The 57,671-nt window shown below is 62.0% G+C and carries 42 protein-coding genes (2 of these 42 cut by a window edge); 18 read left to right on the top strand and 24 right to left on the bottom strand.

Annotated features, from left to right (window positions below; genetic code table 11):
- From ACQZ5N_RS15110 to ACQZ5N_RS15095, 4 genes are all read right to left on the bottom strand, one after another.
- Positions 1-118: the 5' end (the start) of an ABC transporter permease gene (locus ACQZ5N_RS15110; RefSeq protein ID WP_425644941.1), read on the bottom strand. The gene continues 950 nt to the left of window position 1, outside the view; 118 of the gene's 1,068 nt are visible here — the first part of the coding sequence; the start codon lies at positions 116-118; the stop codon falls past the left edge of the window.
- A gap of 18 nt (positions 119-136) precedes the next feature.
- A complete protein-coding gene (locus ACQZ5N_RS15105) occupies positions 137-1,777 on the bottom strand; it encodes an ABC transporter substrate-binding protein (protein WP_448733347.1) in 1,641 nt (546 codons plus the stop codon).
- A 49-nt stretch (positions 1,778-1,826) separates the two neighbouring features.
- Entirely contained in the window at positions 1,827-2,882 is a 1,056-nt protein-coding gene (locus tag ACQZ5N_RS15100) for a dipeptidase (protein ID WP_035263351.1), read from the bottom strand.
- Between the two features lie 207 nt (positions 2,883-3,089).
- Positions 3,090-3,797 (bottom strand): phosphoribosyltransferase, encoded by a 708-nt coding sequence (locus tag ACQZ5N_RS15095; protein ID WP_425644943.1) that lies wholly within the window; start codon positions 3,795-3,797, stop codon positions 3,090-3,092.
- A gap of 311 nt (positions 3,798-4,108) precedes the next feature.
- On the opposite strand from ACQZ5N_RS15095, the gene ACQZ5N_RS15090 reads away from it, so the two are divergent.
- On the top strand, positions 4,109-5,281 hold the full coding sequence (locus ACQZ5N_RS15090) for a M20 aminoacylase family protein (RefSeq protein WP_059761247.1): 1,173 nt from the start codon (positions 4,109-4,111) through the stop codon (positions 5,279-5,281).
- 24 nt (positions 5,282-5,305) lie between these two features.
- Here ACQZ5N_RS15090 and ACQZ5N_RS15085 read toward each other — a convergent pair whose 3' ends face one another.
- A complete protein-coding gene (locus ACQZ5N_RS15085; protein ID WP_425644945.1) occupies positions 5,306-6,553 on the bottom strand; it encodes an MFS transporter in 1,248 nt (415 codons plus the stop codon).
- Between the two features lie 92 nt (positions 6,554-6,645).
- On the opposite strand from ACQZ5N_RS15085, the gene ACQZ5N_RS15080 reads away from it, so the two are divergent.
- Entirely contained in the window at positions 6,646-7,569 is a 924-nt protein-coding gene (locus ACQZ5N_RS15080; protein ID WP_425644947.1) for a LysR family transcriptional regulator, read from the top strand.
- Positions 7,570-7,599: 30 nt separating this feature from the next.
- On the opposite strand, the gene ACQZ5N_RS15075 is transcribed toward ACQZ5N_RS15080, so the two are convergent.
- From ACQZ5N_RS15075 to ACQZ5N_RS15035, 9 genes are all read right to left on the bottom strand, one after another.
- The gene (locus ACQZ5N_RS15075; RefSeq protein WP_448733346.1) at positions 7,600-9,390 is read right to left on the bottom strand and encodes an adenine deaminase; all 1,791 of its coding nucleotides are present in this window, start codon (positions 9,388-9,390) and stop codon (positions 7,600-7,602) included.
- Entirely contained in the window at positions 9,387-10,307 is a 921-nt protein-coding gene (locus tag ACQZ5N_RS15070; RefSeq protein ID WP_425644950.1) for a nucleoside hydrolase, read from the bottom strand. The genes ACQZ5N_RS15075 and ACQZ5N_RS15070 overlap by 4 nt, the downstream gene beginning before the upstream one ends.
- A 2-nt stretch (positions 10,308-10,309) precedes the next feature.
- Positions 10,310-11,335, bottom strand: a complete 1,026-nt coding sequence (locus tag ACQZ5N_RS15065; RefSeq protein WP_425644952.1) for an ABC transporter ATP-binding protein — start codon at positions 11,333-11,335, stop codon at positions 10,310-10,312.
- Positions 11,328-12,107 carry an ABC transporter permease gene (locus ACQZ5N_RS15060; protein WP_065655279.1) on the bottom strand — a complete coding sequence of 260 codons (780 nt, stop codon included), beginning with the start codon at positions 12,105-12,107 and terminating at the stop codon, positions 11,328-11,330. The genes ACQZ5N_RS15065 and ACQZ5N_RS15060 overlap by 8 nt, the downstream gene beginning before the upstream one ends.
- Entirely contained in the window at positions 12,104-12,931 is an 828-nt protein-coding gene (locus tag ACQZ5N_RS15055; protein ID WP_425644954.1) for an ABC transporter permease, read from the bottom strand. The genes ACQZ5N_RS15060 and ACQZ5N_RS15055 overlap by 4 nt, the downstream gene beginning before the upstream one ends.
- A gap of 166 nt (positions 12,932-13,097) precedes the next feature.
- A complete protein-coding gene (locus ACQZ5N_RS15050; protein WP_003520909.1) occupies positions 13,098-14,120 on the bottom strand; it encodes an ABC transporter substrate-binding protein in 1,023 nt (340 codons plus the stop codon).
- Positions 14,117-15,178: a LacI family DNA-binding transcriptional regulator gene (locus ACQZ5N_RS15045; protein WP_080853609.1), complete on the bottom strand. Its 1,062-nt coding sequence runs from the start codon at positions 15,176-15,178 to the stop codon at positions 14,117-14,119. Before ACQZ5N_RS15045 ends, ACQZ5N_RS15050 begins: the two co-directional genes overlap by 4 nt.
- A 148-nt stretch (positions 15,179-15,326) precedes the next feature.
- A complete protein-coding gene (locus ACQZ5N_RS15040; protein WP_448733345.1) occupies positions 15,327-15,959 on the bottom strand; it encodes a VOC family protein in 633 nt (210 codons plus the stop codon).
- A 98-nt stretch (positions 15,960-16,057) separates the two neighbouring features.
- Positions 16,058-16,981 (bottom strand): LysR family transcriptional regulator, encoded by a 924-nt coding sequence (locus tag ACQZ5N_RS15035; RefSeq protein WP_174058699.1) that lies wholly within the window; start codon positions 16,979-16,981, stop codon positions 16,058-16,060.
- 168 nt (positions 16,982-17,149) lie between these two features.
- Between ACQZ5N_RS15035 and ACQZ5N_RS15030 the strand changes: the two genes are divergently transcribed.
- Complete coding sequence (locus ACQZ5N_RS15030; RefSeq protein WP_245289702.1) at positions 17,150-18,265, top strand: acyl-CoA dehydrogenase; 1,116 nt, start codon at positions 17,150-17,152, stop codon at positions 18,263-18,265.
- Positions 18,266-18,582: 317 nt separating this feature from the next.
- Here ACQZ5N_RS15030 and ACQZ5N_RS15025 read toward each other — a convergent pair whose 3' ends face one another.
- Positions 18,583-20,649, bottom strand: a complete 2,067-nt coding sequence (locus ACQZ5N_RS15025; RefSeq protein WP_425644961.1) for a TonB-dependent receptor — start codon at positions 20,647-20,649, stop codon at positions 18,583-18,585.
- A 298-nt stretch (positions 20,650-20,947) separates the two neighbouring features.
- On the opposite strand from ACQZ5N_RS15025, the gene ACQZ5N_RS15020 reads away from it, so the two are divergent.
- Positions 20,948-21,724 carry an IclR family transcriptional regulator gene (locus ACQZ5N_RS15020; RefSeq protein WP_425646553.1) on the top strand — a complete coding sequence of 259 codons (777 nt, stop codon included), beginning with the start codon at positions 20,948-20,950 and terminating at the stop codon, positions 21,722-21,724.
- A gap of 2 nt (positions 21,725-21,726) precedes the next feature.
- Here ACQZ5N_RS15020 and ACQZ5N_RS15015 read toward each other — a convergent pair whose 3' ends face one another.
- Entirely contained in the window at positions 21,727-23,028 is a 1,302-nt protein-coding gene (locus tag ACQZ5N_RS15015; RefSeq protein ID WP_174058690.1) for an NtaA/DmoA family FMN-dependent monooxygenase, read from the bottom strand.
- A 214-nt stretch (positions 23,029-23,242) separates the two neighbouring features.
- Here ACQZ5N_RS15015 and ACQZ5N_RS15010 point away from each other — a divergent pair, with 214 nt between their 5' ends.
- From ACQZ5N_RS15010 to ACQZ5N_RS14980, 7 genes are all read left to right on the top strand, one after another.
- The gene (locus ACQZ5N_RS15010) at positions 23,243-24,043 is read left to right on the top strand and encodes an ABC transporter ATP-binding protein (RefSeq protein ID WP_425644964.1); all 801 of its coding nucleotides are present in this window, start codon (positions 23,243-23,245) and stop codon (positions 24,041-24,043) included.
- Positions 24,040-25,053 carry a FecCD family ABC transporter permease gene (locus ACQZ5N_RS15005; RefSeq protein WP_448733344.1) on the top strand — a complete coding sequence of 338 codons (1,014 nt, stop codon included), beginning with the start codon at positions 24,040-24,042 and terminating at the stop codon, positions 25,051-25,053. Before ACQZ5N_RS15010 ends, ACQZ5N_RS15005 begins: the two co-directional genes overlap by 4 nt.
- An 11-nt stretch (positions 25,054-25,064) precedes the next feature.
- Positions 25,065-26,129, top strand: a complete 1,065-nt coding sequence (locus tag ACQZ5N_RS15000) for a FecCD family ABC transporter permease (RefSeq protein ID WP_448733343.1) — start codon at positions 25,065-25,067, stop codon at positions 26,127-26,129.
- 23 nt (positions 26,130-26,152) lie between these two features.
- Entirely contained in the window at positions 26,153-27,106 is a 954-nt protein-coding gene (locus ACQZ5N_RS14995; protein ID WP_020811034.1) for an ABC transporter substrate-binding protein, read from the top strand.
- A gap of 235 nt (positions 27,107-27,341) precedes the next feature.
- Entirely contained in the window at positions 27,342-28,181 is an 840-nt protein-coding gene (locus ACQZ5N_RS14990) for a siderophore-interacting protein (protein ID WP_448733342.1), read from the top strand.
- Entirely contained in the window at positions 28,174-28,452 is a 279-nt protein-coding gene (locus tag ACQZ5N_RS14985) for a phosphopantetheine-binding protein (protein ID WP_080820544.1), read from the top strand. The genes ACQZ5N_RS14990 and ACQZ5N_RS14985 overlap by 8 nt, the downstream gene beginning before the upstream one ends.
- A gap of 62 nt (positions 28,453-28,514) precedes the next feature.
- Entirely contained in the window at positions 28,515-31,352 is a 2,838-nt protein-coding gene (locus tag ACQZ5N_RS14980) for a condensation domain-containing protein (protein ID WP_448733341.1), read from the top strand.
- Positions 31,353-31,553: 201 nt separating this feature from the next.
- Here the strand turns inward: ACQZ5N_RS14980 and ACQZ5N_RS14975 are convergent, their stop codons facing one another.
- Positions 31,554-32,900, bottom strand: a complete 1,347-nt coding sequence (locus tag ACQZ5N_RS14975; protein WP_448733340.1) for a condensation domain-containing protein — start codon at positions 32,898-32,900, stop codon at positions 31,554-31,556.
- A 60-nt stretch (positions 32,901-32,960) separates the two neighbouring features.
- The gene (locus ACQZ5N_RS14970; protein ID WP_448733339.1) at positions 32,961-37,409 is read right to left on the bottom strand and encodes an amino acid adenylation domain-containing protein; all 4,449 of its coding nucleotides are present in this window, start codon (positions 37,407-37,409) and stop codon (positions 32,961-32,963) included.
- 81 nt (positions 37,410-37,490) lie between these two features.
- Here ACQZ5N_RS14970 and ACQZ5N_RS14965 point away from each other — a divergent pair, with 81 nt between their 5' ends.
- The 6 genes from ACQZ5N_RS14965 (at position 37,491) to ACQZ5N_RS14940 (ending at position 44,883) form a co-directional block, all read left to right on the top strand.
- Positions 37,491-38,666 carry an isochorismate synthase gene (locus ACQZ5N_RS14965; protein WP_196379691.1) on the top strand — a complete coding sequence of 392 codons (1,176 nt, stop codon included), beginning with the start codon at positions 37,491-37,493 and terminating at the stop codon, positions 38,664-38,666.
- Between the two features lie 18 nt (positions 38,667-38,684).
- Entirely contained in the window at positions 38,685-40,310 is a 1,626-nt protein-coding gene (locus ACQZ5N_RS14960) for a (2,3-dihydroxybenzoyl)adenylate synthase (RefSeq protein WP_448733338.1), read from the top strand.
- Positions 40,311-40,405: 95 nt separating this feature from the next.
- Entirely contained in the window at positions 40,406-41,275 is an 870-nt protein-coding gene (locus tag ACQZ5N_RS14955) for an isochorismatase family protein (RefSeq protein ID WP_448733337.1), read from the top strand.
- 13 nt (positions 41,276-41,288) lie between these two features.
- Positions 41,289-42,044 carry a 2,3-dihydro-2,3-dihydroxybenzoate dehydrogenase gene (dhbA, locus tag ACQZ5N_RS14950; RefSeq protein ID WP_448733336.1) on the top strand — a complete coding sequence of 252 codons (756 nt, stop codon included), beginning with the start codon at positions 41,289-41,291 and terminating at the stop codon, positions 42,042-42,044.
- A gap of 84 nt (positions 42,045-42,128) precedes the next feature.
- Complete coding sequence (locus ACQZ5N_RS14945; RefSeq protein ID WP_448733335.1) at positions 42,129-42,842, top strand: 4'-phosphopantetheinyl transferase family protein; 714 nt, start codon at positions 42,129-42,131, stop codon at positions 42,840-42,842.
- Between the two features lie 127 nt (positions 42,843-42,969).
- A complete protein-coding gene (locus tag ACQZ5N_RS14940) occupies positions 42,970-44,883 on the top strand; it encodes a PhoX family protein (protein WP_448733334.1) in 1,914 nt (637 codons plus the stop codon).
- 195 nt (positions 44,884-45,078) lie between these two features.
- Here ACQZ5N_RS14940 and ACQZ5N_RS14935 read toward each other — a convergent pair whose 3' ends face one another.
- From ACQZ5N_RS14935 to ACQZ5N_RS14925, 3 genes are all read right to left on the bottom strand, one after another.
- Positions 45,079-46,383 (bottom strand): HlyD family type I secretion periplasmic adaptor subunit, encoded by a 1,305-nt coding sequence (locus ACQZ5N_RS14935; protein ID WP_448733356.1) that lies wholly within the window; start codon positions 46,381-46,383, stop codon positions 45,079-45,081.
- 2 nt (positions 46,384-46,385) lie between these two features.
- Positions 46,386-48,137, bottom strand: a complete 1,752-nt coding sequence (locus ACQZ5N_RS14930) for a type I secretion system permease/ATPase (protein ID WP_448733333.1) — start codon at positions 48,135-48,137, stop codon at positions 46,386-46,388.
- A 106-nt stretch (positions 48,138-48,243) separates the two neighbouring features.
- On the bottom strand, positions 48,244-54,174 hold the full coding sequence (locus tag ACQZ5N_RS14925; RefSeq protein WP_448733332.1) for an Ig-like domain-containing protein: 5,931 nt from the start codon (positions 54,172-54,174) through the stop codon (positions 48,244-48,246).
- Positions 54,175-54,429: 255 nt separating this feature from the next.
- On the opposite strand from ACQZ5N_RS14925, the gene ACQZ5N_RS14920 reads away from it, so the two are divergent.
- A complete protein-coding gene (locus ACQZ5N_RS14920; RefSeq protein ID WP_448733331.1) occupies positions 54,430-55,290 on the top strand; it encodes a LysR substrate-binding domain-containing protein in 861 nt (286 codons plus the stop codon).
- Between the two features lie 34 nt (positions 55,291-55,324).
- Here ACQZ5N_RS14920 and ACQZ5N_RS14915 read toward each other — a convergent pair whose 3' ends face one another.
- The 3 genes in view from ACQZ5N_RS14915 to napA are tightly spaced (at most 2 nt apart) and all read right to left on the bottom strand, a layout consistent with a single transcriptional unit that may run on beyond the window.
- A complete protein-coding gene (locus ACQZ5N_RS14915; RefSeq protein WP_448733355.1) occupies positions 55,325-56,020 on the bottom strand; it encodes a cytochrome c3 family protein in 696 nt (231 codons plus the stop codon).
- 2 nt (positions 56,021-56,022) lie between these two features.
- On the bottom strand, positions 56,023-56,514 hold the full coding sequence (locus tag ACQZ5N_RS14910; RefSeq protein WP_065655264.1) for a nitrate reductase cytochrome c-type subunit: 492 nt from the start codon (positions 56,512-56,514) through the stop codon (positions 56,023-56,025).
- On the bottom strand, positions 56,484-57,671 hold the end of the coding sequence (gene napA, locus ACQZ5N_RS14905; RefSeq protein WP_448733330.1) for a periplasmic nitrate reductase subunit alpha. Its footprint extends 1,317 nt past the window's final position; the window shows 1,188 of its 2,505 coding nt (coding positions 1,318-2,505); the start codon falls outside the window, past its right edge; its stop codon occupies positions 56,484-56,486. Before napA ends, ACQZ5N_RS14910 begins: the two co-directional genes overlap by 31 nt.

Genomic DNA, 57,671 nt, shown 5'->3' with positions numbered 1-57,671 from the left:
CCATCAGCCCCAGAAAGGTGGTGATGACGGTGACGGCGAAGCCGAGAACGGCTTTCACGCGGGCATTGGCACGGCGTTTGCCGTGCCTCGCCCTGCTGTTGGTTTCAACCATGCTCAAGAGACCGATCCTTCCGGATCATTCCTTGGAAATGGTGTAGACGAAGTTGGTGTCGAAGCTCGGTCCGAGCTTCAGGCCCTTAAGCTTGGCGGAATATCCCGCCACTTCCGTCTGCTGGAAGATGATGACGAAGGGACCCTTCGCCAGAACTTCCTTCTGCAGGTTTTCATAGATGGCGGCGCGCTTGGCGCTGTCCTTCTCCAGAAGCGCCGACTGGGTTTCCTTGGTCAGATCAGGAACGTCCCAGGCATTGCGCCAGGCGAGCGTCTTGTTCTTGCCCTCGTCGGAATTGTCGTAGTTGATGGTGAAGGTTTCCGCATTCGAGTTCGGGTCGAAATAGTCCGAACCCCACTGACCGATATAGATATCATGCGTGCGGGCGCGATATTTGGTCAGCGTCTGCTTGCCGTCGCCTGGGATGATTTCCAGCTTGATGCCGGCCTGCGCCAGCGTCTGCTGCACGCTTTCGGCAATGCCGGTTACCGGCTGGGTGTTGCGCACATCCATGGACACGGTGAAGCCGTCCTTCAGGCCGGCCTTGGCGAGAAGCTCCTTCGCCTTGGCGACGTCGAGCTTGTAGGGGTTCTCGTCAAGCGCGCCGAGCTGGCCCTTCGGCAGGAAGGTCTGGTGAACTTCGCCGATACCCTTGATGATCGTCGCGCCGATGGCGTCGTAATCGACGAGATATTTGAAGGCTTCGATGACCTCGGGCTTCTTCAGGTTCTCGTTCTTCTGGTTGAGGCTGAAATAATAGACGGTGCCCTTCGGCGCGGAGGTAACGGCAAGGCCTTCCTTCTTGGAAACGGCTTCCATGTCGCCCGGTTCGAGGTTGCGGGCAACGTCGATGTCGCCGTTCTCAAGCGCCAGGCGCTGGCCGGAGCTTTCCTTCATGTGGCGATAGACCACACGCTTCAGCTTCGGCTTCTCGCCGTAATAATTCGGGTTGGCCTCGAGGATGACGGCTTCGTTGGCCTTCCAGCCGAGGATCTTGTAAGGGCCGGAACCGGCATAACCGGTCTTCAGGAACTCGTTGCCGAAATCGGTATCGTATTTGTAATCGGCGCTCGGCGTGACCGACTTGGCCTTTTCCGTCACGAATTTCTTGTCGACCACCGAAGCGACGGTTGCGGTCAGCACGTTCAGCACGAAGCTCGGCGCATAGGGCTTGTCGACCGTCAGAACGAAGGTGTTCGCATCCGCAGCCTTCGCCTTTTCGGTGACGTTGTTACCGCTGAGGCCGAACTGCGTCAGCAGGAATGCCGGCGACTTGTCGAGCTTCACGGCGCGTTCGAAGGAGAAAGCCACATCATCGGCCGTGACCGGATTGCCGGAGGCGAATTTCAGGCCGGATTTCAGCTTGAACGTATAGGTGAGACCGTCCTCGGAGGTCGTCCAGCTTTCGGCCAGATCGCCGATCACCTTGGACGTGTCGTTGAGATCGATGGAAACCAGCTTGCTGTAGGTGTTGCCGGTAACTTCAGCTGCGGACAGCTCGAATGCCTCGCCCGGATCGAGCGTGATGATGTCGTCGATGGCGAAACCTTCGACCAGCGTATCGGCCGGCGTTGCGGCAAACGCATGGGGCGCCGCCAGCATCATCAGCGACAAAGCGGCGCTGGTGCTCAGAATGCGCATGGATTTGTTGAGCGATTTGATCATAGGATCTCCCCTTTTGTTATAAGCTTGATTTGGTTCGCTTCAGCTCTTCTCAGGCCGCCTCGTGCCAGGCCTCAGACAAAACACGCAGCCAGTTTTCCCGGCATATTTTAGCAAGTTCTCCATCACCGTAGCCCGCCGATTTCAGCGCCGCAACCAGATTGTGATTGCCGCTCGCATCGGCAACGCCGACGGGTATCGTCGCGCCGTCGAAGTCCGATCCCAGCGCCACGCAATCGATGCCCATGCGCTCCACCATGTAATCGATATGGCGCACCATGTCGGAAAGCGGCGTATCGGCAATGTCGCGCGCATCCGCGCGCAGCATGGTCACGGCGTAATTGAGACCCACCAGCCCGCCGCTTTCCTTGATGGCATCCATCTGCCTGTCGGTGAGATTGCGGGCCACGGGGGTAAGCGCATGCGCATTGGAATGGCTGGCGATCAGCGGCTGGTTGGTGGTCTTCGCCACATCCCAGAAGCCTTTTTCGGTGATATGCGCGAGATCGATGAGAATGCCGAGCCTGTTGCATTCCTTCACCAGCGCAAAACCGGCGTCGGTGAGGCCGGGCGCCGTATCGGGAGACATGGGATAAGAGAACGGAACGCCATGACCGAAGATATTGTGCCGGCTCCAGACCGGGCCGAGCGAGCGCAGGCCGGCGGCGTAAAACACCTCCAGCGCGTCGAGATCGGCCCCGATCGCCTCGCAGCCTTCCATATGCAGCACGGCGGCGAAGATATCCTCGGCAAAGGCCTTGCGAATATCGGCCGTGGAGCGGCAAAGCCGCCACGCGCCGGCGCGGTCGAGCCTCAGCGCAATCGCCGCCTTTTCCATGGCGATATCGAGCGAAGGCTGGCGCTCCAGTGGGGAGGCGAGCGGCGTGTTGTAGTGGCCGCTTTCATCCGGTTCCTGAAGAATGAGATCGCCGGAGGGAATATAGATCGCGCAGATGCCGCCGCCGAGACCGCCTGCCCTTGCACGCGGGCCGTCTATATGGCCTTCCCGTGTGCCGTTCCTGAATTCGGCCACCGGATCGGCACCGGCCTTGCTGTTGCGCCACAACCGAAGCAGCACATCATTATGACCGTCGAACACTGCGTGCATGGGAAGAAATTCCAGTCATCGGAAAGAACAAAACGGGGGCAGGCAGACGCCGGGATGACACCGCGCGAAAGCAAACCGGCGCATTGTTCGCCGACCGCTATTGTCTGTCGGAGGCGATCTTAGGACGATCTCTTCGAGCTTCGCAAGACACAAATTAGGCAGCGGTGAAATTATCACCACTTGCCTTTTGCCGGAATTTGCGCTTCGTCAGGCGCGCCAGCCGCCTTCCGCTTTGGTGAGCAGCGGCGTTGAAAAAACACCCCTCACCCGCTCCGGCCATTCCGGCCCGAAAGCCGCGATTTTTTCCCGCCAGCGATCCGATTGCAGCATGGCCGCGCCGATGACGGCGGGCCGAATGCCGGAGGCGGCGAGAAGAGAAAGACCCGCTATGATGGAGCTGCCGCTGGAGATCACGTCATCCACCAGCGCCACGCGCCTGTTCTCGATGAGCGGCAGCATGCGCGGATCGATATAGAGCCGTTTTTCCTGCCTTGTGGTGATGGAGGACATCGGCACCGACAATTCCTCCAGATACCAGAATTTGCGCGAGGTGCCGAGCGGCACGTAACGGGAATGGCCAAGATGCCGGGCGACGGCGGCGGCGAGCGTCAGTCCCAGCGTCGGCAGGCCGATGACGACATCGGGCTTGAAGGGAAGAAGCTGTGCGGCAAGGTCGGCCGCCAGCGCCTCGAGCACCTCGAAAGAGGCCTGATTGACGATGAGCGAGGCGAGCGCATGTTCGCCATCCGCCAGCGGCCTTATCGGCAGACATATCTGCCTTCCGTCATCCAGCTCCGCCGGAAAGAAGGCGGAATGCGGGCCGGCCGTTTCGAAGCTGCGGCGCGGATGGATCTCCTGCCAGAACTCATGCGGCGCGGCGGGGGAATGGGCGGCAGGCGATGCGGATGACGGCATCGGTTTTTCCTTTCAGAACCGGGATGGCGCAAGGCGGAGATGGTTTTCGGCCACGCCAATCCCGTTCGGCAGATTAGTCATTTTAGCAACCACAGAGACGCTGCGGGTTCATTTCATTGGCTTTTTCCGCTAGGGTATTTCCGTTTTTCTCCGAAACACGGAAATACCCTAGCTCTTTGTTTTACGCATTTCCGAACGCAAAACCGCTACACACTTTTGCTGGAAATGCTCTAGAAGAGAAAAAAGCAACAGGCATTCGGATGAACCCACCTATGACGCGGGTTTTTCCCATATTCAAGGACAAGCTGCCCATGAGACTGCTGGACCGCATCGGCGAGGACCTGCCATTCCTGACGGAGCTTCGCCACGACCTGCACGCGCATCCCGAACTGGGCTTCGAAGAGGAAAGAACCAGCGCCATCGTCGCCGATCTTCTCGAGCGTGCCGGGCTGAAGGTGCATCGCGGTCTCGGCGGCACCGGCGTGGTCGCCACGCTGCAGGTGGGCAACGGCACCCGCAGCATCGGCCTGCGCGCCGACATGGATGCGCTTGCCATGCCGGAAGTGCCAGACCGGCCCTATAAATCGAAATTTCCCGGCAAGATGCATGCCTGCGGCCATGACGGCCACACCGCCATGCTGTTGGGCGCTGCGCGTTACCTTGCAAAGACCCGCGATTTTTCCGGCACCGTGCATTTCATTTTCCAGCCCGCCGAAGAAGGCCGCGGCGGCGCGAAAAAAATGGTGGAGGACGGGCTTTTCACCCTGTTTCCCTGCGATGCGGTCTATGGCCTGCATAATATGCCAGGGCTCGGCATCGACGAAATGGCGGTGGTGGAAGGCCCGCAGCTCGCCTCTTCCGACAGCTGGCGCGTGACGTTCAAAGGCATCGGCACCCACGGCGCCAAGCCGCATCTCGGCCGCGATCCGGTGACGGCGGCGGGCACCTTCCTCGCCTCGCTGCAAACCATCGTCGGCCGCGTCGTCGATCCGCTGCAACCCGCCGTGGTCAGCGCCTGTTCGGTGCAGGCGGGCGACCCGAAGGCGCTCAACGTCATTCCCGATCTCGTCGAAATCGGCGGCACGGCGCGTGCTTATGCGGCTGACGTGCGCGACCAGCTCGAAGCGGAAATCGGCAGGCTGGCAAAGGGCACGGCGGCGATGTTCGGCATCGAGGCGCATTACGAATTCATCCGCCGGATTCCACCCGTCATCAACGAGGCGGATGCAACGAAACGGGCGCTGCGCGCCGCAAGAACCGTCTTCGGCAACAGGACCCGCAACGCCTTCCCGCCCTCGACCGCCGGCGACGATTTCGCCTTCTTCGCTGGTGAAGCACCCGGCTGCTATGTCTGGCTGGGCAACGGCCCGGCGGTGGATGGCGCGCTGCACCACAATACCTCCTACGACTTCAACGATGCGGCCATCGTGCCGGGCGTGGCGTTCTGGGCGACGCTGGTGGAGCAAGAACTGGCGGCGGAGTGACGCCCCGCCCGGCGCGATGGCCGCTCAGGCGCGCCGCGCGCCCGGGCGAGCGAGGCTGGCTAAAATTCCGGCAAGCGCGCAGCCGGCGGTAATCGCCATGATGCCGGGCCAGCCGGCATGGATCCAGAACCAGCCGCCGACCCAGCCGGTGATGCTCGCTCCGCAATAATAAAACAGCAGATAAAGCGCGGAAGCATGGCTTTTAGCGGCGCCCGCATTGGCGCCCACTCCGCTGCTGGCAGCCGAATGCCCGATGAAAAATCCGATGGTTATCGCCGCAATCCCCGCCACGATGAGGATGATGCTTGAGGCGAATGTGAGCAGGATACCGGCAAGAATGGTGGAAAAGGCAACCACCAGCATGATCCGCCGGCTGAACCGGTCGACCAGCGCCCCGCCATAGGAGGACGCGACGATACCCAGGGCGAAGGTCAGAAAAATCATGCTGACGGCCGTGCGGCCCAATTCGTAAGGCGGCGCAACGAGGCGAAAGGCACAATAGTTGAAAACGGTGGTGAAAACGCTCGTCAGCATCGCGCCCAGAAAATAGAACCGCCGAAGTTCCGGGTTTCCAAGATGTTGCGCCCATATTCTCAGATGATTTTTAAGCGGCATGTGCTGCGGCCGGAAATTCCGCGAGGGCGGAAGCAGCAGCAGGAAGCCGATGGCCGCGAGGATGCAGACCACCCCCAGCGCATACATTGCCACCTGCCAGGAGGTATAGGCGGACACCAGCCCCATGCCGACACGTCCCGCCATGGAGCCGAAGGCCGTGCCGCCGACATAAAGCCCCATCGCCTTGCCGAGGCTGGAAGGTTCGATCTCCTCGGCAAGATAGGCCATGGCGACGGCCGGAACGCCGCCGAGCACGAAGCCTTCCAGCGCGCGGGCAGCAAGCAGCCATGCCCAGCCTTGCGTGCTTGCTGCGATGATATTGGCGATGGCGGCCAGCATCATCGAAACGAACATCAGATTTCGGCGGGTGAAGAGCTGGGCGAAGGCGCCGCTGAGAAGAATGGCGAAGGCAAGCGTTCCCGTCGTCAGCGACAAAGCGAGCGATGCGGTTGCAGGGTTGATGCCGAATTCCGCCGGAAATTCCGGCAAGAGCGGCTGTACGCAATAGATCAGCGAAAAGCTGGCGAAGCCCGCAAGGAAAAGCGCCCAGCTCGCCCGGCGAAACTGGCGGCTTCCCTGCCGTATCCAGAGCACATCCGGCGGCTCCTCCGTCATGACGATCGGCGGGGTGAAATCCTGTTTTTTGAGCTGGCGCATCGGGTTTGTCCTTTTCGCTCCCAGCTATAGCGCAGCTCCATCTTTCATTCTAATATATGGAAGGCGTTCCCATCATATCTGGATCTAATATCATGGAACTCAGGCACATCCGCTATTTTCTGGCCATCGCCAATGAAGGCAGTTTTACGCGGGCGGCAGAACATCTGGGAATCGCGCAGCCGCCGCTCAGCCAGCAGATAAAGGTTCTGGAACAGGAAATCGGCGTGCGGCTGTTCCGGCGTCTCGCGCATGGCGCGGAACTGACACCGGCGGGCCATGCCTTTCGTGCTGCGGTGGCCCATATTCCGCATCAGGTGGGCGAAGGTGTCCGGCTCGCACGCAGGGCGGCGGCCGGCGAAACCGGCATTCTCAGAATAGGCGTTACCGGCACGGCGGCGCTCAATCCTCTGGTTCCGGCCTGCATCCGCACCTACAGACGCCAATATCCCGACGTGGAACTTCAGGTGATGGAGGCAGCAGCCCTGGCGTTGACGCCGGCTCTCCTCGAAGATCGGCTGGACGTGGCGCTTTTGCGCCCTTCTCAATCCGATCCCGATACATTGCTCGAGGAAGTGCTCACAGACGAACCGCTTCTGGTCGCCCTGCCGGCATCCCATCCGCTCTCGCGGCGCGGCACCGCCATAGACCTGATGGAATTGCGCGACGACCCGTTCATTCTGACGCCACGCAACGTCGGCACCAGCCTTCACGATGCATCGATAAAAGCCTGCCAGGAGGCCGGTTTCACGCCGCGCCTCGGGCCGGCGGCACCGCAAATCGCCTCGATATTGTCGCTGGTCGCGGCCGAACTCGGGGTTTCCCTCCTTCCGGAATCCGTCGCGCAGGTCAAAATGCAGAACATCGTCCTATTACCCTCCAGCGGCCCGCCACCGCGGCTTTCCATATCGCTCGCCTATCGGCGCGGAACGACATCGCCGGTGGTGAAGAATTTCGTGTTGGCGGCGCGCATTGCCGCGCGCGAAACACAGACGCCTGATGTGCCCGGGGTCGAATAAACCGCAGCCCGCGGATGCGGGCCGCCGCTATTAGAGAACAGCGATCACCGGGCTTTCCATCACCTTGCCCGTCAACACATCGGCAATGCCCATATCCGTCTGGTGCGGGCCGATATTGCAGGCGAGCGTGGCGCCGAAGCAGGCCTTGAAGACGAGATAGGGCGGCTGCCATTCCACCACCCTGCCGACGGCTTCGCGCAATTCTTCGAAGGCCCTTGCCACGTCTTCAAGCGGGGCATCGGAAACGAGGCCGGAGAGTGGGAGCGAAAGCAGCGCGGTCACCCTGCCTTCGGAAGCGACAGCCATGCCGCCGCCTGCCTTTATCACCGCATTGGCGGCGAGCGCCATGTCGTCTTCATTGCCGCCGAAGACAGTGAGGTTGTGGCTGTCATGCGAGACGGTGGTGGCGAAGGCGCCGTTCCAGTTTCCCCAGCCGGTGAGAAAGCCGGTTCTGGTGATCGGCTCGGCCTTGCCGTGGCGATGGGTGACGGAAATCATCGTCGCACCTTCGGGCGGAACGACAAAACCATCCTTCACCTCGGCTTCAGCCTCGCCCCATTGCGTGAAGCGCGGGCGGTCGATGGTGGCGAGGCGCACCTTCGCGCCTTCGCAGGCAACCCGGAAATCATCGGCTGCGCGCAGCGGCAGCTTCATCGAGCCTTCGAGCGCCGTCGCATCGCAGGCCGGAACGTCGACGAGCATATGCCCGCCTTCCGCAACCGCCCTGCCCGAGGCAAGAACGTGGCGGGCGGCAAAACCGCTCAGATCCTCAAAGACGACGATATCGGCGCGGCGGCCGGCGGCGATGAGGCCGAGATCGGCACGGCCGAGCCTTTGCGCGGCATTGAGCGTTGCGGCGCGCAGCGCCCATTCGGGCTTCAGGCCATAACGGACAAGCCGGCGCACCACATCGTCAAGCCCACCGCCCTGCAGCAGGTCATCCGGGAACACGTCGTCAGTGCAGAGCGTCACCGTCTGCGGCAGATGGCCGAGCGTATTCAGCGCTTCCACGAATTCCGGCAGCAGGTGATCGTGCGAGCCGCGCAGCTCGATGGTCAGCCCTGCCCGCAGTTTCGCCATCAGGTCTTCGCCCGAGACCAACTCGTGATCGGAAGAAACGCCCGCCGCCATGAAAGCGTTGAGATCGGCGCCCTTCAGGCCGCGTGCATGGCCGCAGACCAGCTTTTCCGAGGCAAGCCCGGCCTGCACGATACCGCTCATGCGCGGATCGCGCTCGATGACACCGCGCATATTCATGATTTCCGCAACGCCGCCAACCTGAGGCCATGACAGGATATCGGCAAGAATGGCAGCGTCGAAATCCGCCCCACCGCGCTCCAGCCCGGGTGCGGAAGGCACGCAGGAAGGCGCGAGCAGAATGGCGCGCAAGGGCAGGTTTTCGATGGATTTCGCCGCCCAGCGCACCCCTTCCACACCATGCACATTGCCGAATTCATGGGGGTCCCAGACGATGGTGGTGACGCCACGGGCAACCACCGCCGCCGCATAGGCGGCCGGTGTGACCATCGAGCTTTCGATATGCATATGTGTGTCGATGAGGCCGGGCGAGACATAGGCGCCTGCCGCATCGATGATCCGTGCAGCGTCGCTGCGGCTTGCCCGCTCGTGCACGCTGGCGATCAGAGCGCCGACGATGCCGATATCGGCGGCGCGAAGCTCTCCCGTCACCACATCCACCAATGTTCCACCGGTGATGAGGACATCGAAAGGCGCATCGCCGCGTGCGGCGGCGACCGCGCGGCTGCGCAGCGCATCATCGGTGAGATCGGCAGGCTCGCGTGTCGGAAAGTTCGCGCTCATCGGGCGGCCTCCCGGCGCAGCGCCTCGAGAATTGCCGTCTTCGCACCCTCGGCATCCACCGTTTCGGCGAAATGCGCGTTGAAGGCTTTCGCTTTCTGAGCGCGCGTCTCGACCACAGTTCGCCCACGCGTCAGCGTCGCCTGAAGCTCGACATCGATCCGCGCATGACGCCAACCGATGAGACCTGAGGTAAAGGCGACGGCGGCCACGGGATCATAAAGCGCCATGGCGGCTCTGCCACGGCTGGTGGCGATGCCGATGAAACCTTCCAGCAGATCGGCAATCAGCCCGGCGTTTTTACCACCGGCATTGCGGATCGGCAGCACATCGGCCGGCGAGGCGGTGACTTTGCGGCAGGCATCCAGATCGACCATGCGCAACGGCAGGCCGTGGGAGAGCACGATGGCCAGCGCTTCCGGATCGGCAAAGGCGTTGAATTCGGCCGAGGCCGTGTGGTTGCCGCTGGTCACGCCGCCACCCATCCAGGTCAGATCGGAAATTCTGGCGGCAAGATCGGGCCGGGCAAGGCACAGCGCGGCAATATTGGTGAGCGGTCCGAGTGCGAGAATGCGCTTCTCGCCGGCCCCCTCCAGCCAGTTGCAGAGCGCGGCAAAGGCATCGCTGTTCGGCACAGCCAGCGCATCCGGCAGGCTTTGGCCGACGGTCGGAATGCCGTTATCGCCCAGAATGCATTGCGCGGTTTCGAGCGCACCCAGCACCGGCACGGCGCGGCCCTGATGAATCGGCATCGACCAGCCGAAGGCGGCAACGGCACCCGCCGCATTGCAGCAGACCGCCTGAAGCGTTGTGTTGCCGAAGACCAGCGAAATGCCGTCAATGGCAAGGCCCGACGATTGCACCACCATGATGGCGGCGATGTCGTCAAAGCCCATATCGGTATCGATCCACACACCCATGGTCAGTTGAACACCTTGAGGCTTGCCGCCTTTTCGACCGGCAGGTCGAAGGCGAGCGTATCGCCGATTGCGTGGGAGGTCAGGGCAGCGTCCGTTTCCGCCTTGATGGGGCCGAGCGGCGTATCGAGCAGATATTCGCGGCTGTTGCCGGCAAAGGATGTGCCGCGCACGGTTCCCTGGAAAGGACCTGAACCGAGGGTGACCATGCGCGGCCGCCAGGCCAGTCCGGATGCTGAAAGGACTGGTCCGGGAAGCGGTGTCGTGCCGTTTGCGGTTTTCAACGCGCCGCCTTCCAGCGCGAAGATGTTTTCGAAACCGACGAAATCCGCCACGAAGGACGAAACCGGCGCGTTGTAGATATCTTCCGGCGTGCCGATCTGCTCAATCTTGCCGCCCTTCATGACGACAATGCGGTCGGCGAGCGCCAGGGCCTCGATCTGGTCATGGGTGACGAAGATCATCGTCACGCCGGTCTCCTTCTGCACGCGCTGCAATTCGGTGCGCATTTCGAGCCTGAGACGCGCATCGAGGTTGGAGAGCGGCTCATCGAGCAAGAGCACCTTCGGTTCCATGACCATGGAGCGCGCCAGCGCCACGCGCTGCTGCTGGCCGCCTGATAGTTCCGCCGGCTTGCGCGAGGCGAAGCTGGACAAGCCCACCGATTTCAGGCCGGAGGCGACCTTGTCTTCCAGCGCCTTGCCGCTCATGCCCTTGAGCTTCAGGCCGAAGGCGACGTTTTCATAGACCGTCAGATGCGGGAAGAGCGCATAGGACTGGAACACCAGCCCGACGGCGCGCTTGTTCGCGGCCACCCGGGTAATGTCTGCGTCATCGAGATCGATGCGTCCGCCGGCCACCGGCATCAGACCCGCAATGGCGCGCATCGTCGTGGTCTTGCCGCAGCCGGAAGGCCCAAGAAGCGCGAGCAGCTCGCCCTTGCGGATATCGAGATCGAGATCCTTGACGGCGACATTGCCACCATAGGCGAGCGAGACTTTTTGGAGCGAAAGGTAGTTTGCGTCAGACATAACGGGAGAACCCCAGAAAACGTTCGGCCATGAAGACGATGCCGATGGAAAGGAAGGCGAGCAGCGAGGAGAGTGCGGCCACGGAAGGATCGAAGACGATTTCCATGTAGCCCAGCATGTCGATGGGCAGCGTGCGAACGCCGGGCCCCGACAGGAACAGCGATACCGGCACCTGGTTGAAGCTCGTCACGAAACCGAGAATGAAGGCTGAGAGAATGCCACCGCGAATATTCGGCAGCACCACTCGGAAAAACGCCCCGACCCGCGACGAGCCAAGCAGCACCGCCGCCTCCTCGATATCAGAACGCAGATTGTTGAGGCTGGCCGACACCACCCGCACGGCATAGGGCAGAATGAGCGCGGTGTGGGCGAGAAACAAAGCAAGCGTGATGCCGATGCCGAAGGGCACGACGAAATAACGCAGCAGCGCGAGACCCACAATGATGCCGGGCACGATGATCGGCGCCGAAACGATGGTGCGCACCGTCTCGGCAAAAGGCAGCTTGTAGCGCGACATGGCGTAAGAAGCGGGAATGCCGAGGATGAGCGCCGCAAACGTGCCGCCGATGGCGAGGAACATCGACATGGCAAAGCTTTCGCGGAAGCTCTCGACCGTGAAGACCTTGGCGATCCATTTCAGCGAAAAACCCTGCGGCGGAAAGGCGAGCGTATCGCCGGCCGAAAACGAGGCCGCGACGATGATGAGGAACGGCCCGATCAGGAAACCGACGACAAGCAGAAGCGTGAGCGGAATGAAGAGCTGCCGGGTCATTTCTTGTTCCTTGCGGTGGCGATGCGCTTCAGCAGGATATTGGCGGCAAAGCTCATGACGATCAGGATGAAGGCGATGACGCTGGCGGAGACGAAATTGTTGGAAACCGTCACCTGCTGGTAAAGCAGGGTTTCCAGCATCAGCACCTTCGAGCCGCCGAGAATCGCGGGCGTGATATAGGCCGTCAGCGAACCGGTAAAGACCAACGTGCCGCCGACGACCAGCCCTTCCTTGGTGAGCGGCAGGATGACCTTCCAGAACACTTGAAACCAGCTTGCTCCGAGAACGCGCGCGGCGGCGATGGTATCCTTCGGCATATTCTCCAGCGCGCTGATGAGGGAGATGATCATCAGCGGCAGAAACAATTGCAGAAGACCGATGAAGACGGCCGTTTCGGAAAACAGGATGCGTATCGGCGCGTCACTCAGCCCGACCGCCTGCAGCGCCTGGTTGACGATACCGGTTCTGCCCAGAATGACGATCCAGGCATAGGTGCGGGCGACGGGCGAAATCATCAGCGGCAGCACGACCAGATTGACGACGTGCCCCTTCGCCCCCTGCGACAGGTTGACGATGGCGAAGGCCGCCGCATAGCCCACCACCGCCGAGACGATGGTGACAAGCGCGCCGAGCTTCAGGGTGCGCAGGAAAACCGTCTGGTTCAGCGGATCGGTGAAGAAATCGGCGTAAGCCGACAATGTCCATCCATCGGCGGTGCGAAAGCCCTCCGACAGCAGGATGAAGACCGGCACAAGAAAGACCGCCGCCGCGAAAATTGCGGCGGGCAAGGCAAGCGCCAGCGCTTCGGCCCGGTTCTGAAACATGGGTTTATTCCCTGAACGGCCTGAGGGCCGGTTGTTACGGCAGCCGGACGCACCGGCCTGCGAAATTGGAAGGTGGAAAAGCGGTCAGGGGACGACCGAACCGCTTTTCCGGGAATGGAGCCGCCCTGACGGACGTTTAGGTGCCCCATTCCAAACGGTGAAGGACTTACTGACCGACCTTGGAGTTCCACTCTGACAGCCACTTGTCGCGGTTATCGAGCGTCACGTCCGAAGGGATGAGCTGCAGGCTTTTTGCGGTTTCATCGCCATAGGTGATGTTGTTCGCCACCTCGTCGGAAACCTTGACTTCCCTGTTGGTCGGGCTGTCCACCAGCTTTTCGGCCAGCGCCTTCTGAACGTCGGTCGAGAGCCAGAAATCCATGAACTGCAATGCCAGATCTTCGTTCTTCGTGCCCTTCGGCACCACGAGCACATTCATGCCGCCGGTCTGGCCTTCCTTGGGTGTTGCCCAGGCAAGCGGCAGGTCAAGCTTGGTGAAAGGCGCCCAGGAGAAGCGGCCGATGGGCGCTGCCCAGATTTCTTCCTGCTGCATGAGCTGTACGAGCTGCGAGGATTTGACGTAGAAAGTGACGATGTCGTCCTTCTTTTCGCCCACGGCCTCGATGGCGCCGGAAAGATCGGGCGTATCCTTGCCGATGGCCTTGCCGAGCATATAAAGCGCCGGCGGGCCCTGATTGGTGGTGACATTCGGGAAGGCGACGTGATCGACAATGCCGTCCTTCAAAAGATCGGCCCAGCTGTCGATCTTCATCTTGTCGGTGCGGTAAACGATGGAGGTGGCGTAGAAATTGACGCCGACGCTCATGCCGTCGCCATTCGGATCCTTGGCGATGTCATAGAGCTTTTCGATATTCGGAACCTTGGAAGCGTCGATCTTCTGGATCAGGTCCTTGCGGGTGGCCGACAGCGCATCCGCCATGGAAACGATGGCGAGATCGACCACCGGATTGGCCTTGTTGGCCTCCATCTTGGCCAGACGCTCGACGCTGTTGCCGGTCTCGACGACCAGCTTGCAGCCGCATTGCTTTTCGAACGGCGTATAGACCAGTTCCTTGAATTCGTCCTGCGCGAAGGCATAGACCGAGATCGTCAGCGTCTTGTCCTGCGCCTGCGCGGCGCCCATCGTCAGCATCAGGGCGGCGCCCGATGCAAGAATGATTTTTTTCATGGTGTGAGTTCTCCTGCTGTCGTTTTTTTGGCTTCAATCGCATCATGCTTTGCCTTGCCGGTGGAGCCGCGCATGATCAGCGCCATCGGTACTTTCGAGATGTCCGCCGTCACATCGACGGCGACGCCGTTTTCGCCCGCCCCGTCGATTGCGCGCAGCAGCGCGCCGACGGCGAGATCGGCGATACGGCCCATATCCATGCGCATGGTCGTCAAGGGCGGGGTGACCACGGCGGAAAAGATGAGATCGTCGAAGCCGGTGACACTGGCCTCTTCCGGCACCTCGATGCCCTCGCGCTGCAATTCTGTGAGCACGCGCAGCGCATGCAGATCGGATACGGCGGCAAAGGCGGTGAAACCTTCGGCAACCTTTTCTGCAAGACCAAGCCGGCAACCCGCGCCGCCCGCCTGTTCAATGGCGTCCACCCAGAGCGTCTGCGTCACGCATGCCTTACCAAGACCATCGCGAATGCCGCCGAGACGGTCGTTCTGCACGTTGGAATCGCGGTTCTTGCCCACCAGCACCACCTTGCGATGGCCAAGCCCCGCCAGATATTCGCCCACCTGCCGGCCGCCATCCCAATGGTCGGCGGCGACCGTGTTGCCGGGCGTCGAGGGGCTGTCGATCACCGCGACGGGACAATCGACATCGGCAATGCGCGTGCCGCGGCGGGGAACGATGACCATGCCATCCACACCGCGCTCGATCAGCCGGTTGATCGCATCCGTCTGCATGGCGATCTCGCCGCGCGAGTCGGCGATCAGCACGCCGTAACCGGCAGTGACGGCCGCCTTTTCGATGGCCTGCGCGATCTGCGGAAAGAGAGGATTGGCAATATCCGGCAGTACCAGCCCCAGAACCCCGCTTCTGCCGGTGCGCAGCGCCCTGCCCGCCGAACTCGGCACATAGCCCAGCTCGCTTGCGGTCTTGCGGATGCGCTCCACCAGCTCCGGCGAAACGCGGCCCTTGCCCGACAGCGCATTGGACACGGTTGCCGCCGACACGCCGAGTGCCGCTGCTATCGCGCTCAGATTGGTGGCAGGCCGTGACGACGCCATGATGGTCCGGAAGGGCTGATTAAACGTTTAATCACGATAATCGAGCAAGGCCGCCCTGTCGAGTCCGGCGGTGACAAAAATCAGGGCTATCCCCGGAAACCGGAAAGATTGTAGCCGGGAGCGCCAAGCGGCTACCGGCCGGATGGGATCATTGCTGCGGCCTGACCTGCGACATGATTGCCAAAATGCCACCATCCGGGTCCTTGAAAAAGGCCATCCACTCCTCGGTTCCATCGCCATGACGATGAATGAGATGCGGAGGACTTTTAAATTCGACGTTGCGTGACAACAGCCCTTCATAAGCGGCGCCGATATCATCCACCCTGAAATAGATGACCGCATTTGTCGGCCTTCGCCCATCGACCGAAAGGAAGAGGCGCGTGCCGCCGCAATCGAAAAACGCCAGATCGCCGAATGTATAGAGATGGGTTAGCCCGAGCACATCCCGATACCATGCCTCGGCCGCAGGCAGATCGCTGACGGAACGGGAGATCTGGCCAATGGCGCCGAGCGCGATATTTTTATTCATCGGGTTCCCCTGTTTTCCCAAGGCGCTGTCGACCGGCACGGCGAACCAGCGCAAAAGCATTTTCCTGTTCTCGAGACCAAGCTTCCCGAGCGCATTGGCGATGTGAAACTTGACGGCATAAAGGCTGATGCCGCGGCGGCTGGCGATCTTTCGGTTCGTCATGCCGTGCTGGGCGGCATGAACGGTCCGCCATTCAGCGGGCGTCAGAATATCCTCATGCGCAGGCCGGCCGCGCTTCCTTTTTGGTTTCATGACCGATTTCATAGCCCGGCTTGCCGCGATTTTCCCTCCCCCTGCCGGCATTTATCGCCGCGAGGGTCAGCATCCGTTAAACCGTCTCTGCCACGGCTTTATGAAAGGGGCGCATTACGGGCGGCATGATAGGCCTCAACCTGCCGCACCAGCCAGTCACGAAACAGCACGACCGGCACGTGATTGGCGCGCGAAAGCGGCGCCACGGCATAATAGGAGCTGGGGCTTCTGGCCTGATGATCGAAGGCCTTTACCAGTTGCTTCGATTTCAGTTCGTTATCGATCAGGAAAAGCGGCATCAGCGCCACGCCGAGCCCGGCGATGCAGGCCTGCGCCACGCTGGAAAATTGCTCGAAGCGCATGCCCTGCGGCAAGGCGAGCGACAGGCCGAGGCTTTCGAACCAGTGACCCCATGCGCCCGGCCGCGAGGCCATGTGCAGCAGCGGCAGGGCGGCGATATCCTCTCCCTTTTCCACGGGATGGGCGCTGAGGAATTGCGGGCTACACACCGGCGCGACCATTTCATGCATCAGAAAGGTGCTTTCCGCCCCCGGCCAGTCGGCCTGACCGATATGGATCGCCATATCGAGCTGCTCGCGCTCAAAATCGAATTGCCCGATGCGGGTGGCGAAATTGATGGTGATTTCGGGGTGGTTCGCCACGAAATCCGGGATACGCGGCAGAAGCCAGCGGGTGCCGAAGGTGGGCAGCATGGCGAGGTTCAGCGTATTGCCATGCGTTTTGGTCATGATCTGCAGCGACGCGGAGCGTATCTCGCCAAGGGCGGAGGCAATCGATTTTGCATAGGCGCGGCCCTCTGTCGTCAGCGCCACGCCGCGTGCGCCGCGTTCGAACAGGCGCACGCCAAGCTGTTCTTCCAGTGACATAACCTGCCGGCTGATCGCCCCCTGCGTCAGGGCGAGCTCATCGGCGGCCGCGGAAAAGCTGCCGAGCCGGGCCACGGAATCGAAGGCGGCGAGCGCACTGGTGGAGGGCAGGAGTTTGCGGCTGAGAGATGTCATGAGCCATTACTATATGTAATGCAAAAATGAGTAAACATGGCTTGTGCCGACTGGCTCGAATACCAATAGTCCGGCCAGCAAATCCGGAGGCATCACGTGAGCGAACACGCAGCATTCAATTGGCAGGACCCTTTTCTGCTCGAAGACCAACTGAACGACGACGAGCGGATGATCCGCGACGCCGCCGCCGCCTTCGGCAAATCGGAACTCTTGCCGCGTGTCTCCGAGGCCTATCTCTCCGAAACAACCGAACCGGAACTGTTTCGCCTGATGGGCCGCACCGGCCTGCTCGGCGTCACCCTGCCGGAAGAATATGGCGCGGCCAATGCCAGCTATGTGGCTTACGGCCTCGTCGCCCGCGAGGTAGAGCGGATCGACAGCGGTTACCGCTCGATGATGAGCGTGCAGTCCTCGCTCGTCATCCATCCGATCTTCGCCTATGGCTCGGACGAGCAGAAGAAGAAATACCTGCCCGGCCTCGTCTCTGGCGAGTTGATCGGCTGTTTCGGCCTCACCGAGCCGGATGCCGGTTCCGATCCCGGCGGCATGAAGACCCGCGCTGAAAAGATCGCCGGCGGCTATCGCCTGCGCGGTTCGAAAATGTGGATTTCCAATGCGCCAATCGCCGATGTCTTCGTCGTCTGGGCGAAATCGGAAGCCCATGACAACCAGATCAGGGGCTTCGTACTGGAAAAGGGCATGAAGGGCCTCTCCGCTCCCAAGATCGGCGGCAAGCTGTCGCTGCGCGCCTCCATCACCGGCGAGATCGTTCTGGACGGTGTGGAAGTGGGCGAAGACGCGCTGCTGCCCAATGTTTCCGGCCTTAAAGGCCCGTTCGGCTGCCTCAACCGCGCCCGTTACGGCATTTCCTGGGGTGTCATGGGTGCGGCGGAAGATTGCTGGTTCCGCGCCCGGCAATATGGTCTCGACCGCAAGCAGTTCGGCAAGCCGCTCGCCGGCATGCAGCTTTACCAGAAGAAGCTCGCCGACATGCAGACCGAAATCGCGCTCGGCCTTCAGGCATCGCTCCGCGTCGGCCAACTGATGGACGACCATAAGATGGCGCCGGAAATGATCTCCATCATCAAGCGCAACAATTGCGGCAAAGCGCTGGATATCGCCCGCCAGGCCCGCGACATGCATGGCGGCAACGGCATCCAGATCGAATATCACGTCATGCGCCACGCCCAGAACCTCGAGACGGTCAACACCTATGAGGGCACGCACGACGTCCACGCGCTGATCCTCGGCCGGGCGCAGACGGGCATTCAGGCATTTTTCTGAGGCTTATGGACCGGAGCGGGGACGGCGTCGGTCATAGTAAACGGCGACATTTCTTCTCACCGTCATTCCGGCCTTGAGCCGGAATCCAGCCGACGCGCGTCCGCGTGGCGGGAAGACTCCTTTCAGCCCAAGGACTTGGGCTGGCTGGATTCCGGCTCAAGGCCGGAATGACGGAGGGAGAGTGCATAACGCCCCGGCAAATGTGAGCCGGCCCTCTGCGGCAAGCTCAAATCGTATCATCGGGAACAGTCCCCTGAAACAGAAAGGCCTTCGAAGATCGCTTCGAAGGCCTTTTGCTTTTCAAATCCGGCAATCGCTCAGAACGTGCCGCGAATACCGACGCCAAACATGCGCGGTTCGGTCATGCTCGCCTCGATGCCGCCAATGCCACGGTTTTCCTTCATCAGCGTCGGTGCGCGCTCATCGAAGACGTTCTTGACGTAGGCGTAGAATTCAAGCTCCTCCTGGAACTTGTAGCTCGCCCGCACATCCGCGATCGTATAGGGATCGATTGCATAAACGGCCTTGTTATCCGTATCCGAATAATAACCGTCGAGATGGCGCACCTGCCCCGAAACGGTGAATTTATCAGTCACGTCCCAGCTAGCGCCGACGGTGAAGCTGTAACCCGGCGACTTGGCGAATTCCTTGCCGACATAGGCGGCATTGCTGGAAATCTCGTCGATTTTCGTCTTCAGCAGACCGGCGCTGGCCTTCAGTGTCAGATTGTCGAGGACCTGATAATCCACGCCGATTTCCAGACCGTAGGCATGGGCCTCCTCGGCATTGACGGTGTAGGATTCGCTGATGCCCGTGGAGACAACGACCGGTACGTTAAACTGGGCGTTCTTCATGTCCATGTAGAACAGGTTGCCGTTTACCGTCAGCGTATCGTCCAGCAGGCTGGCGCGGGTGAACAGCTCGTAGTTCCAGATGGTTTCCTTGTCGAAGGTGCGCCATTTGCTGGTCGTCAGGTCGAATGCGACGCCGCCGGGATTGTAACCGCGGCTGATCAGACCGCCCACCGTCCAGTCGTCATTGATGGCGTAGGCCAGCGACGCCTTGGGCAGGATTTCCGAGAAGGTTTCGTCATAATTGACCGAGCTTCTGGAGGTCGCGCTCAATGTGCGATAACCGTTGCGCTGAATCTGGTCCTGCTGGTAGCGCAGGCCGCCGGTCAGGGTCCATTGATCGGTCAGGCGATAGCTCAACTCGCTGAAAAGACCGAGATTGTCCTTGGTATCGTTGAAACGCGAGGTTCCACGCAGATAAAGCACCTCGTCGGCTTTCGTATGTGCGTAATAAATACCCGCGACACCGCTCAGCACGTCTTCCTGATCACCGAAGGTCACGCGTGTTTCATGGGACGTGTTCTTCAGGTCGATATCGGCATCACCCGTATTCGCAATGCCGACCCGGCGCTTGGCGATGGACGAGGAGAACTGCGTCTGGTTGAACAGTTTCACGCCGTTTTCGAAATCGTAGTTGATGTCGAGAATGCCGGTATTGGTGTACTGGCTGAAATTCGGCATCGTCGTGGTGACGTGGTTGAGATCCTCGAAGGGGCGCGACGCCGCTTCCTGGCTCGGCCGGTTAGAGGCGTTGTAGGAATAGGTCAGCTTGGTCGAGAGGCCGGGAATTTCCGACGGTTCCCACAGAAGCTTGAAGCGACCGTTGAATTCCTTGAAGTTCTGGTCCGTTCCCTCATGGGCGAAGGCGGAATTGATGTAGTCGATGAAGGTATCGCGGCCGGAATAATCGATCGCCATGCGTGCCGCCAGCTCATCCTCGATCAGCGGACCGGAAAAGGCGAAGGAACCGCGCTTCTGGTGATAATTGCCGATTTCCGCCTGATAGCTGGCTTCGGGCGTAAAGGTCGGGTCCTTGGTGTTGACGAGGATCGCGCCGGCAATGGCGTTGGCGCCCTGCGAGGTGGTCTGCGGGCCGCGGAACACCTCGATGCTTTCGACATCCCAGATGGAGCTCGCGCCATAGATGAACTCGTTATAACCGAGATAATGGCCGTCGACATTGATCGTCGCGCGCGGCACCGTGCCGGTGAAGAAGGCGATGGAGCCGGTATTCGGTCCCTGCGTATCCTGTCCGCGAATGATCGGGGCGCTGACATTGTCGGTGTAAACGACGTTCGGAATATCCTTGATCGCTTCCGATACGGTCGGGTCGCCGGTCTTTTCTTTCTTGATTTTATCCCCGGATATGACCGAAACGGACGACGCCGTGTTCTTCATGTCGCGCGCCACTTTTTCACCGGTCACGACGATCGGCTTCAGGACGGTGGTGCCCGCCGTCGCCGCCTGCTGATCCTGACCGAGAACCGGCGTCACAAACAATGTCGCCAGCGTCAGAGCGCTGACCCCGCTCATCAAACGACCGTTAGAGCTAAACCCCATCACACACCCCTAATAAACATGAGTATTAAAGTCATATTCAAGTAACGGAAGCGTTATCCGTTTCGCAATAGAGAATGCGTTCTGTATTGCGGACAAAAAGGCTTCCGTAACGGGATGTGCCATATTTACAACAAAGTTTACCGACCGCCGCTTGCTCACCCGCAGCGTTTCGAAAGGGAACAGCATAGTTCCGTCCGCAGAAATCGATTCCGATTTCCGGCCCGATGCGTTAGGCATGCTCAACAAAACGGGGGGAACGCGCTTGAACGCCATGGATGACGATTCGGACAATCTGCCGGAAAACGAGGGCGAAAAGCGCTCGGCCCTCATTCAGTCGGTATCGATCGCGGCGCGTTTCCTCAATCTTCTCGCCAGATCGGACAGCGCGCTGGCACTTGGCGAACTGGCCAAACGCGCCGGCACCGGCCGCTCCACCGCGCATCGCTACATGCAAAGCCTCGTGCGGGAGGGGCTGGTGATACAGGACCCCGCAAGCGGCAGTTACGATCTCGGACCCGCGGCGCTCGGAATAGGCATCAGCGCGCTCAGGCGAATCAATCCGGTCGAAACCGCCGGCCGCCAGATGAATGCGCTTGCCTCCAGGATCGGCGCCAGCTGCGGCGTGGCGATCTGGACCGAACGCGGCCCGACCGTGGTGCGGTGGGCGAGAAGCGCCAGCTTTTCCATCAGCACCGTGGCGCTCGGCGATGTTCTGCCGCTGGACAACAGCGCCTGCGGGCTGGTTTTTCAGGCCTACCTGCCGCCGGACAGGATAACCGCCGTGCGCAGGCTGCAACCGGCCGCCTTTCGCGGCTCCCGTCCCGATGCCGGCATTCTGGAAACCATCCGCGAAGCGGGTGGCGCGGAACTCAACGAACATCTGTTCTCCGCCCTGACCGGCAAGGCGGCGCCGGTTTTCGACGCCCAGGGCGAACTCTGTTGTGTCGTCACCACCGTATCCTTCGTTGCCACCGCCGAGACCGAACGGCATTTTTCCCGACTGATCGAAGCCGCCGGACAGGCGACGGCCGAATCCGGCGGCGCATAAGCCTATTCGGCCAGATGCTCCGCAAAGGTGCGGCCGGAATAGGCCGTGCGGAAAAGCCCGGCATCGGCGAGCTTCGGCAACAGCCGCTCCAGCACCAGCCGCATGGACGCCACCGAACCGCCGGGCACCGCGACGAAACCGTCGATCGCACCGGCAGCCGCCCATTCGCGGATGGCCTCAAGGGCATCTTCAACGGTGCCGATGATCTGCCAATGGCCCGACCCCATCACTTCCGGACGTCGCAATAATTCCGCAACACTCAGCGTCTCCCGCTCGATCAGCCGGCGCAGCAGGCCGGCATGGGTGCGGCTTCTCGGTGTCTCCGGCGGCGGCGGCAGGTCGGAGGCGGTAACGATCCGCGTGAGCGGCCAGTCCGTGAGATCAAGACCCGTCATATCGCGAATGGAGGCAAAGGCGCGGGCGCGGTTGGCGCGGGCATGGGTCTCCGCGAAGAGTTCCAGCGCCTCCCTGCCGGTCTCCGCGAGATAGAGGCTGAGGCCCGGCATCAGCTTCACGCCGTCGGGGTTGCGGCCGTGGCCCTCGGCACGCCGCCGCAAATCCGCCCTGAGTTCGATGGCCGCCTGCATATCCGGCGTCGAGGCAAAGACAGCATCGGCCACCGACGAGGCGAAATCACGGCCCTCGGGAGAGGCGCCCGCCTGCACCAGCGGAATGCGGCTGGCATGGGACGGCAGGTTGAGCGGGCCTTTGACGCTGAAGTGCCTGCCCTCATGCGCCACCGGATGCACCAGTGAGGAATCGGCGAACCGCCCGCTTTCCCGGTCGAGTTTGAGAGCTTCATTCGGAAAACTCGACCATAGCGCCTTCACCACCTGCGTGAATTCGGCGGCGCGCTCGTAACGCTCCTGCGGCGAAGGCATCTCTTTCAGGCCGAAATTTTCGTGCCCCTCAAGCGCCGTGACGATATTCCACCCCGCCCTGCCATTGCTCAGCCAGTTCAGCGACTGGATCTGGCGGGCCACCACATAGGGCGGCAGAAATGTGGTCGAAACGGTGGACAACAGCCCGACATGGCTGGTTTCCCGCGCAATGGCCGCAAGAAGCATGGTCGGGTCCATGCTGGCAAATCCGCCGCCGGTCTCCAGCCCCTCGGTGCGCAGAAAAAGCGTATCCGGCCGAAACACGAAATCCACATGCGCGGCTTCCGCACGCTGCGCCAGATCGACAAAATAATCGCTGGAAAACACCCCGTTTATATCGCTGTCCGCGCGCCGCCATGCCTCGCCGCTGAGCCAGGTTGGGGCCAGCGACATGCCGACATGAAGCTTGGCTGCGACTGACATGATGCACCTCGACTGAAATAACCGGCAAGAAATCCGCACGTTGAATCGGCAAATTTCGATTTGTGGAGAGTTTTACTATAGTTTAGTGTCGCTTCAAGACCACACCGTCGCGCCTGCCGGAAAGAAATGCTTTTTCCACGGGTTCGATATTTAAATTCAAATACTTATAACGACCGTGCGGCGTCTCGACGCATGGGCGCATGAATAACAGGAGTTGTATCCGGTGCTTGACGCCACGGACCTTCACGCCAGCTATGGACATGTTCCCGTCCTGCGGGGGCTTTCCGCCCGTTTCCAGAACGGCCGCGTCACCGCGCTGGTCGGCCCCAATGGCTGCGGCAAGTCGACGCTGTTGAAGACCATCATGGGTTTCGTGCCTTTGTCATCGGGGGCGATAAGGCTCGGTGAGCGTTCGATCAGCGAGATCGGACGCCGCGAACTGGCGCGGCGCATCGCCTATCTGCCGCAGGAGTGCCATTGCCCTGACTATATGACGCTCGGTGAGCTGATCGAGCTTGCCGGTTACGCCCGCTACGGTCTTGCGGGCGGCCCCACCGAACGCGACCGCGCGCTTTTTGCCGAGGCGCTGAAGACCGTCGGGCTGGAAGACAAGGCGAAAGCGCAGGTCAACACGCTTTCCGGCGGCCAGCGCCAGCGCGCCTTCATCGCCATGGTGCTGGCGCAGGATACGGACGTGATCCTGATGGACGAGCCGGTCAATCATCTCGACATGAAATATCAATATGCCGTTCTCGGCCTCGTGCGCGAACTGACGGACAGGCATGGCAAGACCGTCATCGTCGTGCTGCACGATCTCAACCTTGCCTCCACCTTCGCCGATGATGTCATCATGCTGAAAGCCGGGCGGGTTCTGGCGTCCGGGCCGGTGGAAAGAACGGTCACGCCCGAAAATGTCGCCGAGGTCTTCGATCTCGAAGCCGATATCTTCTCCCGGCAGGGGCGGCTCATCTGCGTGCCCCGGCTGGAGCGGCAGGAACAGGCCATTCCGGCATGACCCCGAAAATAACGCTGATTTTCGCCGCCGCGCTGCTGCTGGCCGCCATCCTCGCCATCAATCTGCTGGTAATGTCCGGCGACATGCCGCCTGCCGAAATCCTGGCGACGCTCTGGCGCGGCGAGGCCGACAGCTATGAGCAGTCGGTGCTTCTCTATCAGCAAATCCCACGCGCGCTGATTGCCATCTATGTGGGGGCGACTACGGCCGTCAGCGGTTGCGTGCTGCAGGGGCTTGCGCGCAATCCCCTCGCCTCGCCCTCCACCCTGGGGCTGAATGCCGGTGCGACGCTTTTTGTGATTGCCGGCGCGCTGGTGTTCGATTTCTCTCCGGAAGTACAGGGCCTTGCCGCGCTCGCAGGCGCCGGCTTCGGTTTTGCCGCCTGCTTCGTCGTCGCGCGTCTCGCCGGGCGGGCGAACGATCCGCGCGGCCTGTCGCTCATCCTTTCCGGCGCGCTGGTTTCCATGCTGCTGATCGGCGTGACCAACGCCCTGCTTCTCTCCAACCCCACACGCCGCGCCGAGTTCCTCAGCTGGGTGGGCGGCAATATCAACCACGTCTATGCCGAGCGCCTGTTCGATTTCTGGTGGATCGGCGCAATTGCGCTCGTCCTATTGTGGGCGGTCGCCCGGCCGCTGACGCTGGTTCTGCTGGGCGCGGAAAAGGCCGCCTCCGCCGGTGTGAATGTCACGCGCATTTCCCGGATCGCGCTCTTCGCCACCATGCTGGCCTCGGGTTCGGCGGTGGCGATCTGCGGCCCCATCGGCTTCGTCGGCCTCATCGTGCCGCATATGATCCGGCCGCTGGTCGGGGTGAATTTCACGCTTGCCCTGCCGGCCTCCGCGCTTGTCGGCGCGGGTCTCTGCGTGCTGGCCGATCTTGGCGCGCAAACCCTGTTTGCGCCCTATGTGGTCAATACCGGGCTGTTCATGGATCTGCTTGGCGGCCTCGTCTTCATCGTCATCGTCAAGCGCTTCTATCTGTCGCCTTCGGCGAGGGGGCTGTCATGAAGGGGGCTTTCATGAAACGGCATTTCGCCACCGACGGCAAAGCGGTGCTGCGGCTGCCGAGCGGCCTGCAGATCGGCATCGGCAATCTGAAGGCCGGCCTTGCGCTGCTTGTGCTGGCGCTGGCGCTCGCCGCCCTGTCCGTCAGCCTCGGCAATACCGAAACGGGCCTCGTCGATCTCCTGCGCGGCTTGGTGGGCGGGCATCTCGGCGACGATCAGGCCTATGCGCTGTGGACGGTGCGGCTGCCGCGCATCCTCATCGGTTTCATGGCCGGCTGGAGTGTGGCGCTGGCAGGCGCCATGCTGCAATCCGTCGCCCGCAATCCACTCGCCGATCCCGGCCTGTTCGGTCTGAGCCAGGGGTCGATGACCACCATCATGCTGCTTCTGGTGCTGGTGCCGGCCGCACCCAAGACGCTGGTGGCGCTTGCGGCCGTCGGCGGCGGTCTGGCCGTCGCCTTCCTTCTCATCGCCCTCGTCGGACGGGAACGCTCGAGCGGCCTTGCCATATTGCTGATGGGCATCGCAATTGAATCGGCGCTTTCCTCCGTTTCCTCCGTGCTTCTGCTTTACACGCCGGCCGAAACCTCGCTGTCGCTGGCCGACTGGATGGCGGGTTCGCTGTTTCAGGCCAGCTGGTCGACCATCCTCGTTTTCGCCCCCCTCTTCGCCGCAAGCCTTGTGAGCATTTTTCTCATCGGCCGGGCGCTCGCGGTCTTCGATCTCGGCAATGAAATGGCCATGGCGCTCGGTGAAACCGTCAGGCATTCGCGCCCGCTCGTCATTGTTTTTGCGGTCATCCTCAGCGCCTCCTCGGTTACCGCCGTCGGCCCGCTCACCTTCCTCGGCGTTATCGCCCCGCATCTCGCCACCTTCGTTTCGCCCGCCGTCGGTCGCGCCAGGCTTTTCCTGTCGGGGCTTACCGGCGGCATTCTGGTCGTCACCGCCGATACGCTGTCGCGCGGGCTGGTGGCCGATACGCCGATGCCGATCGGTCTTGCGCTGACGCTGATCGGCGTGCCGCTTTTCATCCTCACGCTGCGCCTTCAGGCGCTGCGCAGAACCAATAGCCACTGAAGACATCGAATAAAGGGAATGCCATGCGAATTGCCATCCTCATCGCCGCACTTCTGGCCGCCGGAACCAGCCTCGCCGCCGAGCGCAGCGTGACCGATGCCGCCGGCCGCACCGTCTCCGTTCCGGAAAAGCCGCAACGCATCGTCGTCATGCACGAGCCGCTGCTCGGCGTGCCGCTGATGGATCTCGACGCCAATGTGGTCGGCGCCTATGGCCGCAACAGCGACGGCAAATTCGCCACCGCCGTCGACTTCGTCGACACCGTTCTCGGTGAAGGCCGCACGAAACCGAAGGGTTTTGGCGCGGTCGGCCAGATCGACCTTGAAAAACTGCGGGCGCTGCAACCGGACCTGATCGTCGCCACGGAAATGGATGGCGGCAAGGCCGAACAGCTCTCCACCGTCGCCCCCGTCTATCTGCAAAAGGTCAGCACCGGCCATGCCTACGGTTTCAGCGTCGAAGAAAACCTTGCCGCCCTGGTCGGGCGAAGCGATGTCTTTGCCGAGCGCCGGAAGACCTATGACACGAAGCTCGCCGCCGTCAAAAAGACGCTGGGCGACGATATCAAGGGCAAGACCTATCTCGCGATCCTGCTGACCGACCAGATCAATGCGGTGGGCGACATGTCCGGCGCCGTGCAGGCATTGGAAGATCTGGGTTATACCCGCCTGAAGATCGACAACGCCGCCTCTTCGGGCGGCATGGGCTCGACCCTGATGATGCCGCTGAGCGCCGATGCCTTCGGCAAGCTCAATCCCGATCTGCTGGTGGTGATGAACAGCTATACCAGCCCCGCCCGCGGCGAGGCCGGAACGCGCGCCGCCCTTGAAAAGATCATTCCCGGCTGGGAGCGTTTCGTAAAACCGGCGCGCGAGAAAAGGATCGTTTTCCTCGATTCCACCAGGGTCACGACACCTTCCATTCCGAGCGCCCTGCACACATTGAATGAAGTGGAAAGCTGGGCAGGCCGCCGCTGAACGGCGTTATCCAAAGCCAATCCCGGCACGATTTATGTGCCGGGTATAAACTTGAGTTTTTGGAGAAAGTTATATTGCCGGGGCCGAAACCGCCTGTTATGGTTCGCGCATCTTGACGCAACGACGCCGGAATATCGCGCCGGATGAGATTCCCAACGCGCGATCCGTCCGGCACGCCGATCCGGGACAGCGAGACCGCCGAACCCGTCGGCGATATCCCAGGAAAGACAACAGCATGAGCATGCCAGAAACCATAGATTCCCCTATTCCGGACCGCACTCCCAAACGCCATCGCCACGCCGTCGCGCTGCGCGCGCTCAATGTCGCGCGCGTCGAAAAGCTCAGCCGGTCCATGGTCCGCATCGTCCTGACCGGGCCGGAAGTGGAGGGCTTTGCGAGCCTCGGTTTCGACGACCACGTCAAGATGTTCTTTGCCCAGCCCGGCGAAACCGAACCGAGCCTGCCGGTGATCGGCCCGAACGGCATTGAATTCCCGGAAGGCGCGCCGCGCCCGCTGGCGCGCGACTACACGCCGCGCAGCTTCGACGCCGAAAAGGGCGAACTCGCCATCGATTTCGCCACCCATCACGACGGCCCCGCCAGCAACTGGGCGAAAGCCGCCAAAGCGGGTGACAGGGCATGGATCGCCGGCCCGCGCGGCTCTTTCACCGTTCCCTTTACCTACGACTGGCATCTGCTGATCGCCGACGATACCGGCCTTCCCGCGCTGGCGCGGCGGCTGGAGGAAATGCCTGAGGGCACCCGCGTCGTGGCGCTGATCGAGGTAGAGACGGATGCCGACCGTCTTGAACTCAAGACGAAGGCGGATGCGTCTATCGTCTGGGTGACGCAGAAGACGGAAAACGGAACCGACCACAACGCGCTGGCGGGCGCGCTGCGCAAGCTCGACCTGCCGAAGGGCGATTTCTTCAGCTGGGTTGCCTGCGAATCGAAGGCTGCAAAGGAGGTTCGCGCCCTTCTGGTCGAAGAATTCGGCGCCAACCCCAAATGGACTCGCGCTTCCGGTTACTGGCGGCGCGGCGCCAGCGGCGTTCACGATCATTTCGATGAATGAACCGGCAATCGCGGCGGACGCCATGCCGGAGGCGGAAACGATGATGACGGAACTCAAGGCCCTTATCGCCAGGGTTCTCGACGATGAAGTGCGCGACATCGAACCGGGGGACAACCTGTTCGGTCGCGGGCTTCATTCGCTTGCCCTCATGCGGCTGATGCCGCCGCTTTCCCAGCTTGCCGGGACACGGCTCGATTATGACGATCTGGCCCGGCGGCCCACGCTTGCCGCCTGGCAGGCGCTCATCGAACGGTCGCGCGCGGGACATTGATCCCACGACACAGCACTTTTCGCGCCGGAGCGCGATTCCCGAATATTTCCAAGGAGAGGACCATGGCAGCAGACAATACGCGTATGCTCGCACGTCGCATCGAAGAAACTTTCGACAGGGGAGATGCAGCCCCGCCGAGCCAATACGAAGAACGGGTCTGGTTCGAGCAGTTTCAGGATCCCGATCAGGTCTTCCGCGCCCTTCACGCCTATCGCATCGGTGAAGAGTGCGATCTGCTGCGTCTGACCTCGGCGCTGAAGACGGTTTGCGAGGTCTGGCCCGAACTTCGTGCACGCTTTGCCTTCGGCGAGGACGGCACGCTTGCCAAGAGCATCGAGGCCCCGTCCGCATCCATCGTGCAGCTGCTGCATGTTCCATCGGCAGGCGAGGCCCTGACCTTGCTGCACGACCTGCAGGCAAGGCCCTTCGATGCCGAGACCGACCCGCCGTTTCAGGCCGTCGTGCTCTTAAGCGAAGGAGAAATCCTGCTGGCATTTCTGGTCCACGGCCTGCTTGGCGAAGTCCTCTCGCCGCAAATCCTGCTGGAAGGCATTACGGCGGCCTATGCCGGTGAGACACCGAAACCGCTTTCGCCGCGCGTGGTCGAAAGTAACAGTGTCGACCCGCTTCCGCTCGGCTGGCTGCAACGTCCGGCCTCCGGCTCGACCGTCGTGGCGCTGCGGCAAAACGGGATCGACAGGCCGGCGAGCCACAGCCACGGCGTCGATCTTCCCGCCACCCTGCTCGGCCTCAACAGCTCCACGGCAGCGAATGCGCTTCTGGCCCGCGCCGGATCGCGTTTTGCCCTTTTCCTGGCGAAAAACGGCGGTCCCGAGACAGTAACCCTGCGCCTGCAGCCCGGCGTCGGCGCTTCGATGCCGATGTCAGCTGAGGCTGCGGCACGGGTAGCGGTCTCCCGCGACCAAACGCCCGAACAGGCTGAAAAAGCCGTGCTGTCCGGTCTGGAGCAGCGAAATGACAATGAAGGCGGAACCGCCACCTTCACGCTGCAGGCGCTTGCGACACCCGTTCAGGCCATATCGGAGCATGGGCTCCAGTTTGAGCACCTGCCCCTGCCCTCCCTGCAATCCGGTCTCGGCCTGACGCTTGCCGCCGGTCCGACAGCCGCCGGCGACATCCGCCTCGAACTGACGGGCGGCAGGGAGACCTCGCCGCATGCGACAGCCTTCCTGCTGGAGCGCTTCGTCAGCCATCTCGAAGGCGGTGCGGATTTTTCCGGCATCGTCCCTCAAAATGCCGCGACAGCACCGCAGCAGGCAGCCCTTTCGCCCGCTGCTTCCGGTGAGAACGACGACGACACCGTCGCAACGATCCTTGCGGAATTCCGTGAAGCGCTCGTCTCGCCCGACATGGGGCCGGATGACGATTTCTTCGATTTCGGCGGCCATTCGCTGATTGCGACGCGCATCATCGGACGACTTCTCAGCAATCACGGCATCGAGCTGCGCTTCAACGACCTGTTCAGCTATCCGACCGCCGCCTCGCTCGCAAAACAGGCGACCCGGCTCGAAACCGCAGCACCCGCGCAGGCGCAGGCGACCGCGAGCGGCTCGCTCACCGCACCGCTTTCGCTGGCGCAGATGTCGCTCTGGAAGGCCTATGCCGCCTTCGGTTTCGGCGAAATCTTCAACATTCCCTTCGCGCTCGATTTCCTCGATCCGGTGGATGAGAATGCCTTCGAATGCGCCTTCCTCGATATCATCGAGCGCCATCCCGGCCTGCGGACCCATTTCTACGTCGAAGACGATACGGTTCTGCAGAAGATCGTGCCGATGCATGACCTGCCCGGTTACAAATGGTTCTGGACCAGCGAAGAAAGCAAAGGTGTGGACCGGCACGCGGAGGCCGGCTGGCGGTTCGATCTTGCGCATGAACTGCCGATGCGGCTGCGCTTCCTTAAGGATGCGCAGAGCGGCCGCCAGGTGCTTTCCTTCCTCTTCCATCACATCGTGCTCGACGAATGGTCGGTGAACCTGATGATGGACGAGCTGACCGAAGCCTATCGGGCAAGGGCGGCGGGCAAGGCTCCGGTCTTTGCCACCAAGCCGGCGCCCTTCCATGAATTTGCGAGAAAACAGGTCGCGTCAGGCGTCAATGCCGGCCACCTTGCCTATTGGACCGATATGCTGCGGGATGCGCCGAAAGGCCTTACCCTCAACGGACAGGACGGCACGCCGCACGAGGCATCGCAGGACGAAGCACCTGCAGGCGGCTGGATCGAGTTCAAGCTCGAAAAACATGTCAGCGACGGGCTTTACGCCATTGCCAAGCAGAACAGCGCCTCGCTGTTCAACGTGGTCTATGCCGCCATCGCCGCATCGCTGCGCCATCTCGGCGGGCTGCGCGATCTCGTGGTCGGCACCTCGGCTTCGGGCCGCACCGATAGCGGTTATTTCGATACGATCGGCTATTTCACCACGGTTGTCGCCCATCGCGTGCGTTTCGGCGAGACAATGACCGTCGGCGACCTGATTTCTTCGGTGAAGAACACCATCAACGGCTCGCTGGAACATAGCGAAATCCCGATCGATCTCGTCGAGGAAGCGCTGGGCATGACGCCCGGCCGCGACCATCTGTTCGAGGTCTTCATCCAGATCCACGCCAAGAACAAGCTGAACGGCACCCTTGCCGGGCCGGATGGCAAGCCGGTGGAGTTCCGCCAGATCGACCCCGACAAGCATGAATCCATGCTGGGGCTGCAATTCGAGGTGATGGAAGAGACGATCGGCGGCGAGCGTTCCATTCGCGTGCTGATGAGCTACCGTTCGGACCGCTACGGCCCGCAGGACGTCGAGCGGCTGCGCAACACCACCAGCGGCGTCTTCAGCCGCTTTGCCGAAGCCGGCGCTTCGAGCCGCGTGCTGACAACGCTCGCCTGAGCTGGACTTGGGCAGGGAAAACCCGGCTTCGCCTTAGCGGAGCCGGGTTCAATTTGTTGGCAAAATCCTGAAAGCCCACCTCCGTCATGCTCGGGCCTGTCCCGAGCATCTGCAGCGCCTCGACTTATTGGACGTGATTAGATCCTCGGCACAAGGCCGAGGATGACGTAGAGTATTGGGTAAGCGTTATCGGCCTTCCCCTCAAACCGCCAGACGGAATGCCGTGGACGCCTCTGCCGCCACAAGCGTCAGCGCCTCTTCGCGCAGCATCGCATCGAGGAACAATGGCAACTCCTCGCGGTAACGGGCGAAATCCTCCGCTTGCGTCAGCGCCGAATCCGCATCGATATGCAGGTTCAACTCGCTGCCGTCATCTTCGCCACGGAAGGTCAGGTTGAACCCGTCGCCGGGACCGTTGGCGAGGATGTGCCTGATAACGGTAAGCCCGGCAAAGACCGGCGCGCTGAAGGGCAGGACATTGATGAGCGGCGAGAAGAAGAAGCGCCGGCCCTTCGGGATTTCCCGGTCGGCGGCGATCTGCTCGATGCGGTAGCGGCCATGCAGGCGCTGCTTTCGCAGATCGGCGGCGTTGCGCGTCAGAAATGCGCCGAGGCTCTCGCCCGGCTCGATGGTGAGATGGAAGGGCAAAATATTGACGAGCATGGCCGGCATATGCGCGCCGACGCTGCCCCAGCGGCTCATGAAGGGCAGCCACAATGTCAGCACATTGCGATCCGGCCGCGGCAGGACACGGTGGAGATAGAGGCCGGATAGCAGCACCAGAAGGTCCGGCCAGCCGATCTCCATTGCGCCCGCCACCTGTTGCAACCGCGTGCTGAAACCCTGCGGCAAGGCCGCGTCCGTATGCAGACCGCCGCCGCCATAGTCCTCGCAATCCTTGTCCAGCACCGGCAGATCGGCGGGTGCGGCAAGATAGGCCGCCCAGAAATCGCGGTCCTTTTCAAAACGCCGGCTTTGTTTGTAGGCATCCTCTTCGGCAAGGAAATCGCCGAAGGGGTGGAAATCCGGACCCGCTTCACCCTTGCCGCAATAGTGCCCGTAAAGCTGGCCGCAGCGCTGCTCAACCAGCGTCAGGCCATAACCATCCACGACGATATGATGGGCGCGGATGTACCAGAGATAACGATCGTCGGCGATACGGTAGAGCAGCTGCGCCGAAAGCCTGTCGGTTCTGAGATCGAGCCTTGCTTCCACATCCGCGTTCATGCGCCGCAGCGCCTCCTCCAGGGGAGCGGAATCGCCGCGGAGATCGACAAGCTCCACCACCGGGGCATGGCTCGGGTCGCAGCATTGCTGCGGCGTCTCGTCATCGTCGCCGATACGGAAACGGATCGACAGGACTTCGGAATCGCGCACGGTGCGTTTGATCGCCTGAAGGAGCGCGCTTTCATTCACCGCACCGGAAAGATCGATGTAATGGGCGACGGTGGAAACCGGCTCGTCGGGATGGAAGGAAAACTCCTCCCAGAAATCGAGTTGCGGCTGCGTCAGTGGAAGCCAGCCGCCGGCAGGATCGATATGCGCCATCTGTTTTTCCTTGCACAATTTCCGTTATCGGGCGCGAAGTGCCGCCCGAAATGATTGGGTTCACGCCGCCCGGGCGGCCAGGAGCGAAGTCACCTGTCTGGCATTGCGGCACCGCAAAAGCTGCTGCGGTGTGAGCTCCACGCCGAAGGCAGTGCGGATTTCAGCCGAGACGGTTTTCAGATGCGAAGGCAGAAGACCGAGCGCCAGCAGGTCGCTGTTCGCATCCACATTCGCCGGTTTTTTACCCAGCACGCCGAGATAGATATCCAGCACCCGGCGGTCGCCCTGATCGACGGCGGGAGCCGCAGGGGCGGAGATTTTTGCCGGTTCCGCAGCACCTGTCAGCAATTCGCGGGCGCGACGGCGATCCGGCTTGCCATTGGCCGAAAGCGACAGATCGTCAACCTTGAGAAACCGGCCGGGCACATGCGATTCCGGCAGATGCTGGCGGGCAAAATTGCGCAGATCGGCGGTCGAGAGTTCAGGGCCCGGTGCAACGACGTACAGCACGCCGATGGCCGCCTCGCCCTTTTGTTCGACGCCGTAATCCACCACCAGAACGCGCTGGATGGAAGGATGACGGATAAGCTCGTTTTCCACATCCGGCAGCGAAACGCGCACGCCGCGCACCTTGACGTAACCATTGACGCGGCTGGCAAACATGATCTTGCCATCCGGCCGGTAACGGCCCCGGTCTCCGGTGCGGAAGGCGCGCACGGGGTTTCCTTCCGGATCGGCAACCGTCACGAAATCCGTCTGGGTAATCGCGCCATCTTCGAGATAGCCGATAGCGACATTCACGCCGGCCGTATGGATGCGGCCGACGACACCGGCCGGGCAATGGCCGCCCTGATCGTTGAGGACGAAATAACGATTGGCGGGCAGCGGGTGGCCATAGGGCACGGCTGCCACGTCTTCGGCTACGATCTCGTGCCAGATGCTCCAGATCGTCGTTTCAGTCGGCCCGCCAAGCGATATCAACCGCAGGCCGGGCTTCAATCTGCGAAGCTCTTCGATGATCATCGGCTTGATGTAATCGCCGCCCTGCGCGACGAGCCGCAGCGAGGCAAGCTGGTCGCCACGGCGGCAGGAGAGAAGCATTTCGAGGATGGCCGGCACCGAGCACCAGAGCGTGACGCCATGTTCGGCCACCAGCTCGTTCCAGCGCACCGCATCCTTTTCCTCTCCCGGTTCCGGCAGCACCAGGGTCGCTCCCGCGACGAGCGCGCCGAAAACATCGAAGACGGACATGTCGTGATGCAGCGGCGTGACGGAGATGAACACATCGCCATCCGTCACCGCCCATTCCGCAAGCGTGCTGCCGATGACATTGGCCGTGGCGCGGTTGGAAAGCACGACGCATTTCGGTTTGCCCGTCGTGCCGGAAGTGTAGAGATAATAGGCAGGCTCCTCGCTTTTGGAAAGCGCCGCCACCTCCGCCATGGTAACGGGTGCGCCAGCCGGTGCGGGCGCGGACAGAAGCTCCGCCGGATCGACAGCGTCGAAACCCTGCGGAACGCTGCGGGCGACGATGACGGCCGGGCGGCAGTTGGTCAGCAGATAGCGCAGGCGATCTTCCGGCGAGCCGGCATCGACCGGCACCCAGACCGCACCCATCAGCGCTGCGGCGAGCGTGATGGCCGTATGTTCCGGGCTGCGTGGCAGGCACACGGCCACGACATCGCCCCGGCCGATGCCGCGCGCCTTGAGGCCCGCCATCGCCCCTGCCACCATCTGACCGAGTTCGCCATAGGCAATACGCCGCTTGCCGCTGACGAGCGCCGTGCGCGACGGGTCGCCCTCGAAAAGATGGCCGGCGATCCGTTCCAGAAATGGCGGGCAGACGAAGTTTCCTTCGTCGCCGTTCAGCCGGTAGTGGGACAGGTCGACAATATCGCGTGTGTTGAAGGAGAAAGCGCCGCTATTGGCGATCCCGGCAATCGCACGCTCGATGGCGGCGAGAATATCCGCCACCGTCGCCGCATCGATCGCCTGCTCGGCATAGTCGATATCGAGGATGAGATCGCCCTGCGGATTCTGCGAAAAGCGGAAATCCAGCGCCACCTGCGGCGTCTGGGTAAGCCCGCCGGTCCATTGCATCGTCGATTCGGATGAAAGCGTCGGCCAGGTCAGACCGTTGGTGATCACCACCGGCAAGGCCAGCCCGCCCGGATTGGCATTGAGAAGCACACGATTGAGATCGATACCCGAAAAGGCGAGATGGTTCAGCCCTTCCAGCACATCCGTCTGGAGGCCTGCCGCCCGCTCCGCAAAGCTATTCTTGGCCGCATCCCATTGGACGGCGATGAAGCTGGAGCGGTTGGCGAAGGCGCCTTCCACCTGCGGCGCGACGGGAATGCCGACGACGAGCGCGCCTTCGTTGAGCCAGAGCGAGAGCACATCGAGGATAACGGCCGTCAGCGCCGAATTCTTGAACAGCCGCTCTTTCGCGCCGGTGCGTGAAAAGGCGGTGAAACGCTGTTTTTCGACAGTCAGGCTCTGGCGGCTGTAACGCGAGGTGGGAATGGTTTCGAGCGGTGCTTTCCACGGCAGTTGCGAGGGCACCTCGGCATCTTTCAACTTTTCAGCCCAATAGGCGGCATCCCCGGCACGGGCCGCCGAGATATCCTCCTTCGGCGTTTCGACCGTTGCGGCGGCTTCCGGCGGCACGACACCGTCGAAGAGTTCCGCCGCGAGGCTGGCAATGGCCCGCCCATCAAGGATAAGCGCGTCGAAACGCAGGAAGACCACGACCTTGTGTCCCGTCGGCCCTGCATCCGGCATAAGAAACACCGTGACCTGCCATGGCGAGGTTGCGAGATCGAAATGTGCATGGGAAAAATCCCGTCGCACCGCGTCGATCCTTGCCTCGGCTTGCGGAAGAGACAGGGCCGAAAGATCGACGAGATCGAGATTGATCTTCGGCTCATCGCAGACCATCTGCACCAGCCGTCGCTCATCGATGCGGGTGCGCAGGCTTTCATGTCTCGCGACCATCGCGGCAAGCCGCGACCGCAGCAGTTCCGGGTCGATATCGCCGCGATATTCGCGGAACTCCTGCATCGCCACGCCGCTCAGCGGCAGATGGGTGCCGCGCCCGAGCAGATAGGCCTGTTGCAGGGGTGAGAGAGGACGTTCCATGGGTTTTCCTTTTGCCTCGGCTGCCGTTTCCGACCGCTGCGCGACCAAACGCTCCACGCTTTCGCAAGCGAGATCGGGGCTTTCCGCGATCCGGCGAAGAAGAGCGACGTAGGTTTCGAACAAGGCGCGCAGCCAGCGCTCCGGCAGCGCATCGAGCCGCACATCCCAGTTGATCAGCAACCCGCCATCCACCGCCGCCACCTGCGCATCCAGCGCCACCCCCGGCCCCTGCGAGACGGTGTGGACCATCGGACCGAACACCCGCCCGACCCGTTCCGAAAACAGCTCCCCACCCGGAAGATCGACGCCTGCGGTGAAAACCACCGGCGAGGTCTGCAAACCACCGCGCTGGCGGGAGAGATCACGCATGACGCTAACGCCCGGATAGGACTGGTGCGCGAGAAGCCCGTTCATCTCATCGAACAGCCTGCCAAGCAGCGCCTCGAGCGTTTCTTCAGACCTGATATCGACGCCGAGCACGAGCACGTTGGAAAATTCGCCGACGATCTCATCGACCCTTTCCACCAGCGGCGCGCGCCAGAAACCCGGCACGGAAAGCCGGAATTTTTCCGCCCCCGACGCCTGCGACAGCGCCAGTGCGAAAACACCGAGCAGAAGGGTCGACGTCGTCACGGAAAAACGCCGCGCTGTCCGCTCCAGGCTGCTGCGCTCCGCCGCAGAAAGCAGCGTGGCGAGCCGGTCCGTGTGAACGGCGCGCGAGGGGTCATCGGACAGAAACGGCAGCGGCGGAGCGTCCGGAACATAGGCAAGCCGTTGTCGCCACCACAGGCGGTCCCTTTCGCGCAAGCCCCGCAAGTCCGGATCGGACATGAGACGTTCCGCCCAGTCGAAAAACGACGGAGTTACCGGTTCGAAAGTCCGGGTTTCGTCTGCGCCTGACGCCGTCTCGTAAAAGCGGGCAAGGTCTTCCATCACGATCCGCACGCTGGCCGGATCGACGGCCAGCATGTCTGTGTCCACATGCAGACGGCAACGTCCCTCCGGCAACAGGCTGAGCGAGATCGCCGCCGGTGCGGCAATGCGTAGATCGGCCCGGCGATGGCTCCATTCCTCGCGCTTCGCCTCAAGACGGCGTGCAAGCACCTCCGAATCGAGCGCAGCCATGTCCTCCACATCGAGGCGGAGCGGCCGGCAGGCAGGATCGACGGACTGATGGCCTTCAGCATCGATCCTGAGGCTCAGCATGGGGTGACGCCGGCAGAGCCTTTCCACGGCAACGGCCAGTTTTTCCGCATCCACCGCCTGCCCGTCGAATTCGAGGTAGAGATGCGGCGTAACTTTCCCGAGTATTCCATCCGCCTCGCGGCCGACCCAATAGGCCACCTGCATGGGGGTTAAATTTAGCATGTGAATTTGAACCGGTTGACAAAACATGATTAGCATACTCAAGTATAAGCCATCGTCAACCACTCGCACAGGAGGCATCCCATGAAAACGGGAGCACTCAGGACGAATGACGTCGAATCCGACGAAATTACTGAATTTAATAGAGAATTTCTGTTTACTTCCGGCAGCGGGCAATTGCGCGCCAAGGGCATTCGCGAAAAGATAGCGATTCCCGCCCGGGGCGGCGAAGACATTGCCAGCCCGCTGCAGCAGGCACTGGCCGGCGCGTTCGAGCGTGCGCAGCGGGAGGGACAGGAGAACCCCATCGCCATCGGCGCGATCCCCTTCGATGTCAGCGAACCTTCATGCCTGTATATTCCATACAACTATGAATGGAATTCCAAGGATGCAGAACCGATCGTCGCCGATTCGGCCATGCCCGCACTTGTCGGCCAGAACAGCCTGCCGGACGAGAGCGGTTTCAAGCATGCCGTCGAACATGCCATCGTCAATTTCCGCCATTCCGAAGTCCGCAAGGCGGTGCTTTCCGTCATGCGTGAACTGACTTTCGCCTCCGAGGTCAATGTCGAAAGATTGCTGGCGAGCCTCGCCAAACAGAACCGCGAAGGTTACCAGTTCCGCATTCCGCTGCCCGATGGCGGCGACCTGATCGGCGTCAGCCCGGAACTCCTGATTCGCAAGCAGGGCGAGAAAATCATCTCGAACCCACTGGCGGGATCGGCAAAACGCATGGTCGATCCGGCGGCGGACAAGGCCAATGCGGATCGGCTCTCGGCCTCGGAAAAGGATCATTACGAGCATAGCCTCGTCATCGAGGATATCCGCTCGCTGCTTTCGCCGGTCTGCGCGGAACTCGATGTTCCCGAAAAACCCTCCCTCATCAACACGGCGGCACTCTGGCATCTTTCGACCCGCATCGAAGGCCGTCTCGCCGATCCGGAAACCAATGCGCTGCAGCTTGCCTGCCTGCTGCACCCGACGCCAGCCGTCTGCGGCTTCCCCACCGAGCGCGCCCATCGCCTCATCCGCTTCGTCGAGCCTTTCGAGCGCGGCCTCTTCACCGGCATGGTCGGCTGGACGGATTCGCAAGGGAATGGCGAATGGGTGGTGACGATCCGTTGCGGCACCGTGCAGCGGGAAACCGTGCGGCTCTTCGCCGGCGCGGGCATCGTGGAGGCCTCGGAGCCCGAATCCGAATGGGCCGAGGTGCAGACCAAGCTCAAGACCATGCTGAACGCCTGCGGTCTTGCGGCCTAATTTTTCCAGGGACAAACCATGACAATCGAATTCCAACGCTGGCCCGAGGATTTCGTTCGCCGATACCGCGAACGCGGCTACTGGATCGACCGGCCGCTGAGCGGCATTCTCGCCGAACAGGTGGAGCGCCGGCCGGATGCGACTGCGCTGATCTGCGGCGACCGTCGTTTCAGCTATGCCGATCTCGACCGGCAATCCTCCAATCTGGCCGGACATCTCTCCGCCGCAGGCATCGGCAGGGGTGATACGGCGCTGGTGCAATTGCCGAACATAGCCGAGTTCTATCTCGTCTTTTTCGCGCTCATCAAAATCGGCGCCGCCCCCGTCAACGCGCTTTTCAGCCATCGCCGGCTGGAAATGACCTCCTATGCGGAGCAGATCGCGCCGAAGCTGGTGATCGCCTCGCGCAGCCACGAGCTTTTCGCCGATGACGCATTTGTGGAGGCGCTGAAGGCGGCCTCTCCAAAGCTTGCCGTGACCCTGCTGCTCGGCGAAACCGATCCGCAGCGCAGCCTGGAGCAGAAGCTGGCCGCCCCGGCCGAAAATCCACCGGCTTACGCCCCTTCGGCGGCCGATGAGGTGGCGCTGTTCCAGCTTTCCGGCGGCAGCACCGGAACGCCGAAACTGATCCCCCGGACGCATAACGACTACGACTACAGCGCCCGGGCCAGCGCGGAGATTTGCGAACTTTCGCCGCAGACCCGCTTCCTCTGCGCCATTCCGGTGGCGCATAATTACCCGATGAGCTCACCCGGCGCGCTCGGCGTGTTCCACGCCGGCGGTGCCGTGGTCATGGCCGCCAATCCGGAGCCGCTTGCCTGCTTCGATCTGATCGAAAAACACGGCGTCGACATCGTGCCGCTGGTGCCGCCGGCGGTGGCGCTGTGGCTGCAGGCGGCTCCCGCCCATCGCGAACGGCTGAAATCCCTCAAACTCCTGCAAGTCGGGGGCGCAAGCTTCGCCGAAGCGCTCGCCCGCCAGGTGCCGGAGGTGCTGGGCTGCGACCTGCAGCAGGTGTTCGGCATGGCGGAAGGTCTGGTGAACTATACCCGCTTCGGGGACCCCGACCATATCGTCTTCACCACGCAAGGCCGGCCGATCAGCCCGGATGACGAAATCCGCATCGTCGACGAGGACGGCAACGACGTGCCCGAGGGCGAAGCCGGCATGCTGGCGACCCGTGGCCCCTACACGTTCCGGGGCTATTACCGCGCGCCCGAACACAGCGCCCGGGTCTTCGACAAGGATGGTTTCTATTATTCCGGCGACGTCGTGCAGCGCACGCCCGAAGGTTATCTGCGGGTCGTTGGCCGGGTGAAGGACCAGATCAATCGCGGCGGCGAAAAGGTCGCTTCGGAAGAGGTGGAAAACCTGATCCTGCGGCATCCGGATGTGACGCACGCGGCGCTTGTGGCGATGCAGGACGAACTTCTCGGCGAAAAAAGCTGCGTCTTCGTCGTATCCCGCAATCCCGCGCTTAAGGCGCCGGCGATCCGCCAGCATCTCGCCGGTCTCGGCGTCGCGGATTACAAGCTGCCGGACCGCGTGCGCTTCATCGAGGCCATGCCGCTCACCGCCGTCGGCAAGATCGACAAGAAGCGCCTTCGCGACTTGTTGACAGCCCCCGTCGCCATCAGCGCCTGACACGCAGCGCCAATCGAAAGGGACGCTCAAAAGGGCGTCCCCATTCCAAAGATTACGCGCCGCCCAAGCCGGCGCAGCACAAAACCGAGGTCATCATGACGATCCCCACCATTTCCGACTATCCGATGCCGGTCGCCGCGAGCTTTCCGGCCAACAAGACAAAATGGCAGCCCGATGCGAAACGCGCCGTACTGCTCATTCACGACATGCAGCGTTATTTCCTGCGGTTCTACGAGGCCGACGGCAAGCTGATGACCACCCTCATCGACAATCTCGCCAAGGTGAAGGCATGGGCCGTAGAGAACGGCGTGCCGGTCATCTATACCGCCCAGCCGCATAACCAGCCGCCGGGCGACCGCGCGCTCCTGAACGACATGTGGGGACCGGGTCTCACCGTCGTCGATCCGGAATTGCAGAAGGTGGTCGACAAGCTCGCGCCGACGCCCGACGACGTGGTGTTGACCAAATGGCGCTACAGCGCCTTCCAGCGCTCCGATCTTGCTGAGCGCATGAAAGGCTGGGGCCGAGACCAGATCATCGTCGGCGGGGTTTACGCCCATATCGGCTGCATGATGACGGCGGTGGAAGCCTTCATGAAGGATATTCAGCCCTTCATGATCGGTGACGGCGTCGCCGATTTTTCCGAGGCCGAGCACCGCATGGCGCTGCAATATGTGGCGACGCGCTGCGGCGTGGTGATCGACACCGCAAGCCTTGTCGGCGCAAGCGAGGCCACCGGCACCCGCGAATGGCTGAAAGCCCGCGTCCTGCAGATGGTGGAGGATGAAAGCGACATCGACCCCGATGAAAACCTCATCTTCTACGGGCTGGATTCGCTGCAGGTGATGAAGCTCGCCGGCGAATTGAAGGAGCGCGGTGTCACCGTCGGCTTCGATGAGCTTGCGCGTGTGCCGACACTTTCCGCCTGGTGGGCGCTGATCGAAGAAAAGCGGCTCGCAGCCTGAGCGGACGGACAAGATGACGCAACAGAGATTTACCGGGCAGCGCGTGCTGGTGACGGGCACGGCCCAGGGCATCGGCCGCCGCATCGCCGAACGTTTCATCGAGGAAGGGGCCGAGGTCATCGGCCTCGACCTTCTGGCCGACACAGTGGGGGCCCCCTTCCGCCAGATCGCGCTCGACATCACCGACGCGACGGCGGTGGAGACGGTCTGCAAGGCGATAGAGAGCGAATGGGACGGGCTCGATATTCTGGTCAATGCCGCCGGCATTTTACGGCTCGGCGACAGCGAGAGCCTGACGCCGGCGGACTGGAAAGCCTGCATGGATGTCAACGCCGCCGGGCCGTTCTATATGATGCGGCAATGGAGCGGCACCTTCAAGCGGCAGAGGCGAGGCGCCATCGTGAACGTCGGCTCCAACGCCGCCGTCGTGCCGCGCATCGGCATGATGGCCTATTGCGCCTCCAAGGCGGCGCTGGTCAGCCTCAGCCATTGCGCCGCCCTTGAGCTTGCGCCCTATGGCGTGCGCTGCAATGTCGTCTCCCCCGGCTCCACCGATACGCCGATGCTGGCCGGCATGCTGAACGATCCCGCCGGCAGAGACCGGCTGGTCGCCGGCCTGCCCGAGCAGTTCAAGCTCGGCATCCCACTCGGCAAGATCGCGAGGCCGGACGATATAGCCGATACGGTGCTGTTTCTCGCCTCCGATCAGGCCGGCCATGTGACGATGCAGCAGATCGTGGTCGATGGCGGCGCGACGCTTGCGGCCTGAACGGGAGCGGGATGGCGAAAAGCGTGAGCGGTATCGCCAGCCCGCTCACATCATGATCTAGGCCGCTGGATGAGGGTGACGGACATGGCCATTGCAACGGCGTTTCATCGCGAAGTCGTCTCCGGCGATCCACCGGAGGCCATCTGGCCTTGGCCGGACGACAGCTGCGATTGCCATTGCCTCACCCTTCGTTACAGCGCCGATGAGGGTTGCGGCGGCGAGGTCCCTCCCTTGCCGCCGCAGCTTTTACACGCCCTGCCCAGACGCAGGGCAGAATTCATCGCCGGGCGCAGATGCGCGGCCGAGGCCATCCGCCGCCTCACCGGCCACTCCACCTTTCCCGGCATGGGTGAAGACCGCGCGCCGATCTGGCCAGAAGGCGTGATCGGCGCGATTTCACATAGCCATGAACGGGCGATTGCCCTTGCCGGCTCTTTCGAGCGGTTCTGCGGCATCGGCATCGACATCGAAAGGCTCCTGACCGGGGAGGAGGCCCGCGATATCGCCGCGCAGGCCCTGACGGCAGGCGAACGCCACAGGCTCGGGAATGACATCGATCCCTTCATGACCGGCTTGATCTTTTCGGCCAAGGAAAGCCTGTTCAAGGCGCTTTATCCGACAGTGAAACGTTTTTTCTTTTTCGACGCGGCCGAACTGTCCGGCTTAGACGACAACGGCTCTGCCTCGCTGCGGCTGACCGCCGACATAGGCGGTGAATGGCTCAGGGGAACGGAGATTCCCTTCCGTTTCTGCCGCTTCGACGGCTTTCTCGTCACCCGCATCATGATCGGGCGCTAACGAAGAAAGCGGCCTCGTCGAAGGGAAAATGACCAGTTCCACTGCCCTTCCCGTCATTCGCATGAAATATTGAGACGGTAGGCACCTTGCTGGAATGATTCCAAACAAGCAACGGTGGAGACAGACTATGACCGACATCGATACAAGCAAATTGTCCTGGGACGAGTGGGACGAACTGCAGAACCCGCCGCCGGCCGAAACCGATTTCGACCGCGTGGTCGAAACCGCGATTTCCCGCCGCGGCTTTCTTGGCGGCGTGCTTGCCTTCGGTTCGGCCGCGGCCGCCATGGGCACGCTCGGCAATCTGATGACCAGCACCTCCGCCGAGGCGCAGGAAGCTGCCGCCGGTCGTTTCCCCTTCAAGCCGGTCGCCGCCGCCACCGACCACACCATCCATGTGCCGGAAGGCTACAGCTGGAAGCCGGTCGCCAAATGGGGCCAGCCGCTGTTCTCCAACGTTCCCGATCTCGATCCCGCCAAGGGCGTCAGCGTTGAAAACTCCGACAAGGTCTTCGGCGAAAACACCGACGGCATGGAACTGTTCATGGTCGGCGCTCATCAGCTGATCGCCGTCAATCATGAATATGTGAACCCGGAAACCAACCTGCCGCACGCCGAAAAGGGCAACCCGAAGACCGCCGACGACGTGAAAATCCTGCAGAACATGCAGGGCGTCACCGTCATGGAAGTCGCGGAAGGCACCGAAGGCTGGGAAATCGTTCTCGACAGCCCGTTCAACCGCCGTATCCACCACAACACGCCAATGAAGCTTTCCGGCCCGGCCGCCGGCTCCGATCTCGTCAAGACCGCCGCTGACCCGAAGGGCATCGACTGTCTCGGGACCTTCAACAATTGCGGCGCCGGCCGCACGCCCTGGGGCACCTATCTCACCTGCGAAGAAAACTTCAACGGCTATTTCGGCACCACCGACGCTGCCTTCAAGCTGCCTGACGATTACAAGCGCTACGGCATCGTCGCCGAGACCCGTTACGCCTATGAGAAGTTCGACGCGCGTTTCGACGTTGCCAAGAACCCCAACGAGCCGCGCCGCGCCGGCTACGTGGTCGAGATCGATCCTTCGGATGCCTCCTCCACCCCGATCAAGCGCACTGCGCTTGGCCGCATCAAGCACGAAAACGCCGCCGTGGTGATTGCCCGTGACGGCCGTGTCGTCGTTTACATGGGTGACGACGAGCGTGGCGAGTTCCTCTACAAATTCGTCTCCAACGGCATTTACGTGCCGGGCGGCGACACCTCGAAGCTGCTCGACGAAGGCACGCTTCACGTCGCCAAATTCGCCGATGACGGCACCGGCGAGTGGGTGGCTCTCACACCTGAGACCACCGGCATGAAGATCGATGAAATCTGCGTCTTCACCCGTCAGGCCGCTTCCAAGGTGGGCGCGACGACCATGGACCGCCCGGAATGGGTCGCCATCAACCCGGTCGCCATCGAAGCCTATTGCGCGCTGACCAATAACAGCCGCCGCGGCGAAATGAAGGATGGTAAGCTGCGCGCCAATGCCGGCGGCGACGCCATGGCCATCAATGCCGCCAACCCGCGCGAAAAGAACGAATACGGCCAGATCGTGCGCTGGTATCCGGAAAATGACGACCATGCGGACGGCAAGTTCAAGTGGGACCTGTTCTGCATGGCCGGCAACCCTTCGGTTCACAAGGACGCCTTTGCCGGCTCCTCGAACATCAACGAAGGCAACATGTTCAACTCGCCTGATGGCATGATGTTCGACTCGACCGGTCTCCTCTGGATCCAGACCGATGGCGAAGACAGCAATGAAGGCAACTTCGCCGGCCAGGGCAACAACCAGATGCTGGCGGGTGACCCGGCCACCGGCCGTATCGAGCGCTTCCTGACCGCCCCGAAGGGTTCCGAAGTCACCGGCCAGACATGGTCCGGCGACAAGCGCACCCACTTCGTCGGCATCCAGCACCCCGACGCCCCCTTCCCGGATGGCGAAGGCAAGCTGCCGCGCTCGGCCCTCATCGCCATCAAGCGCGATGACAATGTGAAGATCGGCTGATCTCTCGCAAAAGCTCCGGGCCGCGGAAGATCGCGGTCCGGTTCGATAAAAGAAAACGCCGTGCGTTAGGATGCACGGCGTTTTCTTTTGCTTCAATTGGAAGGCCGCTTCGAAGGGCGTTTGGGCCTGCCGCAAGACTCATTTCGGCCCGCCCTGTAGCGCAGGGCGGGCCTAGGCAACCGGCAGGCCGGAAGCTCAAACCTCGCGGAAGGAGCGACTGGCCTGATCCAGCAGCGGTTTGAGGAAATAGGAAAGCACGCTTCTTTCCCCTGTCGTGATGAAGGCCTCCACCGGCATGCCGGGCATCAGATTGAATTCGCCCAGCCGCTTTATCTGCTCCGGCGAGGTGGCGACGCGCACGACGTAATAGCTGGCGCCTGTTTTTTGATCCACCGTCACGTCCGCTGAAATGCGCTCCACCGTTCCGGTGATTTCCGGCGTCGTTTTTTGATTGAAGGCGGAAAAGCGCAGGTTTGTCGCCTGGCCGTAATAGATCTGGTCGATATCCTGCGGCGCAACCTTGGCCTCCACCACCAGCTTGTCCACCTCCGGCACGATCATCATGATCTGTTCGCCCGGCGCGATGACGCCGCCGACGGTGTGCACGGCCAATTGATGCACCACGCCATCCTGCGGCGCGAGAATATCGACACGTTTCAACTGGTCTTCGGCCGCCACCCGTCGTTCGACATATTCGCCGATGCGGGCGTCCATCTCACGCAGATCGGAACCGACCTCCTCCGACCATTGCTCGTCGATCTGAAGGATTTGCAGCGCGGTTTCGCTGATCTTCGCCTCGACCCCGGCAATGCCCGCCATCAGCCGGCCGATATCGCCGTCAATATCCGTGGCCTGACGCTCCAGCGTGCTGAGCCGGCTCTTTTCCATCAGGCCTCTTTCATGCAGGGAGCGAAAGCGGATCAGCTCCTCATCGACCATGCCCTGCTCGCGGAAATTCGCCGCGCGCTCGGCCTCCATGCCGGCGATCTCATCGCGAAGCTGCTGCACGCGCTGTTCGAGCTGGCGTTTCTTGCTTTCGCGAACGGCCCTGCGGGTTTCGAAAAGACGCTGTTCTGCGTCCAGCATCGCGACGATCTCGGCATCGCCGCTCCGGTCGAGCAAGGCCTGCGGGAACACCACCTTGCCGGCCCGGTCGCGCTCGCTCTCCAGCCGCGCCTTGCGGGCGATGAATTGATCGAGGCTTTTGACGATGATGGCGAGATTGGCCCGCGTCATCGTCGCATCGATGCGCATGACGACATCCCCGGCCTTCACCCGGTCGCCATCGCGCACCATCAATTCGCTGACGACGCCGCCGACCGGATGCTGGACCTTTTTCAGGCTGGTTTCCACCACCAGCGAACCCTGCGCGATGACCGCGCCGACGATCTCGGTGCCAACCGCCCAGCCGCCAAGCAGGCCCGTCAGCGTGAGAAAGCCGAGCCCGCCAACGAGAAGGTGGCCGCGGATCGAGCGTTTGAGTGTCTGCCATTCGTCCATCTTCATGCCTTTCCTGTTTCCACGGCCTGCACGACCTTGAGGGCACCCGCCGCACCGCCGACCGGCCGTAGCACCTTGGCGAGAACCTCCTCCTTCGAACCGAAAGCCTGCTGGCGGCCATCGGCGAGCATCAGCACCTTGTCCACGGCCAGAAGCGCGCTCGGGCGGTGGGCGATGATGACGGCTACGCCGCCGCGCTCGCGAATGCCGAGGATCGCCGCCGTCAGCGCATCCTCACCTTCGGAATCCAGGTTGGAATTCGGCTCGTCGAGCACGACGAGGAAGGGGTCGCCATAGAGCGCCCGCGCAAGGGCGATCCTCTGCTTTTGCCCCGCCGATAGTTGCCGCCCCGTCTCGCCCACTTCGGTGGAATAACCATCCGGCAGGCTGACGACGAGATCGTGAATGCGCGCCGCGCGCGCCGCCGCGATGATCTTGTCCGAACTCGCCTGCCGGTCGAAGGAGGCGATGTTTTCGGCAATGGTGCCGTCCAGCAATTCGATCGCCTGCGGCATATAACCGATGTGGCGCGCCAGCGCCTCGGCCGGCCATTGGCCCAGCGTCGCACCGTCCAGCCGGACGGAGCCTTTGAGCGGCCGCCACAGGCCGACAAGCAGGCGCGCCAGCGAACTCTTGCCGGAACCGCTCGCCCCGATCACGCCAAGGCCGCTGCCGGCCGAAAGCGTGAAGGCGATATCCTGCAGAACCGGCTCCGCCGTCTCCGGTGGAATGGCGCTGACGCGCTCGACCGACAGCAGCGCCTGCGGCGCGGGCAGGTCCATGCGCATCGCGGTCTCCGGCAGTAACGCCAAAGTTTTTTCAAGCCGGCGGCGGCTTTGCCGGGCGGCGATGAAACCTTTCCAGTTGGCGATGGCGAGATCGACCGGCGCAAGCGCCCGCGCGGACAGGATGGAACCGGCAATGATGATCCCGGGCGTCGCCTGCTCGTTGATGACCAACCAGGCCCCGACGGCCAGAATGCCGGATTGCAGAACCATGCGCAGCACTTTGCTCGCCACGCCGAAGCCGGAAGCGATATCGCTTGCGGAGCGCTGCTCACGCACATAAGCGCGATTGTCCGCCTGCCAGCGATCCCGTAGCGGCGCGCCCATGCCCATGACGGCGATGATATCGGCGTTGCGGCGGGTGGCTTCGATCAGCCTGTTGCGCCGGGAAGCATGTTGTGCGGCCTCTTCCACGGGACGTTTGGAGACCAGCTCCGTCATCAGCGTGAACACGGTGAGGACGGCGGCCCCGGCAAGCGCCGTGACGCCGAGCCAGAAATGGAATGCGAAGCAGATGGCAATGTAAAAGGGCAGCCAGGGCAGGTCGAACAGTGCGGTCGGCCCGCTGCCCGACAGGAAAGAGCGGATCGTGTCGAGATCGCGAAGCGGCTGCGCCTGACGGCCGCTCACCGGCATGCGCAATTGCAGGCCGATCACCGCATCGTAAACCCGGAAGGACAAAAGCTGATCGAGCCGATCGGCGATGCGCACCAGCAAACGCCCGCGCACCGCATCGAAAAGCCCCTGAAACGCATAAAGCACCACCACGATGGCGAACAGCGCCACCAGTGTCGGCAGGCTGCGGCTCGGCAGGACGCGGTCATAGACCTCCATCATGAACAGCGAGCCCGTGAGATAAAGAATATTGACCAGAGCGCTCATCAGACCGATGCCGATGAAAGCACCGGCGCAGCCGGCGAAAACGCCTTTGATCTCGCGAACATTATTATTGGCGGAACGATAACGCATTTTACTATCCGTTGAGATCGTGGCGGCGGCAACCAGCGATGACACGCCTGTCGCAACCACCCGCGAACGAGAAAAAGGCGCATCCCGGAGGATGCGCCTTCATGGTTCAGGCGAAGCGGAAGTCGTCGATGACGAACTGCTCGGTCTTCACGCCATCGAAGGTGACGGTCGAGCCGTCCTTGAAGGCGATCTGCGCGCCGTTTTCACCGTCGGTGAAGGCGCCGGAGGCGATCAGCGACTGATAGTCGGCGAAGACATCCTTGGAGAGCATGACGACATCCTTGCCGTCTGCCCCGCCCTGGAAGTCCGTCATCACATCCCGACCGGTGCCGGCCGTAAAGACGAAGGTATCCGCGCCGCTGCCGCCGGTCAGCACATCGTTGCCCGAGCCGCCGGCCAGCACGTCGTTGCCGGACCCGCCGCTCAGCTCGTCATTGCCGCCGCCGCCGTAAAGCACGTCGATACCTGCACCGCCCATCAGCACGTCATTGCCTTCGCCGCCATAGACATCGTCGTGGCCGTCGCCGGCGATAACCCGGTCATTGCCGTCGCCGGCATCCACCATGTCATTACCGCCGCCGGCAGACAGCCTGTCATCGCCGGCGCCGCCTTCGATCATATCCTTGCCGCCGGTTGCGATCAGTACGTCATCGCCATCGCCGCCTTCGACAATGTTATATTCGGTATAACCATCCACGGTGACGGTGGTGGCGCCCGTCGATTCACCGCCATTGGCGTCGCGCACGGTATAAGTGAGCGAGACGGTTGCCTGCTCATAATCTTCCAGCTTAGCAAAGGCGGAAGAGGGATCGACCACGAGCTTGCCGTCCACCACGGAGAAGGCTGCCGCCGCCTGCTCCTTCGTCAGGGCAAGACCGGCCACGGCCGTCACCGTAACGCCGACCAGAGTCAGGCGGTCACCTTCGACATCGGTGTCATTGGCCACGAGATCGAAGACGCCGCGATCCTTCTCGCCCACGGCGACCGTGTCGGCAACCGCGACCGGCGCGTCGTTGACCGGCTTGATGGTGACGGTGACGATGCTCTCCGTCACCCCGCCCTTGCCGTCGGAAACGACGACGGTGAAGCTGCCGATTCCGTTGACATTCTCATTGGGCGTATAGGTCCACTCGCCGGTTTCCGCATCGATCCGGGCGGCGCCGTTGATGGCATCGCCCTTCAGGGCAAAAGTGAGCCTGTCGCCGTCTATATCGGTGGCGACGAGCTTGCCGCTGACGGCCTTGTCCTCATCCGTGACGACAGCGACCGACGCGACCACGGGCGCATCATTGACCGGCTTGACCGTGAAGGCGGCCGTCGCTTCGCTGGAGCCGCCGCGGCCATCGGCGATGCTGTAGCGGAAGCTCGCCTCGCCGTTAAAATCGGCCGAAAGCGTAAAGCGGATGCCGTTTTCCTCCAGCACCGCCGTGCCGCCGACCGACCCCGAGACGCCGGTGACCGTCAGGCCGTCGAGATCGGCGTCGCGGTCGTTGCCGAGCAGGGTGGCGAAGGAGATGACGAAGGACGGCGCGTCCTCGTTCACCGCCGCCAGCCGGTCATTCGCTGCCGCCGGGCCGCGATTGACGAGAGCCTTGACGATGTCGTCGCGGTTCAAAACCTTGCCATCTGCGAAAGACAGCCTTTCGATGCCGCCATCGGCGAGCTGATTGCGCAAAGTCAGCTTCTCGCCATCCGCCAGCTCGATTTCCACGGACTGGCCGTATTTGCGCAGCACCGCTTCGCTTCGGGCGATATCGTGCAGCGAGAGCCGGTCAACCGCGCCGGAGGCCGAGGCGGTTTCCAGGATCTCGTCGGAACCGTCGCCGCGTCCATAACGATATCTGTCCGAACCATCGCCCCCGATCAAGAGGTCATTGCCCTTGCCGCCCTCGATGAAATCGTCGCCGAGGCCGCCGGAGATCATGTCGTTGCCGGCATCGCCCCACAGTTCGTCATTGCCGGCGCCGCCGGACAACGCGTCATTGCCCGTACCGCCCGAGAGCGCATCGTCACCCTCGCCGCCATCCAGACGGTCGTTGCCGCCGAAACCCTGAAGCTCGTCATTGCCGCCGTGGCCGAGGATAGTCTCGGCGGCTGCCGTGCCGACGAGCATGTCGTGGCCGGCCGTGCCGGTCAGGGTATTGCCTGCGTCGAGACCGGATTTAAGATCGACAACGGTGAGATTATCGAAGGTCAGGCCGGCATTGCCCCAGGAATAAAGGCCGAAGGTGCCTGCATCGAATCCCCGGTCACCGATCGGATAGGCAAACAGCGCCTCGTCATTGAGGAAGGCGGTGATCTTGTCGCCGACGATTTCGGCGCGAAGCTTCATCGCCTGACCCGGCTCGTATTTGCCTGGAACCTGGGCCAGAATTTCCTCGATGCCGTTCTTCATACGCACGAGGTTGAAGATGCTGCCGGCGCCATTGCCGGGTTTACGGTCGAGAATGCCGTCGGCATCCAGTTCCAGCTTGTAGTAGTTTTTGCTGTCCTTGTAGCGGAACAGGAAACCGAGGCCGTCCTTGTCCGGTGTCTGGAACGTCGCCTCGATGGCGTAATCCGTCCATGCAAGCGCCGCCGGATCGTTGAACAGGGCGTAGGTGCCGAGACGCAGCACGTTGACGCCGTCGCCCATCGGGCTCCATCCGCGCTTGTAATAGTCGGGAGCGGTTGCACCGGTCCAGGTCAGTTCACGACTTGCAAGTTCCGTCGTCTGGAGCAGCTTGCCGTTGGAGATCAGCCATTCGGAGGTCTTGCCATCCGCTCCGATACCGCCGAATTCGCCCTCATCGACGATCTTGAAGCGAGCCATCGCCTCGGCCGACGAAAAATCCTCGGCGACGAGGATTTTCGTCCGGTCCACGACCGTGACGTCGATGCGATCCGTCGAGACGGAACCATTGGCAGCCGTAACCTTAAGCAGCAGCTTGTTAACGCCCGTATCGAGAGCGACATCAACCTTCTTGCCGGTTGCGACGACATTGCCCTTGAGGTCCGTCCAGACAAAGCCGGTCAGTTGCTCGGATCCGAAAGAACCCGATGCGTCGAGCGTGACGGACGCCTTGCCATCGCCATCGATGTCATAGGCTCTCTGGTCGATGCCCGCTTTCGCGGTCGTGACGGCCCTGGTGACGACGATATCGTCAAAGACCGACGCCCGCTGGCCGCTGGAATAGACGCCGACAGTGCCGCCGGAAAGCGGAGCGTTCGCATCCGTGACAGGGCCGCCGAAGACGTTCTTGTCGCCGAGGAAGACGTTGATGGCGCCGCCGACCACAGCAACGGTCAGCGGAAGCTCCATATTGTAAGGCGTGCCTTCGTTGACCTCGGCAAGCAGGGTCGCTTTGCCGTCGGCGAGCTTGACGAGCTGGCGGCGGTTCGTTTCGCCGTCCATGGCGAAGCGGTAATAGTTGTTCGCGTCCTTATAGTAGAAGTAGACGCCCATCGCATCGTTATCGAGCTGCGTCAGCGTCGCCTCGAATACGTAGTCGCTCCATGTCGCCGACTGAGCGCCGATATAAACGAGCTTGTTGCCGGTAGCATCGCTCTGGTCGAAAAGTGCTGCCTCGGGGGCGGCAAGACCGGCGGTCGCTGTCGGACGGGAAAACACCGTGCCCTTCAGCAGGAAGCGGCCGGTATTGCCATCGGCAGCGCCGAAATCGGTGGCCCAGCCCTCGGCCTTGCCATCGTTGAAGTTTTCAATGAGCAGGGTGCGGTCGCCGCGCACCAGAACATCGATCTTATCGCTGGTCTTGATACCGTTCACATCCGTGGCGGTCAGCGTCAGCTTGTGCTTGCCGAGAGCAAGATCGGCCACTGCTTCCTTGCCTTCGGCAACGATATCGCCATTCTTGTCGGTCCAGACGAAGCTTTGAATCTCGCCTGCCCGCAGGGATTTCGCGCCGGACAGGGCTACACTGGCGGAAGACGCGCCGGCGGCGGCATCGGCGACGATATCATCCCCGGCTTCGGCCATGGCGCGCGCCTTGCCCTTGCCGACGTAGACATTCTCGAACACTTCCTGATGGCCGCGATAATAACCGGTGAGACCATCGCGGTCGAGTTCCGGCTTGGTGCGGTAACCGTCGAGATAATCGTCGAAGGCGGTGAAATAGGTTTCGGTGGTGATGCGGTTATTGTCCGGATCGATGGTGATCAGGCGCATCGCGCCGTTGCCGCCATTATTGCCGCGGGATTCGACGCCGTTGCCGGTGATCTCCTTCGATACGCCGTTCTGGTAGTTGACCAGGAACTGGAAGACGGGCTCGCCATACTGGTTATAGGTGATGTCCGTTTCCGCGCCGTCGCCGAAAATATGACCGGAGAAGGTCATGACGATGTTGGGGTAACGTGCAAGCAAAGCACGGGCGACATATTCGCCGTCATTCGCGCCGCGCTGATCGGTGCGCATGCCATAGTCGTAACCCGCGCCTTCGTCGTAAAGCGGCAGGGCCAGATTGTCCTGACGCGTCGCATAGCTCGTCAGCGAATGGGTGGCGAGCATGACGCGGTGATCGGGGAATTTCTCGATGACATCGCCCGCCCAGCGGATCACGTCGTCGCGCGGGCCGAATTCGAGCGAGATCGACAGCCATTTGGTGCCGTCAGGCGCGGTAAAGGTGCTGTAGGTGTTGCGCGCAGCAGCCTGTTCCTGATCGTAGGCGCCGCCGAAGACACCGGGGTTGGTTGCGGCCTGCTTTTCCGCGGAGAAGCGCCGGTCCAGTTCGACCGAGCTATGGTCGGCGGCGGTTCCGCCATTCGCCTGATCGTGGTTGCCGGGCAGCAGCGCGTAAGGCACCTTGCCGTCGAGCTTGCGCAGCGCCGGTTCGGCTATGTCCCATTCGGTGGGTCTATTATTCTGGGTGATATCACCGACATGGCTCATGAAGACGATTTTGTGGCTATCGCGATTGTCGACCAGCCATTGCGTCATCTGGCCGAACAGGTGCTTGATGCCGTCATTGGAGGTATAGTCCTGCGTGTCGGGGAAGACGGCAATGGTATAGGCGTTCGGACCGGCGACGCGCACGCGGAAATCATCCGTGATGCTCTTGCCGGCGCTGTCGGTGGCCGTCACGCGGATATCGGAATGGCCGAGAGCCGCAAAATCGAGCACCAGCTTGTTGCCGTCCTTCAGCACCGCGCTGACCGTCTCGTTCTTGCTGTTCTGGACGGTGAAGGTGAGCTTTTCACCGGAGAAATGCTTCGACAGGTCAATCGTCGCATTGGCCGCATCCGGCGTCACCATCATGTCCTTGATGGCGGAGGTCTTGACGACAGCGACCGGATCGACGGCGGGTTTTTCACCGATGGCGAGAATGCCGGCCTGGGCCGGAGTCTTGAATTCAAGTGTTGTGCCGCTGCCGGTAACTTTGCCGGAACCCATGACCGGCGCGGCCGAACCCTGGGCAAAACCGACTTCGAGGACACCGACCTTTTCGGCCTCGGGCTTCATCTCGACCGGCAAAATGCCGGAGGCCTTGGCCTCGCCGAGATAGGACATTTCCTCGCTTGTCAGAACCTGTTTGAGGAACAGGAAATTGCTGAGATAGCCGGGCGAGGTCTCGCCGTCCTCATCGGAGAGGATCAGGAAGCCCTTGGACATGTCGATGGCGAAGCGGCCAGCGCTGGATGCGGCAATCTTCTGGTCGGCGATAAATTCGCCGTTAATGTACTTCTTCATCGAAACCGCGCCGCTTGCGTCCGTTTCAATGGTCAGACCGATACGGTTCCAGGCGTCCAGCTTGGCCGTGCCGCGATAATCGCTGCTGATGCCGAGGCCATAGCTGTCACCGCTTGCCTTGCCGAAAATATCGCCGTCGCTGAGGTTGGTAAGGTCGGTCTGCAGCAGGGGCATCCAGCCGGTGGAACCGTTTTTCGGGAAATAAACGTCGTAGACGAGGCTGTAGGAGGTCGCCATGCCGGTACCGTTCGGCGAAACGAGAATGCTCTGATTTTGCGACAGGCGTGGAATGGTCAGCAGCCAGTCGGAAGAGGTTTCGATGGGATTGGCGATCGAGTTTTGGGTGGTCGTCATCTCTTTGGCCTTTTTAACGTGAAACGGGGTGGCCGAAGGGGCCATGGGCGGCACGATTAGAGGCCGGGACTAACGCCCCGATGACGAATTCCTAACAAATCGTAAACGCGCCATAGCGATTTCCGATGTCGCCCATCGGTTTTGTCGCGAGGTTAATGAAGTTGTCCCGCTAACGTCATGGAATTGTCAGCATTTTCGCCGATAGTCCAATCGCACCGGCGCCTTTCATGTCGGCCGGCGGCAGAACAGGATCCCATGTCGACCACGCAGCTGAAGGCCTTCCACATCGTCGCGCAATCGGGTGGCTTTTCTCAGGCCGCGCGGGACATGGCGATCAGCCAATCGACCCTTTCGGCCCATGTGCGGGAGCTGGAAGCCATCAGCGGCGTCAACCTTCTGGAACGAAAACCGCGCGGGGTGAGCCTCAGCCCGCAGGGCGAACGCCTATTCGAAATTACCGCGCGCCTGTTTCAGGCGGAGAACGAGGCCAAGGCCTTCCTGCGCGGCGATACGGGTTTTGCGGGCGGACATTTGCGGGTCGCCGCGGACGGTCCCGTCCTGCCGCTGCCGATCCTTTCGCGACTGAAGGCCGAGCGGCCGCAGCTCACCTTCTCCCTTTCGGTCGACAATTCAGCGCGGGTGGTGGAGCAGATCATCGACTACCGCGCCGACGTCGCCATCACCGCCCGCGAACCGGACGATCCGCGTCTTTATGGCGTCAAATTTCTTAGCATGCGGCTTGGCCTGTGCGTGCCCACCACCCACCCGCTAGCGGAACGTGAGGGTGTCTTCATGGCCGAACTGGAAGGCTTATCCTTCGTCATGCGCGAGCGGGGATCCCGCACCCGCGAAATCTTCGAAAAGAACCTTGCCGATCACGGCATTTCCATCCAGCCGGTAATCGAGATTTCCTCCCGCGAGGGCGTGCGCGAGGCCATCGCCAACGGGGTCGGATGCGGCGTGGTGGCCGATCTGGAATTCGGCCATGATGCGCGCCTTTCCTTCGTGTCGCTGCGCGACGCCAGTGAACTCATCGACGAATATGCGATCTGCCTTGCCGAAAGGCGGCATCTGCCGCTGGTGCGCCGCTTCATCGAAGAAGCCGGCCGGGCCTGATTGCGGCCCGACAAAGGCCCCGTCTCCGCAATAGTCAGAACACGTTCCGGTGCGCATCCGTCATCGCACGCCGCAGGTCGTCGACGGCAGAGGCCGTCGGCCCCGGCTGGTCGTTGAGTGCCGGCGGCATTTTCCAGCCGGGGTCTATGCCTTCCATATTGGGCAATTCATGGGCGATGCCTTTATGGCAATCGATGCAGGTAGCCTTGCCCGTCAGCAGATATTTGGAATGGATATCCGCGGCACGCTGCGTCTGTTTGGTAAAGTCCATCGCGGCGGAGGAATGGCAGTTGCGGCATTCCAGACTGTCATTGGCCTTCAGGCGCGACCATTCGTGCTGGGCAAGCTCCAGCCGCTTGTCGAGGAACTTCTTGCGCGTATCGATGGTGCCGAAAATCTTGCCCCAGACCTCCTTCGAGGCCTGCATCTTGCGGGCGATCTTGTCCGTCCATTCATGCGGCACATGGCAATCCGGACAAGAGGCGCGCACGCCGGAACGGTTGGAAAAATGCACCGTCCGCGTCAGTTCCTCATAAACATTGGCGCGCATCTCGTGGCAGGAAATGCAGAAGGCTTCCTTGTTGGTCATTTCGAGCGCGGTGTTGAAGGCGCCCCAGAACATGACCCCGCCGACGAAACCGCCGAGCGTGAGGAAGGCAAGGCTGAGGGTGCCGGCCGGTGTCGTCAGAACCGCCCAGAGCCAGACGAGAAGTTTTTTCACACGGGCGATCATCATTCGCTACCCGCCGGTTTGACGCCCATCTCGCTCATGTCCTGAAACGTGTTGGGCACGAGCGGCCGTGTGTCGGCCTGCGGCACATGGCAGGCCGTGCAGAAATAACGGCGTGGCGAAACATCCGCCAGCATCTGGCCTTCGCGCGTCATGTAATGGGTGACGCTGATCATCGGCGCGCCGGAATCCTGCGTGAATTCGCGCTTGTGACAGGAGAGACAGCGGTTGGCGTTGACCGAAAGCTGGTAACCGTCGATCGAATGCGGGATGACCGGCGGTTGTTCGGGATAGGCTCGCATGCGCCTGAAATCGTCGATCACCCATTTCGGCAGGGGTTTGGCGGGCTCGGTCTGCATGGCGTCACCGCGCGGGCCGGACAATTCCGGCACCATCTGCGCAACGGCCCCCGTCGCCACCGTCGCAACAACGAAAGCGGCGATCATCCATCCGTGTTTCCTGATCATGCGACCGGCTCTATCTTGACTGCGCATTTCTTGAAATCCGTCTGCTTGGAGATGGGATCGGTTGCGTCGAGCGTCACCTTGTTGATGAGCTGGCTGGCATCGAACCAGGGAACGAAGATGACGCCGGGCGGCATGCGGTTGCGGCCGCGCGTTTCCACGCGGGAGCGTATTTCGCCACGGCGCGAAACGATGCGGATTTCCGCGCCCTGATTGAGCCCTCGCTTGCGCGCATCGTCGGCATTCATGAAACAGCGGGCGCCCGGGAAAGCCTTGTAGAGTTCTGGCACACGCATGGTCATGGAGCCGGAATGCCAGTGCTCCAGCACACGGCCCGTCACCAGCCAGGTATCGAATTCCGCATCCGGGGATTCCGCCGGCGGCTCGTAGGGCACGGCGATGATGACCGCCTTGCCGTCCTTGTTGCCGTAGAACTTCACGCCCTCGCCCGGTTTGACATAGGGGTCGTAACCTTCGCGGTAACGCCACAGCGTTTCCTTGCCATCCACCACCGGCCAGCGCATGCCACGCACCTCGTGATAGGCATCGTAAGGCGCCAGATCATGGCCGTGGCCGCGCCCGAAAGCGGCATATTCCTCGAAGAGACCCTTTTGCAGATAGAAACCGAAGTGTTTTGCTTCCTGATTCTCGTATTCGCCGTTGATCTCGCTCAGCGGGAACTTGCCGACATCGCTGTCCTTGAAGAGCACCTCGTACAGCGTCTTGCCGCGATAGGCGGGATTGGCGTCCAGTATCTCCGCCGGCCACACCTCATCCGTGGTGAAGCGCTTGGAGAACTCCACCAGCTGCCAGAGGTCGGAACGCGCCTCGCCCGAGGCCTCGACAAGCTGGTGCCAGACATGGGTGCGCCGCTCGGCATTGCCATAGGCCCCCTCCTTCTCCACCCACATGGCGGCGGGCAGGATGAGGTCGGCGCTCATGGCCGTGATGGTCGGATAGGCATCCGAAACAACGATGAAATTTTCCGGGTTGCGATAGCCCTGATAGGTCTCGTTCTTGGTGTTGGGACCGGCTTGGACGTTATTATTGACCTGCACCCAGTAGAAATTCAGCTTGCCGTCATGCAGCATGCGGTCCTGCTGCACGGCGTGATAACCCGGCTTTTCCGGGATGATGCCGTGCGGGATGCGCCAGATTTCCTCGGCATGTTTGCGGTGTTCCGGGTT

This window comes from Agrobacterium sp. 22-221-1 (assembly GCF_053522445.1).
Note: the sequence above shows the minus strand (reverse complement) of the source record. Positions and strands in the feature narration are given on the sequence as shown.

What these genes read in the sequence shown, in the direction of transcription:
- ACQZ5N_RS15105 (WP_448733347.1), bottom strand. Translation starts at nt 1,777, where the DNA reads ATGATCAAATCGCTCAACAAATCCATGCGCATTCTGAGCACCAGCGCC.
- ACQZ5N_RS15100 (WP_035263351.1), bottom strand. Translation starts at nt 2,882, where the DNA reads ATGCACGCAGTGTTCGACGGTCATAATGATGTGCTGCTTCGGTTGTGG.
- ACQZ5N_RS15095 (WP_425644943.1), bottom strand. Translation starts at nt 3,797, where the DNA reads ATGCCGTCATCCGCATCGCCTGCCGCCCATTCCCCCGCCGCGCCGCAT.
- ACQZ5N_RS15090 (WP_059761247.1), top strand. Translation starts at nt 4,109, where the DNA reads ATGAGACTGCTGGACCGCATCGGCGAGGACCTGCCATTCCTGACGGAG.
- ACQZ5N_RS15085 (WP_425644945.1), bottom strand. Translation starts at nt 6,553, where the DNA reads ATGCGCCAGCTCAAAAAACAGGATTTCACCCCGCCGATCGTCATGACG.
- ACQZ5N_RS15080 (WP_425644947.1), top strand. Translation starts at nt 6,646, where the DNA reads ATGGAACTCAGGCACATCCGCTATTTTCTGGCCATCGCCAATGAAGGC.
- ACQZ5N_RS15075 (WP_448733346.1), bottom strand. Translation starts at nt 9,390, where the DNA reads ATGAGCGCGAACTTTCCGACACGCGAGCCTGCCGATCTCACCGATGAT.
- ACQZ5N_RS15070 (WP_425644950.1), bottom strand. Translation starts at nt 10,307, where the DNA reads ATGGGTGTGTGGATCGATACCGATATGGGCTTTGACGACATCGCCGCC.
- ACQZ5N_RS15065 (WP_425644952.1), bottom strand. Translation starts at nt 11,335, where the DNA reads ATGTCTGACGCAAACTACCTTTCGCTCCAAAAAGTCTCGCTCGCCTAT.
- ACQZ5N_RS15060 (WP_065655279.1), bottom strand. Translation starts at nt 12,107, where the DNA reads ATGACCCGGCAGCTCTTCATTCCGCTCACGCTTCTGCTTGTCGTCGGT.
- ACQZ5N_RS15055 (WP_425644954.1), bottom strand. Translation starts at nt 12,931, where the DNA reads ATGTTTCAGAACCGGGCCGAAGCGCTGGCGCTTGCCTTGCCCGCCGCA.
- ACQZ5N_RS15050 (WP_003520909.1), bottom strand. Translation starts at nt 14,120, where the DNA reads ATGAAAAAAATCATTCTTGCATCGGGCGCCGCCCTGATGCTGACGATG.
- ACQZ5N_RS15045 (WP_080853609.1), bottom strand. Translation starts at nt 15,178, where the DNA reads ATGGCGTCGTCACGGCCTGCCACCAATCTGAGCGCGATAGCAGCGGCA.
- ACQZ5N_RS15040 (WP_448733345.1), bottom strand. Translation starts at nt 15,959, where the DNA reads ATGAAACCAAAAAGGAAGCGCGGCCGGCCTGCGCATGAGGATATTCTG.
- ACQZ5N_RS15035 (WP_174058699.1), bottom strand. Translation starts at nt 16,981, where the DNA reads ATGACATCTCTCAGCCGCAAACTCCTGCCCTCCACCAGTGCGCTCGCC.
- ACQZ5N_RS15030 (WP_245289702.1), top strand. Translation starts at nt 17,150, where the DNA reads ATGATCCGCGACGCCGCCGCCGCCTTCGGCAAATCGGAACTCTTGCCG.
- ACQZ5N_RS15025 (WP_425644961.1), bottom strand. Translation starts at nt 20,649, where the DNA reads ATGAGCGGGGTCAGCGCTCTGACGCTGGCGACATTGTTTGTGACGCCG.
- ACQZ5N_RS15020 (WP_425646553.1), top strand. Translation starts at nt 20,948, where the DNA reads ATGGATGACGATTCGGACAATCTGCCGGAAAACGAGGGCGAAAAGCGC.
- ACQZ5N_RS15015 (WP_174058690.1), bottom strand. Translation starts at nt 23,028, where the DNA reads ATGTCAGTCGCAGCCAAGCTTCATGTCGGCATGTCGCTGGCCCCAACC.
- ACQZ5N_RS15005 (WP_448733344.1), top strand. Translation starts at nt 24,040, where the DNA reads ATGACCCCGAAAATAACGCTGATTTTCGCCGCCGCGCTGCTGCTGGCC.
- ACQZ5N_RS15000 (WP_448733343.1), top strand. Translation starts at nt 25,065, where the DNA reads ATGAAACGGCATTTCGCCACCGACGGCAAAGCGGTGCTGCGGCTGCCG.
- ACQZ5N_RS14995 (WP_020811034.1), top strand. Translation starts at nt 26,153, where the DNA reads ATGCGAATTGCCATCCTCATCGCCGCACTTCTGGCCGCCGGAACCAGC.
- ACQZ5N_RS14990 (WP_448733342.1), top strand. Translation starts at nt 27,342, where the DNA reads ATGAGCATGCCAGAAACCATAGATTCCCCTATTCCGGACCGCACTCCC.
- ACQZ5N_RS14985 (WP_080820544.1), top strand. Translation starts at nt 28,174, where the DNA reads ATGAATGAACCGGCAATCGCGGCGGACGCCATGCCGGAGGCGGAAACG.
- ACQZ5N_RS14980 (WP_448733341.1), top strand. Translation starts at nt 28,515, where the DNA reads ATGGCAGCAGACAATACGCGTATGCTCGCACGTCGCATCGAAGAAACT.
- ACQZ5N_RS14975 (WP_448733340.1), bottom strand. Translation starts at nt 32,900, where the DNA reads ATGGCGCATATCGATCCTGCCGGCGGCTGGCTTCCACTGACGCAGCCG.
- ACQZ5N_RS14970 (WP_448733339.1), bottom strand. Translation starts at nt 37,409, where the DNA reads ATGCTAAATTTAACCCCCATGCAGGTGGCCTATTGGGTCGGCCGCGAG.
- ACQZ5N_RS14965 (WP_196379691.1), top strand. Translation starts at nt 37,491, where the DNA reads ATGAAAACGGGAGCACTCAGGACGAATGACGTCGAATCCGACGAAATT.
- ACQZ5N_RS14960 (WP_448733338.1), top strand. Translation starts at nt 38,685, where the DNA reads ATGACAATCGAATTCCAACGCTGGCCCGAGGATTTCGTTCGCCGATAC.
- ACQZ5N_RS14955 (WP_448733337.1), top strand. Translation starts at nt 40,406, where the DNA reads ATGACGATCCCCACCATTTCCGACTATCCGATGCCGGTCGCCGCGAGC.
- dhbA (WP_448733336.1), top strand. Translation starts at nt 41,289, where the DNA reads ATGACGCAACAGAGATTTACCGGGCAGCGCGTGCTGGTGACGGGCACG.
- ACQZ5N_RS14945 (WP_448733335.1), top strand. Translation starts at nt 42,129, where the DNA reads ATGGCCATTGCAACGGCGTTTCATCGCGAAGTCGTCTCCGGCGATCCA.
- ACQZ5N_RS14940 (WP_448733334.1), top strand. Translation starts at nt 42,970, where the DNA reads ATGACCGACATCGATACAAGCAAATTGTCCTGGGACGAGTGGGACGAA.
- ACQZ5N_RS14935 (WP_448733356.1), bottom strand. Translation starts at nt 46,383, where the DNA reads ATGGACGAATGGCAGACACTCAAACGCTCGATCCGCGGCCACCTTCTC.
- ACQZ5N_RS14930 (WP_448733333.1), bottom strand. Translation starts at nt 48,137, where the DNA reads ATGCGTTATCGTTCCGCCAATAATAATGTTCGCGAGATCAAAGGCGTT.
- ACQZ5N_RS14925 (WP_448733332.1), bottom strand. Translation starts at nt 54,174, where the DNA reads ATGACGACCACCCAAAACTCGATCGCCAATCCCATCGAAACCTCTTCC.
- ACQZ5N_RS14920 (WP_448733331.1), top strand. Translation starts at nt 54,430, where the DNA reads ATGTCGACCACGCAGCTGAAGGCCTTCCACATCGTCGCGCAATCGGGT.
- ACQZ5N_RS14910 (WP_065655264.1), bottom strand. Translation starts at nt 56,514, where the DNA reads ATGCGCAGTCAAGATAGAGCCGGTCGCATGATCAGGAAACACGGATGG.